The organism is Petrocella sp. (assembly GCF_059865615.1).
On sequence record NZ_JCBCDA010000032.1, the window covers coordinates 1 to 55,548 of the forward strand.

Genomic DNA, 55,548 nt, shown 5'->3' on the forward strand with positions numbered 1-55,548 from the left:
GGAACAATTTGCTTTGCAAAGCAAGGCGTAGCCTCTTTCCTCTTCGACTCTAAGAAAAAGACGCACCACTGTTCAAACATTCCAATCGCGTGTATAATTAAAGCAGGTGATTTCTCATGAGATGGAGCATGTCTCTAATGAACAGGCAGATGCCAAAGAAGAAGGAAAAGAGCTTATCACACAGAGCGTTCAGATATTTCATAGCATCTGTCCGGAATGTGGAATAAGCTATGTATCGGGGGGCCTTACCAAGACCACAATCGCCAATAAAACTAACCCTTACAAAGATGTTATGACGCATCAAGCAACTGGGAACTTGGTGGATATGATGTTATAATGAAGACAAGGTATTACACGGCTATACAAAGGTATTACCACCATAGGAAAAGAAAGCTATATAAGTGACTAAAGTCATTAAAGAAATGACTTTAGACAATAGTATTGCCCCACAGAATATGGGATAATAGATTTGCGGAGAGATTGTAAAATAATTATCAATCTTGTGGGAGGCATTATGATCTATACAGAATTTATACTTTATGGTGCTATATTCTATGGTGTCCTGTTATTACTGATTGTAATTAACAGCACGATACATATACTTAATATTGAAAAATACAATAGTAGAAAAAATCATTTGGCGATTTTGTGGATAGGTAGTCCACGAACTCAATTGCTAATGATTTTTATGATTATTAGCAGTTTAATTACAATACATAATTATTATCAAGTGAAGAGCTTTAAGGATGTAATTGCCTCAGAGCATACGGCCAGTATTTTTTCGCTAAAGGTAAGTAAAGGTCAGCATGAAGCTTATTGGATTAAAGATCCGGTTGTCATTCATGATATTGTAACAACACTTGAGGAGACCATGTATATGCCTTCTTTTAAGGAATCAACCACCATTACAAAAAGTCCGACACTTGGTGGTGCTATCACTGTGGAGTTTTTAGCTATGGAGATGTTAGATTCTATAACCATAAGTAACAAAGGCATTATATATAATAACAGAACGGGACAAGCTTATGGTGTTTCGAGTCTGAATCTTTTTGAGTGTATACATAGTAGTGTTGATTTTGGTATACAAAGTGAAATCGAAAAAAAGAATAGATTATTTTAGAATTGATTAATAGTTTCAAAACTAAATGGTTGAGCTTAGAAAATTTTGTCTTAATATTTTAACCAATACAGGAATCCAAAAGTAACAGTCGATGATAAATATCATGGGTTGTTACTTTTCTCTTGTCCGTGATTTGACACGGGGGTCTTTCCTTGTTAGAATTGGAAGGAACCTAAAGAGACTTCATGCTTTCCAATTCTTAACAGCTATAGTATAATAGGAATGCTAAAGAAAATGATTACGCTAAGAAAAAAACAATAGTTAAATAATAAATGGCTAAGGAGTCCGTCTATGAGTGAAAACAATGCATTGAATTTTGTTGACAGATTGGTATTTGAGGATAAAGAAAACAGAAAAATAGACAAAGTCGTTACCAGATTCCCCCCAGAGCCAAATGGCTACTTGCATATTGGAAGTGCTTATGCTATTAATATCAGCTATGGTATTGCAAAAAAATACGGTGGTCAATTTAATTTGAGATTTGATGATACCAATCCAATGAAAGAAGATATGGAATATGTTCATGCTATTATAGAAGATATGGAATGGCTTGGTTGCGATTACGGCAACGCGGCTTTCTTTGGTTCAGACTATTCAAAGCAAATCTATGATTATGCTATTGATCTAATAAAAAATGAAAAAGCCTATGTTTGTGATTTGAACATGGAAGAAATGCGTACCTATCGTGGCACATTGACAGAACCAGGAAAGAATAGTCCCTATAGGGAGCGTTCAACGGAAGAAAACTTAAAGCTGTTTGAAGATATGCGACAAGGTTTAGTGGATGAAGGCGTGCGTGTCCTAAGGGCTAAAATAGACATGGAAAATCCAAATCTTATCCTTAGAGATCCGGTTATTTATCGTGTATTGAAGGAAAAACACTATAGAACCGGAAATGAATGGTGCATTTATCCAATGTATGATTTTGCGCATCCAATTCAAGACTATATTGAAGGGGTTACCCATTCCTTATGCTCAAATGAGTTCATTAATCATAGACCATTGTATGATTGGGTGCTAAGTGCCCTTGATTTGGATGGCGTATTACCGCGGCAAATTGAGTTTGGAAGATTAAATCTTACGGGCGTGGTGACATCGAAACGCTATCTGAAACAATTGGTTGATAGTGGTATATTGGATGGTTGGGATGATCCTAGGTTACCTACTATCAAAGGTCTTAGACGTCGTGGCGTCACAAAGGAAGCTATATTTGACTTCTTGAATGAAATTGGTGTGCCGAAAACATCAACAACTGTAGACTACAAAATGTTGGAACACTTTGTTCGACAAGACTTGAAAGAAAAAGTAAATTGTTTAATGATGGTACAAAATCCTTTAAAAGTTGTCATTACAAACCTTGAAGAAATGGAATATGTGAATGTTGATAATCATTTCTCTAATCTGGATTTTGGCTCACGAAAGTTACCTTTTACAAAAGAGCTTTTTATTGAACGGGAAGATTTTTGTGAACAGCCATCAAAGAAATTCAAGAGGCTATCTCCAGGAGAAGAAGTCAGATTAAGGTCGGCATATTTTATAAAATGTAATGAAGTCATTAAAGATGATAAGGGCGAAGTGGTAGAACTTCGATGTACTTATGATCGTGTAACCAAAAGTGGTTCCGGCTTTAATGAAAGAAAGCCGAAGGGCACCATTCACTGGTTAAGTGCCTTAGATGCTACAAGATGTATGGTTAGAATATATGAAGATTTGTTTTTGGATGAACCAAGTGATGATATGCTGATTGAATCTATTAATATGAATTCAAAAAAAATATGTGAAGATGCACTTGTTGAAAGCTCAATTAAAGATTTTATTAACCAAGGAGAGAAACGCTTTCAGTTTATTCGAAATGGGTATTATGTTGTTGACAAACATCTAACAACAAATGAGCAATTGGTTATGAATCAAATTGTTTCACTTAAGAGCAGTTTTTGATTTTATCAAAGGTAAAAAGGAACAGTTTTGGAGAAACTATGAATAAATCAATAAGGAGTAAACAATGGAATCGATATTTTCAGATTTAGGAACCTTTGGATTAAATAGTAATCAACCCATGGATTTTAATGGAAAAGATAAAGATGAAAAACCGGTAAAAAAAGAAATACAGGCAAAGAAGATTGAACAACTGGTATTTGATAGAAAAGTCAAATGTCCAGTTTGTAACCATGAATTCTTATCGAAAACGGTGAAATCAAGCATCAATAGGTTTGAGAGAACCAGCCTAACACTACGCCCTATTTATTCAAAAATCGATCCATTGATTTATGATGTTATTCAATGCAATTCATGTGGTTATGCAGCTTTAAATACTACTTATAACAAAATTTCCGAGCGTCAAATCAAGATCATAAAAGAACAAATATCATCCAAGTTCATATCAAAGGACGAGCCTAAGGATTATGATTATAAAACGGCATTGATCAACAATAAGCTTGCTCTATATAATGCCATCGTTATGGGATCTAAAAGTGTCAACAAGGCTTATCTTTGTCTTAGAATTTCTTGGATTATTGACGGTTACTTTGAAACAATTGAAGAAGACAAAAAAGAGGCATTAACGCTTGAGCGCCTTAATTTTATAAAAAATGCTTATTCCGGTTTTCTTGAAGCTTATGAGACCATTAGCTTTCCGGTTTTTGGTATGAATCAATCGACGTACTATTACTTATTAGGTGTTTTGGCGTTTGAATTAGGCGAGTATAGTCATTCAAAACGCTGGCTATCAAAAGTAATGGTAGGAGAAGATAGCCAACAGAGATTAAAAGATAAAGCACGAGATGTTAAAGACTTGGTTAATCAAAAAATAAAAGAAGAAAAAGAAGGCCAGTCTAGTGAAGAAAAGCCATAAAAAGACCAATGAGAATCAGTTGAACAATGGCAAAAAAAGGAATACCGACATAAAATCTAGGCTTTTTGACTTTGTGGCGAAAGAGCTTCATACCAAGTAAAGAGCCAAATGGTCCCATTATAGATAAGCTCAATAGTCTTTTTTCAGAAATACGCCATTTATTATTTACGGCCTTTATTTTATCAATGCCGTAAAGCGCAAAGGTAAAGCAATTAATTGCTGCAATGGTAATTAGTAGGAAGTTGTCAATCAAAGTGGTTGCTCCTCTCAGTAAATCTAAGTTGATTATAGCGAATTCATATAAAAAAAGCAAACACTACGATATTCAGAAAATGAGACTTACGGTAAATTAACCACATTAAGTTTCATTTTTATTGTTTTATTGATATGGATAGTATGTTAGAATAATAGTAACAAGTAAAGATGCTTTAGTCAGGGGGGTAAGCTTTGAGTGATAAGAAGAAAAAAATATCAAAAAAGGTATATTTAAAAAAACTTGAAGAACTTCAAGTAGAATTAGTAAAATTGCAAGAATGGGTAAAAACAAAAGGACTTAGGGTTGTTGTAGTTTTTGAAGGCAGAGATGCCGCAGGAAAAGGTGGTGTCATTAAACGCATTACTGAAAAACTTAATCCTCGTGTTTGTAGAGTAGTAGCCCTTGGGATACCTACCGAAAAAGAAAAGTCGCAATGGTATTTTCAAAGATATGTACCTCACCTTCCTGCAGCTGGAGAAATAGTACTTTTTGATCGTAGTTGGTATAATAGAGCCGGAGTGGAGCGTGTCATGGGCTTTTGTACAGAAGAAGAATATCAGGAGTTCTTAAGAAGTGCCCCTGAATATGAAAAAATGTTAGTGCGCTCAGGTATTATATTAATTAAATACTGGTTTTCAGTCAGTGATGATGAACAGGAAAATAGATTCCAAGATCGCATCAATGACCCTGCAAAACGATGGAAGATTAGTCCTATGGATGTAGAATCTAGAAAGTTTTGGGTGGAGTATTCTAGGGCAAAAGATACGATGTTTGCCTATACAGACATTAAGCAAGCACCTTGGTATGTGGTAGATGCAGATATTAAAAAACATGCACGTATCAATTGTATATCACATTTATTAAGCAAAATTGAATATCAAGATTTGACGCCAGAAAAAATCAAATTACCGGAAAGACAAAAAGAGACCAATTATATACGACCACCATTTGAGGAACAGACATTGGTACCCGATGTTGCTAAAACTTTAATTAAAGACAAATCATAACGTTATATATTAGAAAAGTGGCTTTGCCACTTTTTTTCTTTACCATATTGTTTTGGTGCCTTAACTATACCATAATTTAGAAAAAAAAAAACCTTGTCAAGGGGTAGTGAAATCATTATAATAATGGAAATTGAGCAATTAATAAATGAATGTGTTAAAATAACTTTAATCAAACATTTAAGTTTATGAGGAAATGAGGAATGAAAAATGAGTTTTAATTTTGTACAGGAAATACCTTCATCAAATGAAATTATAGAATTGTTACCTTTGTCTCAAAAGGGGCATAAAATAAAAGCTGAAAGGGACCGAATTATTAAAAATATATTCGAAGGAAAAGATTCACGCTTTATTTTAATTATAGGACCTTGTTCGGCGGACAATGAAACAGCTGTCATTGATTATGTAAAACGTTTAAGCCTTATTCAAAAAGAAGTAGAAGACAAGATTGTCATCATTCCGAGGATATATACCAACAAACCCAGAACCACAGGAGAGGGTTATAAAGGCATGGTGCATCAACCGGATGCCAATAAGGAATCTAATATGGTAGAAGGTATTAAAGCCATCAGGAAGCTGCATATTAAAGCTATAGAAGAAGCGGGTCTATCTTGTGCAGATGAGATGCTATATCCGGACAATTATGCCTATCTTGAAGATTTATTAAGCTATGTTGCCATAGGTGCTAGATCAGTAGAAAATCAACAACACCGTTTGACCATTAGCGGACTGAGAATTCCGTCAGGCATGAAGAACCCAACCAGCGGTGATTTATCGGTCATGTTAAACGCCATTAAAGCAGGTCAGATAGAGCATACCTTTATTTATAGAGGATGGGAAGTAGCAACATCTGGGAACCCCCTTACCCATTCTATCATGCGTGGTTATGTTGACCAGTATGGCAGAAGTTTTCCTAACTATCATTATGAGGATATTCGTCATCTAATCAAGCTGTATGAAGCAAGAGCGCTACAACATCCTAGTGTAATTATAGACTTAAATCATGCCAATTCGAACAAACACTACGAAGAACAACCACGTATTGCTTATGAAGTCATAAGGAATCGCCACTATGATGCTGACTTTAAGCAGTACGTCAAAGGTTTGATGATAGAAAGCTATATTGAAGAAGGCGCTCAAGGAATAGATGGGGGCGTTTATGGTAAGTCCATAACAGATCCTTGCCTAGGTTGGGAAGCTTCTGAAGCACTGATTAGAGAAATTGCTAGGAAGTTATAGATGGTATAATAAAGAATGGGCTGATTCAAACTAAGTAGAAAACCTATATTATTTTGGTTCTGAGTCAAAAAGATTTTGAAGCTCATGGGTAGACAATTTATTGATAAATGTTTCGCCGGGCTTAATCACATGTTCAATTAGACTTTGTTTTTTTTGCTGCAACGTAAATATTTTTTCTTCTATGGTACCGGCGGTGATTAACTTGTAAACTTGAACACATTTTTTTTGACCGATACGATAGACACGGTCTGTTGCTTGATTTTCAACAGCTGGATTCCACCAAGGGTCAACATGAATGACAACATCAGCGCCGGTCAGGTTAAGGCCGGTTCCGCCGGCTTTAAGAGAAATCAAGAAAACACTATGGAAGCCTGTATTAAAATCATGGACCATCTCTTGTCTTTTATTGGGCGGTACAGAACCATCAAGATAATAAGATTCGATTTTATGCTTATCCAATAAGGTTTGAATCATACCTAACATAGATGTGAACTGAGAAAAAATCAACATACGATGGCCACTTTCAATACTATCTATAACCAATTCTAGAAGTAGGTCCATTTTAGAAGACCCATGAGTATACTGATCGATGAACAAGGATGGGTGGCAACAAATCTGTCGCAAGCGCATGAGAATAGACAGGATTTTCATGTTTTTTTGGCTACCGGATAAATACTTAAAGCTTTCCATTTCCATTTTTGCTTTTTCAATGTAAGCCATATATATTTTTTTCTGATGTTTATTTAGTTCGATGGTGACCTTAGTTTCAATTTTGGGTGGGAGCTCTTTCAAAACATCTTGTTTGATTCTTCTAAGGATAAAAGGCGAAATCATTTGATTAAGCTGTTTTAAACAATGATGGTTATTATCTTTTATGACAGGACGTTCATAGGTTTTAGCAAAGTAACTGGCGTTGCCTAGAAAGCCGGGCAAAATAAAATCGAAAATAGACCACAACTCAGTCAAAGTATTTTCTATAGGTGTACCTGTTAAAGCAAAACGATGTAAGGCGTTTATGTGTTTAACGGCAATAGCGTTTTGAGATTTTGGGTTTTTGATATGTTGTGCCTCATCAATAATACAAAACATGAAAGTTTGTTTATAATGGTGTAAGTCTCTTTTAAGTGCCCCATAGGAGGTGATGATGATGACATCATTACAAAGACTTTCTATTTGCTCAATGCGTTCATTTTTATTTCCGGAGACGACAATGGTTTTTTGATTAGGGGCAAATTTACGAACTTCTTCTTCCCAATTATAGAGCAATGATGTTGGTGCGATAACAAGTGAAGGTAAGCTGGCAACATGACTTGTTATAAGGGTTATGGCCTGCAATGTTTTGCCAAGTCCCATATCATCTGCTAAAATACCACCTAATCCATAAGAAGTGAGAGCACTAAGCCAACGATATCCGGTTTTTTGGTAATCTCTTAGTATGGCATCAAGAGGTTTTGGCACCTCAATGAAATAGTTTTCAGGATTTTGAATAGCATTTAATAGCTTTTTATATGCCTGATTATAATGAACCGTTTGTGTGCTGCTCATAAGGTGATCCAAGAAGAAAGCATGATGTCCGGGTAGGCTTAAAGTGCTACTTTCTTGATTTGAATTTATAATGGGATAGTGGCTGTCAAGAGCACTTATTTGGTGAGCTAAAGCATCCTGTATTTTGAAAAAACTACCATCGGATAATTTGAAGTATCGCTTTTTTTCGACTATGGCCTTTAAAAGTATGAAGATTTCGTCTTGACTTATACCTTCCATTTCAAAACTTAGATCCAGTAGATTAGAACTACTCTTGTAGGCGATAGAAGCGCTAAGCTGTTTCGCGGACTTTAAGTAGGTATCTTTAAAAGAATCGGAATAATAAAGCGTTCCAAGTTTTTGAAGCTTTGGTAGAATTTGGTCGATGAAATAAAATTGGTCATCTTCGGAAGCATAGGTTAAGAATCCTTGAGAATCTATGGCGTGAGGAGTATCTTTTAGTAACTGCAAAATACGTTGCTCAATATTCAACTGTCTAAAAACAATCTGGTCACCTACGTCAGGATCGATTTCAGGATAAAGACCAAACTCATGAGGACCATAGATGAGGTAGGCCCTAAGCTTAAGCTGGTCATGATCTTTATCCAAGTAGATTTTTGATTCCAAAGGGTAACGCAATATTTTTTGAGCAATAGTTGGTTCAAGGGTTACATAACCTACCATTTCAAGAACAGGCAGGATTTGATTTATAACACTATGTATATGGTCATATTGAATATCTAAGGACTTATCAATGAAGTATGTATAAAAAAGTTTGAAAGCATCGGCTTTAATGGCGGATAAAGAACTGATTTGATTGTTATAAAAGGCGAATGAATAGTCTTCTGTTAAGGGGAAGTATATATCATAAGTATTTACAGAGATGATATAATGATCTGTATCATCAGTCAAATAAAGATCAATTTCTAAATGGTCTATGATGTCCTGGTCTTTAAAAAGCATACCATCATAATCTAAGTGAAATGACTTATTCTTTAGAAGTTCTAATAAACGTTTTAAATAAGTGTCCGGTAATATTTGATAAGACGCCTTAATAGGTGTGGATACTAGGCTCTGACGTTTTGGTAATAAGAAGAGTCTTGTTTTATAGAAATCATAGAGTAAAGCGATAATCTTGTAGTCTTCATCTGTAAACTTAAAAGACTCCGAATCGTAGGTTAAGTTTTTTGATAGCTCATAGGTATGTTTCTCCATTACCGCATAAACGAAGGACTCAATATTTTTAACCACATAGATTTGATAGAGCCCTACTTTAAGTGAGACAGCAGATTGAAGGGTTTTATGATAAGCATCTTTTGGGTGTAAAGTGACTTCTAGATTTAGCAGTGTAAGCTGGTTTGAGGTTGTAGGCTGAAACAATACTTTTTCAAAAGACTGGAACATTTTCAAGGTTTGATTTTGAGTAAGATCAAGAGTCAAAGACTCTTTTTTATATAGGATGTATAATAAGGTTGCTAGAGTGTGAATACAAGGTTGAACATCATAACAAGTGCACCTAGCATTTTTGAAGGTGCCTGTATCAGAATAAAAAGATAAATACAGCTCGAATTGTTCATCTTTTAAATCTTTCAAGAGGACATGAAAGCCGTTTTTTGAACTGGCTTCAATACTGAGTATATTATTTTTCTGATGGATCATAAAGCCGGACTTGAATTTTCGATCATTACCAGCATAGGTCTTAATCCATTGTAAAGTGAGTTGAATCATGTTGGCACCTGCTTTTTTAGAGTATAAACTTATTAATCTTGTTTGCAATGTTGATAAAATTCTCTATAATTAAATCATAGGATGTGTTTCATAAGCATATTGTCTTAAACATATCTTACTTTGAAAGGAAAGGAAACGATATGATAGTAAGAGTCGATGGTGATGCTTGCCCGGTACGGGCATCTATTTTACAAATTACAAATAAATATGAGGTCGAAACGGTTATATACACAGATGTTAATCATGAGCTTTCCTATGAAACAGCCTGCGTCATTACGGTTGATCAAGGCATCGATTCAGTAGATCTAGCTATTGTTAGGGATATAAAAGTTGGTGACATTGTGATTACCAACGACTATGGATTAGCATCTTTGGTATTAGGTAAAAAAGGGTATGCCATGGATGCGAACGGTAGGGCGTTTACGTTAAACAATATTGATCAGCTTTTGTTTGAAAGACATTTGCACAAATCACTAAGAATGATGAAAAAAAAGCACAAAGGTCCTAAAAAAAGAGATCGACAAGCGGATGTTCTCTTTAGTAAAAACTTTGAAGCATTGGTCATACAGCTTAAGGCTTAAAGTCAGAAATCTTTTGAATGCTTCTACTTACGGCATCTTTTGATTGCTTCCAAGGCTCCTTTTCATATCTGTAATCAAATTTGGAAATGAACCATTCAAGGTCGCCAATAACGCGATCGAAGTTGGATTGTTGGATAGCAATGAGGTTTATTTTGAAGGTTTGGAAGTCTTTATCCTTTAGGACATATTTGCCTCTATCATATAAACGACCAAAATGCTTGATACAAAAGCCTTTAGATACCATAAATAAATCACGAAAAGATGTATCTTTTTTCCATAGATAAAAAAAAGTATCCAGATAATGGTCTAAAAAGTCTTCAACCCGGTCACATATATAGCATTGATGGACCATTTTTTCAGTGAAGTTTTTAACAGGGCTTAGCGCTGTACGTTTACCTATAGGAAAAACTTTGGATTTATAAGGTTTCATCACAGCTGCTTTAAGATCTTGACGTACCTTCTTCATATGTGTTTCCAGAATCAAAGCCATGCCTAAACGATTTTTTTCATTAAAGAGCTTGGCATAATGGTTAGCACAAAAACCGGATGCGTTGGTATCATGTCTTGTGTCAACATCCATATAGGATGGACCTAATACAAAGTCGATGCTATCCTTTTCAAGAGATTCATACATATGACAAAAAGGACACTCACAATCGGTCTTAAATGCGTCTATGATAGGTATTGTATAGATTTCTTCTTTTGACATAAAAACTTCCTTTATCTAAACAGAATAGATGTTGACAAGTAGAAATTGAGGTATAATAAATAGACAAAGCTATTATATCAGTATAACATAGCGGTAAAGAAGTTGCATCCATTTCCGTATTTTGAATCGAGGTGGGTAAATGATTGAGGTATTAGTAAGTGATAGTTTTTTAATCAGTCAGATATTGGAATGTGGTCAATGTTTTAGATACAAACATATTGAAAACAATATATATGATGTTATTGCTTTTGATAAACGTCTTAGAATCAATCAAGTTGGCAAGCGTGTTTATATGGACTGCGCCAATGAAGAGTACAATCGCTTATGGGTGAGATATTTTGATATGAACAGAAACTATGATCAGATTCAATCTATTCTAGTCAAACTAGACCCCGTACTAAAAAAAGCAATCATGGAAAAAAGAGGGCTTAGAATATTAAGACAAGCACCTTTTGAGATGTTACTTACATTTATCCTATCTCAAAACAAAGCCATTCCCCAAATTAAAATTCTAGTAGAACGTTTGTGTGAGCGTTATGGTCAAATTGTGACAGATCAATATGGGTCCTATTATACCTTTCCTACAGCAGAAGTGCTTGCAGATGTAACGGTGGAAGAATGGCGAACGTTAAAAGTTGGCTTTAGAGCACCTTATTTATATGATGCGATACAAAAGGTTGTGCAAAATACTATAGATTTTGTAGCGATTGAAGAAATGCCGGATAACTTGGCCAGGGATAAGCTAATGGAGATTAGTGGTGTTGGACAAAAAGTAGCGGACTGTATTTTATTGTTTGCTTTTGGAAGAATTGAAGTATTTCCCTTGGATGTTTGGGTAAGACGTATGATGACACATGCATACTTTAATGATCAAAGTGTATCAGATCAGATTATTCTTGAGTTTGCAGACAGATATTTTAAAGGCTTAGGAGGCTTGGCGCAACAATATCTTTTTTACTATGGAAGAGACCACCAAATCGGAAAATAAACTTTAGAATATGGAAGTGAAGTGTTAAAATTTTGCTTGCATATCATGATTTTTTTTGGTAATATAAGAACAGAGATTAGCACTCTTCACTACAGAGTGCTGATAAAAAATATTTATAAACGAGGAGGAATATCATGAATTTAAAACCATTGAATGATCGAGTTGTTTTAAAACAACTTAAAGCGGAAGAGAAGACCAAATCCGGTATTGTATTGCCGGGTCAAGCACAGGAAAAGCCTCAAGAAGCTGAAGTTGTAGCCGTTGGCCCAGGTGGCAATGTAGATGGTAAAGAAGTAACCATGCAGGTTGTTGTTGGGGATAAAGTCATTTACTCGAAGTATGCGGGAACAGAAGTCAAACTAGATGGTACAGAGTATATTATTGTTAAACAAAATGATATACTTGCAGTTGTGGAATAAAGGAGGTTCATTATGGCAAAAGAGATTAAATTTGGAGCAGAAGCTAGAGCAGCACTGGAATCAGGTGTAAATCAACTAGCAGATACAGTAAGAGTAACCTTAGGACCTAAAGGTAGAAACGTCGTTTTAGATAAAAAATTCGGAGCACCACTCATCACGAATGATGGTGTGACAATAGCAAAAGAAATAGAGTTAAAAGATCCTTTTGAAAATATGGGTGCACAGTTGGTTAAAGAAGTAGCAACAAAAACTAATGATGTAGCTGGTGACGGAACAACAACAGCGACTGTTCTTGCTCAAGCAATGATTGTTGAAGGTGTTAAAAACATTGCTGCAGGAGCTAACCCAATCATCTTAAGACGTGGCATGAAGACTGCGACTGAAGAAGCGGTCAGAGCTATCCTTGAAATGAGTCAAACACTAAAGGGTAGAGAACAAATAGCAGAGGTTGCAGCGATATCTGCCGGTGATGAAGCCATAGGAGATTTGATAGCCGAGGCAATGGAAAGAGCTTCCAAAGATGGCGTCATTACCATTGAGGAATCCAAAAGTATGGATACAGAATTAGAGGTTGTTGAGGGGATGCAATTTGATCGAGGCTATTTATCACCATATATGGCTACAGATATGGATAAAATGGAAGCCTTGCTTGAGCAACCTTATATCCTGATTACAGACAAAAAGATTTCTAATATTCAAGAGATTTTACCCATCCTTGAGCAAATTGTTCAAGCTGGCGCAAAACTATTAATCATAGCAGAAGATGTTGAAGGAGAAGCATTAGCGACACTTGTAGTGAATAAATTAAGGGGTACCTTTAACTGTGTAGCAGTAAAAGCACCTGGATTTGGTGATCGACGTAAAGCTATGCTACAAGATATTGCCATATTAACAGGTGGTACAGTTATTTCTGAAGAACTAGGACTTGATTTAAAAGAAGCGACTATGGAGATGCTTGGTAAAGCGAAATCTGTTAAAATTATGAAAGAAAACACCATAATTGTAGATGGCGCTGGTAGTAAAGACGACATCCACAGTCGTGTGGCACAAATCAAGAATCAGATAGAAGATACCACATCAGACTTTGATCGTGAAAAACTTCAAGAAAGATTAGCAAAATTATCTGGTGGTGTAGCGGTAATCAAAGTGGGTGCTGCAACGGAAACTGAAATGCAAGAGAAGAAGTTACGTATGGAAGATGCTTTGGCAGCAACCCGTGCAGCGGCTGAAGAGGGTATCGTAGCAGGCGGTGGTGCAGCATATATCCATATTACTAAAAGAATTGAAGCCATAGTGGACGGTCTAGAAGGTGATGAAAAAACGGGGGCCAAAATTATACTAAAAGCATTGGAATCTCCACTGCGCCAGATTGTAGTGAATGCAGGACTTGAAGGTTCCGTTGTTGTTAATAAAGTGAAAGAATCCGATATGGGTATAGGCTTTAATGCTTTAACAGAAACATATGTTGATATGGTGGAAGCAGGCATAATTGATCCGACGAAGGTGACAAGATCAGCCTTGCAAAATGCTACATCGGTAGCATCGACATTACTGACTACAGAGTCTGTTGTAGCAGATATAGAAGAAGAAAATCCAATGCCAATGGGTGGTGGCGCACCTGGTATGGGAATGATGTAAAAATGATATCGTAACATCCATGATTATAAAATGAATAAGGGAGACTGCGGTCTCCTTTATTTGATTGAAAAGATTTAAACATAAGCAATAAAAGTAGATTGGCCATACAAAATATTAAATAGGAATAAGGTTGTTTCTAAAAGGTCTATCCTATATAATGTAATTGACTCGATTTCTCAAAGGCAATCAAGTGTCGCACTATTTCGGAGGCCATAATGAAGGTGAATGATATTTTTAATGAGCAACTTGTAGAACGAAAACAAAACATGACAGATAATCTTAAGAGGATTACCGTCCTAGCAGGGGCAGTGATTGTTTTAGCAGTAGTATTTTTAACCCCCGGACTAAGAAACTTAATATACATTATAGCCATAGGTGTCATTTTGTGTGTAGTCTTTTTATTTAGACGTTTTAATGTAGAGTATGAATATATCTTTACCAACGGCGAATTGGATATTGATCAGATTATCAACAAAAACAGACGAAAAAGGTTATTGTCTGTCCATGTCGACAATTTTATCATCATGGTCCCAATTTCTAACAAAGATTATGGGAAAGATGTTGAAAAATATTCGAAGCTTTATGATGCAAGTAGTGGTATACTTCAAGAAAATACTTATGCTGCTATTTTTGATAAAGATTCAAAAAAAATCAAGTTGATTTTTGAACCAAACGATAAAATATTTGATTCAATTCGTGCGTATATCCCAAGAAAAATTAAAAAATAGATAGAAAAGATTGGCAAGGTGGTTGGTCATATGCGAAGAGTTGGAGTCGAGAAATTAAAAAAGGATATGGTCTTGGCAAAGCCCATATATACTAGTAATGGGGTCATATTACTAAAAGAAGGGACATTGTTAACCGAAAAATTCATAAATAAGATCCATGATATTGATGTAGATTACATTTATATTAAAGATGAATTGTCAGAAGGTATTAAGATTGAAGTACTTATTAGTGAAGAGACTGTTCAATCCACAAAAAGAGCTCTAGAAGATAGCATGGAGAAAATGCGCAAAGGATATTTTAGTGCCAGCCAAAGTATTGTAGAAAAAGTGGATGCTGTGATTTCAGAGGTGATTGCCAATCCCCATGTGATGGTGAGTCTTCAAGAGATACGTAACAGAGATGCTTATTTACATATGCATTCTATTAGTGTATGTCTGATTTCCCTACTAATTGGGAAAAAATTAAATTACAATGATGCCCAGTTAAAGCATTTAGCACTTGGCGCTATTCTTCATGATGTGGGGAAAACACAGATTAAATACGATGTCATTCGATATAGGGAAGATTATGTTGACAAAGAATATAAGATTTATAAAGAGCATGTAAGATTAGGTTATGAAATGATTAAGTCTATACCAAAATCTTCTTTGTTAGCCGCAAACATTGCTTTGACCCATCATGAACATTATGATGGAACGGGTTTCCCTCTTGGAAAAAAGAACACATCGATTCATGAGTTTTCAAGAATTGTTGCCGTAGCTAATGAATATGACAATCTACTCTATAATTTACCAAAAGATACACATATGCGACATTATGAGATAGTTGAAATGATCGTATCAAGAGCCTATACATGGTTTGACCCTGAAATCATAAAAATATTTAGAAAATCTATATCTCCATACCCTGTTTCAACAGGCGTGGTGTTAAATGATGGTCGTATTGGTATTGTAGCAAGACTGAATGAGGACTTTCCTACGAGGCCGGTCATACGAATCATTGATGAAATATCTATGGCAGTCATAGGTGAAGTAGATCTTTCGGTAAACCTAAATACGCTTATTGTAGATGAAAAAGAGATTGACAAATAGGCTTATGTTTGTTAGAATCTCGAATTAATAACTTACTAGGAAAGTATAACAGAGAATATAGATACAATAACGTGCTAATGATGAAAGAGAGGCCTTAATTTATGCAAAAGATTCTTAAAGAGGGAATAACCTTTGATGACGTGTTACTGGTTCCAGCCCATTCGAAAGTCCTACCTAATGAAGTGAACTTAAGTACACAACTTACTAAAAAAATAGAACTTAGAATACCTTTAATGAGTGCAGGTATGGATACAGTAACAGAAACAAGAATGGCAATCGCTATGGCAAGACAAGGTGGTATTGGAATCATACACAAGAACATGTCAATCGCTGAGCAGGCAGATCAAGTTGACCGAGTGAAGCGATCTGAAAATGGGGTCATAACCAATCCTTTTTCTTTAACACCGGAACATTATGTTTATGAAGCCAACGCTTTAATGGCAAAATACAGGATATCAGGCGTTCCAATTATTGAAGTCGGATCGAAAAAGTTGGTTGGAATCTTAACCAACCGGGATTTGAGATTTGAAACAAATTTTGATCAAAAAATCAAGCATGTTATGACAAGTAAGAATTTGATTGTTGCACCTGAAGGTACAACATTGGACGAAGCAAAAAAAATATTGGGCAAACATAGAATTGAAAAACTTCCAATTGTGGATAGAGACGGTAACCTTTCAGGTTTGATTACCATTAAAGATATTGAAAAAGCTATTTTATATCCGGACTCAACGAAGGATCATCAAGGACGATTAAGGGTTGGTGCTGCTGTAGGTATCACAAAAGACATGATGGATCGGGTTGCGGCCTTGGTAGAAACAAAAGTGGATGTTGTAGTTTTAGATACCGCTCATGGTCACTCGGCCGGTGTTATAAATGCAGTCAAGCAAATAAAAACAAATTATCCAGATTTACAGATCATAGCTGGAAATGTAGCAACCAAGGAAGCGACCGTTGCGTTAATTGAAGCAGGAGCAGATGCTGTAAAAGTAGGAATAGGACCAGGTTCGATATGTACAACACGGGTTGTGGCTGGCGTTGGTGTACCTCAGGTAACAGCTATAAGTGATTGTGCAGAAGGTGCGAAACCTTATGGTGTCCCTATTATAGCAGATGGGGGTATTAAGTACTCAGGTGATTTAGTCAAAGCCATTGCAGCGGGCGGGTCCGTATGTATGCTCGGTAGTCTTTTTGCAGGATGCGAAGAGAGCCCTGGAGATACGGAATTATTTCAAGGTAGAAAATACAAAGTTTATAGAGGGATGGGTTCTTTAGCGGCCATGGAAAAAGGTAGTAAAGACCGATACTTTCAAGGGAACAATGGAGATACAAAAAAACTGGTACCAGAAGGTGTAGAAGGACGTGTGGCATACAAAGGTTCGGCCGAAGATACGGTATATCAATTAATGGGCGGTTTAAGAGCAGGTATGGGCTATTGTGGTACATCCTCAATTAGAGATTTGATTGAAGAAGGTCAGTTCATAAAGATTACAGCAGCGTCATTAAGAGAATCTCATCCTCATGATATTCAGATTACAAAAGAAGCACCAAATTATAGTGTTGAAAATTAAAAAATCCTTAAAAACGAGGTTATAAAGTTGAAATAGCAATTAAAGTTGAGAAACTTAGGTTGCTATTTTCTTTTATTTTGCGTTAATTAAAGCACATAATATCACCATGGTTTGTTGCAATTACATGACGGAAAGATTATACTAAGGTTAGTAAATCATGGAAAAGGAGCAAATAAAATGAGTATGAGTATACCAACACCACATATTGAGGTGAAAGACAAAGGAGTTATCGCAGATACCGTTTTGATGCCGGGTGATCCATTAAGAGCAAAATTCATTGCAGAAAAATTCTTAGAAAATGTTGAACAATTCAATGGTGTAAGAGGCATGTTAGGTTACACAGGTACCTACAAAGGCAGGAAAATATCTGTTATGGGTTCAGGGATGGGGATGCCAAGTATTGGCATCTATTCATATGAGCTGTATGCCTTTTATGATGTGAAACGCATTATAAGAATTGGTTCGTGTGGTGCATATACAGAGGATTTAGATGTTTATGATGTTCTATTGGTTGATGAAGCGTGGTCAGAGTCTAGCTATGCCAAAACGCAAAGTGGCTATGAACAAGATACAATTTTTGCTACGCCAAGACTTAATGATAAGCTTGCTAACATAGCAAAAGTACTGGATATTCCCATAAAAAGAGGTAAGATTCATTCTTCAGATGTTTTTTATAGAGAAGATTTTAATGTCTATAAACATATACGAGATCAATATGGTTGTATGGCTGTTGAAATGGAATCTTTTGCTTTATTTGCTAATGCGAGTATTTTGGGTAAAGAAGCATCTTGTATTTTAACGGTCAGTGACTCCTTAGTAAAAGGGGATATCACCACATCCGAAGAACGACAGAATTCTTTTGTTAAAATGATGGAAATAGCTTTAGAGATGGCAGAATAGTAAAAATCCTACCAATTATATTGGTAGGATTTTTTTGTCCAAAACCCTATTCATCAAAAAAATATATAGCTTTATATACAAAACACTTTAATAAAACAAGTCCAAATGGTATAATGTTAGGAAATATAAGCAGGGAGTTGTTGGAAATGGATATAATAGATAAGCGAATATTACATATTTTACATAAGAATGCAAGGATAACAGCCTCAGAAATTAGCAATCAGATTAATCTATCTGTATCAGCGGTTGGTGATCGCCTTAAAAAGCTAGAAGCATCGGGCATGATAGAGAACTATACCACAATTTTAAACGCAACAATGCTTGGAAAATCGTTGACAGCTATTATTATGGTCGCCCTAGAGCGCCCTAAATATGCTGAAGTTTTTGAGGCTTTTGTTAATAATGAAAAAGATATATTAGACTGCTATTATCTAGCTGGTGACTATGACTATGCGCTCAAAATAGTGACAAAAGATACGGCTACCTTGGAGACTTTGATTGGCAGAATCAAAAACGTAGAAGGTTTGTTAAAAACCAAGACAACCATAGTTTTATCTACAATCAAAGATGTTCATTCAGTTTTACCGGAATTATAAGCGATACAGGTTTTTGTCAAAGCAAAAATATTTATCGCGACCAATAGAATAATTCTTAACCCTAATTTTCATTAAAGGGAGGTGCTATATGTCATACGTACAGCTCATATATAATCCGAATTCAGGACAAAAACTTTTCTCTGTGCATATAGATACTTTTTTAGCCTGTTTTCAAGAAAAAGGCTTTGAAGTAAGGGTACACCGTACATCCGTTGAAGATAAATTAGAAAAAATACTCAATATAAATAAACTTAAAGACTGTGTTGCCTTGATTGTTGCCGGAGGAGATGGTACAGTCAATGGTGTGGTTCAAGCTATGATGGAAGAAAAAATAGATATACCTTTAGGGGTTATACCTGCAGGTACAGCGAATGATTTTGCGAAACATTTAGGTATGCCGACAGATATAGCCAAAGCCATCGAGATGCTTTCAAAGATGCAAATTTCTCGAGTGGATGTAGGAAAGGTAAATAACCGCTATTTTGTAAATGTGTGTTGTGGTGGCCTTTTTACCAATATATCTCAAAACATTGATGTGGAGTTAAAAAATACCATTGGTAAACTTGCTTATTACATTAAAGGCGTCCAACAATTGCCGGGATTTAAGAAACTTAGGTTTAAAATTCAACATGATCAGGGTGAAATTGATGATTTGTTTTATTTGTTTTTAGTGTTGAATGGTTCTAGTGCCGGTGGTTTTTCGAAACTTGGACAAAATGCTAATATAAGTGATGGGCTTATGGATTTTGTGGGTATTAGGGCATGTCCATTAGCTGATATGCCGGGCCTTTTTGGTAAAATACTAATTGGTGACCATTTAAAAGATAAAAATGTAATTAGTTTTCAAAGCAAACATATCTCGATTGAATGTTTAGAAGGTGTTGAGGGCTTTGAAGAATCGGATATAGACGGTGAAGCAGGACCACATTTTCCTTTAGTCATAGAGGTCATGCATAAACGTTTGAATGTAATCAAGTAGATCAAGTATAAGGAAAGAGGATATGTATGTTAAAAATGAATATCACTGAATTTAGAGATGAAATAAAGACAGAAATGTTAGGCTATGAAGAAATAACAGAAGCATTGGTTGAAAAATGGTTTGAGAATTTTGAAGCTTTTATAGGTGAAAAAAGACCAAGTGGTTTGTTAAAATACAAAGGTTCTCAAGTGGAAGTGACACTCAAGGATGAAACAGACTTGTTTATGATGGTGGACCGTTATCTAGCGGCTATTGCTAACGAGGATGTGGACGATTATTTCACAGACTGGACTTTTTAAGGAGATAGACATGAAAGGTATCGTAATGAAGCTGTTGTTTGCTCTATGGATTATAATGGTTTTTTCTTCATGCTCAATTAAGGTTGACCAAGAAGATGCCCGAGTCGATGAAATAGATGCACAAAGTCAAATACTAGGCAATCAGAACTTAGATATAAAAACAGAACCAACAACAGAATCAGGTGAGGGAACAGATAGTCAAGAAGAAGATCTTACCCAAGTACCAATAGATTATAAATCATTAGGTGTAAATGAAATAGGTGATATCATGGTTGTTATGTATCATGGCATTATGGACAACCCCCCATATCATCGAAGTAAGGAAGATTTTATACGTGATTTGCAATATTTTTATGATAACAACTACTATCTGATTTCAATGAAAGAATACCTAAGTCAACAGATTGATGCACCGCTTGGTAAAACACCGATTGTATTAACCTTTGATGATGGCTTAGCGTCAACTTTTGCTCTTATAGAAAATGAAGTGGATCCGGAATCGGCTATTGGTATCCTCGAAGAATTCGTACAAGAACACAATGATTTTGGAAAAGCTGCAACTTTATTCATACATGCTACCAATCAAAACTTTAAAGGAGATGGTGATGCCTTACAACGTTTGGAATGGTTGATAGAGAATGGCTATGAGGTTGGAAATCACTCAGCAACCCATGCGGATTTAAGCAAGTTATCCAAAGACGCACTTATAAAAGAAATTGGACAAGTCGACTATTTTCTAAAAGCATTAATACCGGATTATAATATGTTGGCTATAACCTATCCATATGGTAAACGCCCTGAAGCATCATTAATTAAGCACCTATCTCATGGTCAATACGAAGATGTAGAGTTTGGTTACGAGGTTGGATTTAGGGAAGGGCCCAGCAGCAAGATGGTACCGTCGAGTCACATAAAATTTGATCCCTATAATGCACCGAGAGTAAGAGGGTCAGAAGGGGACGTTCAAGACTTATGGTGGTTTCTTGATTATTATGAAAAAAATGCTGACGAGCGATATATTTCAGATGGCAATCCGAATACGATTGTAGTGCCAAAAGAAAAAGTTGACTTGGTAAATAATGACAAAGTCATGGACATGGAATTGATTGTATACGAATAAGAAAAAGTTGAAAGAAAGTGCTTTAGTAATTTGAAAACACTTTCTTTTTTGTTTTCTTTTCATGTGTTAAAATAAATATAAGAACTCATTCAAAGACCATATAGGAGTCCTAAAAAATATGAATATAGAAATGAATATGGAAATGAATCAAAAAATTATAATGACCCCACAGTTAGAATATTCTTTAAAGATTCTAAAGCTTAGCTATGAGGAACTGGTTGATTTTTTACATGAAGAAATGCTATCAAATCCAATTCTAGAATATAAAGAAGCAAAAGAAACTAAGTTGAAAATAAATAAAGAAGAACGAGAACTTGACCTTCAAAGCTATAGTTCGTATTCAAGGGAAGAAGATGAAGAATATACCAACGGCATACCGGATATGAAATCTTATAAAACTGACCTTGTAAGTCACTTGAAATTACAATTACATATACTGGATTTACCTGAGACGGAGATGGAAATCGGAGAATTTCTGATAGAGAGTCTAGATAATAAAGGCTATTTGAAAATTGATATTAAGGATGTAGCTAAAATGCTTCATACAAAAGAAGAAGAAGTTAATAAGGTATGCCAAATAATTCAAGAATTTGACCCACCGGGTATCTGTGCCAGAAATCTAAAAGAATGCTTGAAATTACAATTAAGGAATCGAAAAAATATAAAAAAAGGGTTGATAGAATTAATAGATTGTCATCTTGAGGCGATAGGCGATAATGCATTGCCTAAGATTTCAAAAAGTATGGCTATGCCTATAAACGAAGTACAGGCGTTAATTGAAGAAGTGCGGAAGTTAAACCCTAAGCCTGGAAGCTATTTTCAAACAGATATGATTCATTATACTCGTCCGGATGTCATTATTTCCAAACAAGATAAGTGTTATAGTATTGATATATGTAAAGATAAGATACCAAAAATAATAGTTAATCCCTATTATTTGGATCTACTTAAAGAAGGAAATAAAAAATTAGGTGATGCTTATCCTTATATTCAGAATAAGGTTAACAGTGCCAATTGGCTTATGCATTGTATAGATCAAAGAATGGAAACCTTAGAAAAAGTGACAAAAGCCATATTCACGCATCAAATGGATTTTTTTGATAAGGGTAGAGCCTATCTTAAACCAATGAATCAGAGAGAAATAGCTGACACTTTAAACCTGCATGAATCAACCATCAGTCGTACGGTAAATGGAAAATACTTATTGTGTCAATGGGGTATGTTCGAGTTGAAATATTTTTTTTCCAGTAAGGGCATTAAACAAGAAGTGGGAGAAGATGCTTCATCGGCTATGGCAAAATTTGCCATACAAGGTATTGTAGATGGTGAAGATAAACATAATCCCTATAGTGATTCAAAAATATGCACCTTATTGCAGAATGAGGGAATAGGCATATCCAGAAGAACAGTAGCCAAATATCGAGAGCAGTTAGGTATACCATCTGGAAAAGTAAGAAAACATTATATATAAAATGGGTAATAATCACCAATAAAGAAAAAACTGTTAAAAAATGACAACTTTTAAGCTGAATCAAGAATAGTATTAAGCAAAAATAGGCATGATTATTGCTACAATTGAATGGATTAAAGAAGATGATAGATAAGGGGCAAAAAATGAATTCAACCAGTGTAATGAGAAAAGTGATGATTAAGCATAAAAAAGGTCTACATGCAAGAGTGGCCGCGATGATTGTTCAAAAAGCTGTAGAGTTACAAAATGACTATGGGGTAATTTTTAAGGTGCAAAAAGGTGCCTTTAAAGAAGTGCCATTAACCAGTATATTATTACTAATTTCCATGAAAATTAAAGCGGGAGAAGAAATAGAGATATTAACAATTGGTAATGAAGCAAAAGAAGCATCAGAAAAAATGGGGCTTTATTTGGAAAGTGATTTTGACTATGATCAGACTTCAATGAACAGCATCGACAACCTATTGCAGGACAATATTCTAACAGCTGAGAATATATTTAACAATATTGGAAATGGCTTATTGGTCATAGATGAGAATGATATTGTAACACTTTTTAATGCTGAAGCAGAAAGACTTTTTGGTATAAGGTCCGATCAAATTATAGGTAAGAACATCAAGGCGGTCATGCCGGAATCAGAACTACCGGAAGTTGCGAAAACCAAAAAATCAAAAATCGGATATACTCAAAACAGAGGTAAGTATACCATTGTAACCAATACGACACCTTTGATTGTGGAAAATGAGGCTAGGGGCGCCGTTAGTATCTTTGAAGATATATCAAAACTGGTTAAGATTTCATGGCAACTTAAGGAAATTAAAGAGTTAAAGGAGAAATATCAGCTTATTTTAGAATCAGTACAAGATGGCATTTGCGTTTTTGACCATAAAGGAAAAATAACTTATATCAATGCTGCCTATTGCCAAATCGTTGGAAAAAGCATCAAGGAACTTATTGGTAAGAATATTTATGACTTGTCACCGAATGGAGACAGAGTTAAGGTTTTAGAAACAAGACAGCCCATATTAGGTGGGATAAGTGAAAAAGAAAACGGTGTTACGATTGTGGCAAATATTAACCCCTTAATTGTTGACGGGCAGCTACGGGGTGGTATCTCTACCATCAAAGACATTACTCAATTACAAGATTTGATGGAAAAACTGAATCAGATTTCGGCAAAGGCAGATTATCTTCAAGAAGAACTGATTAGAACCAAAAGGCTTGGGCCGGCTTTTGATCGAATTATTGGTGTCAGTGGCAAAATTTATGACTCAATGGCCATTGCGGCAAAAGCATCGCTTAGTAACTACACGGTATTAATTAGAGGTGAGAGTGGTACCGGTAAGGAGTTGATTGCAGAAGCTATCCATTATTCAAGTGTTAGAGACAAAGAGCCATTCATTAGGGTTAATTGCGGTGCAATACCACCCACACTACTTGAAAGCGAGTTATTCGGACATGAAAAGGGCGCTTTTACAAGTGCAGTAAAAACCAAATTAGGTCGCTTTGAGTTAGCCCATAAAGGTACAATTTTCCTTGATGAAATTGGTGAGTTAGACAAAAGTATGCAAGTAAAACTGCTCAGAGTGGTTCAGAACAAAGAATTTCAAAGAGTCGGTGGAGAAAAAACAATAAAAGTAGATGTGCGCATTGTAGCAGCCACCAATCAGAATCTAGAAGAGCTTCTCAAAACAGGTGATTTCAGAGAAGACCTTTACTACAGGTTGAATGTAATTCCTATATGGTTACCACCCCTTAGAGAAAGAAAAGAAGACATACCTGTGCTTGTTGAATATTTTGCAGAAAAAATATGTAAGGATTTGGAAAGAAGTAACATAACCATTGAAAAAGAAGGGATGCGTGCCCTGATTCAATATGATTGGCCAGGTAATGTACGAGAACTAGAAAACATCATGGAGAGAACCATCATATTACTAGATGGTGATGTGATTAGACTTACGAACATACCCTCCTATGTTATAGGAAATCGCCAAGAAAACATGAAGAAACCAGCGGGTGTTTCAATAATGGAACTGGATGATGATTTAACTTTTAAAGAGTATGAAGAAATAATTATTAAGAAAGCCCTTAAAAGACATGGTAGCTACAACAAAGCAGGTAAAGCATTAGGACTTACACATAATACCGTTGCAGCGAAAGTCAGAAAGTATAATATTCGTTTTAATGAGACATCTGATTGAACTGGCACAGATATTGCTAATACTAAATTAGAGTTGTTATAGAAACTGGAAAACAGCTAAGAAGAAAAAATGGAGGAATCTATTATGGCAGCAACAGTAAGCAGTTTTATAAGTGCAATCAATGATTCAATTACAAGCAACAAAGTTTTTCTAACAGATTTAGATGGGGTAATAGGGGATGCAGATCATGGCATTAATATGACCCGTGGATTTAATGCCGTTGTGCTGAAGGTGACAGAGGAAGATAGTGATGTAGGTGCGACCCTTAAGAAAGTAGGTATGACTCTGATTTCTACGGTTGGAGGTGCTTCCGGACCATTATATGGTACAGCTTTTATGAAAGCTGGCGGTGAAGCTGTTGGAAAGACAGCATTAGATGGCGAAACAATTAGTAAGATGTGGTTGGCAGCACTTGAGGGCATAAAGGCAAGAGGTAAGGCAACTCTTGGTGAAAAGACGATGATTGATGCAATAGAACCGGCTATGGAGGCGTTTAATAAAGCCATGGGCGAAGGCGCAACGATTGAAGAAGGTCTTGATAAAGCCATTGAAGCGGCAGAGATCGGTATAGAGTATACGAAGACCATTCGTGCTACAAAAGGACGAGCAAGTTATCTAGGTGATCGTAGTATTGGTCATCAAGATCCTGGGGCAACCTCTTTTACTATTATATTGAAAACAATAACCGATCATTATAAGAAAGAAGTATTGGGGGTATAAAGATGGTAGGCATAGTGGTTGTATCCCATAGTAAAAAAGTGGCAGAAGGCATCGTAGAGTTATCTATGCAAATGGCAGGAGTCAATCAAAAAATAATTGCCGCAGGTGGTATGGAAAATGGAGAAATAGGAACAGATGCTGTTAGAATAGCAACCGCAGTCAAGGAAGCGGAAACAGGAAAAGGGGTTGTTATATTAGTGGATCTAGGTAGTGCTGTTATTAGTTCTAATCTAGCCATTGAGTTCCTTGAAGAAGAAGGCTTGAACATAGATGTTCGCATAGCAGACGGACCGGTACTTGAAGGTGCAGTTAGCGCATCAGTACAAGCCTACATCGGAGGAACGATAGACGAAGTCGTATCAGCGGCAGAACTTGCAAGAGATGTACTCAAACTACAGTAGAATTACAAATAAGACAACGAGGAGGTGCTAAAGTGAAAGAAGTTGTTTATATGATTGTAAACCGTTTGGGTATTCATGCAAGACCGGCTGCAGAGATTGCAAAAATAGCATCTAAATTCGATTGTGATGTTACACTAATGGGTAATAATAAACAGGCTAATGCCAAAAGCTTACTTATGATTATGGCCTTGGGTATTAAAAACGATCAAGAAGTAACCATAGCTGTAAATGGACCGGATGAAGACAAGGCTATAGAAGCCTTGGATATCCTGATTACAAATAATTTTTATGAGGATTAGAGGTGTAAATAATGGAATATCAAGGTAAGGCTGTTGTTGAAGGCATCGGCATGGGTAAAGTACAATTACTACTATCTGCTTTTGATCATGAACTTGAAACATACGAAAAAGAAAGTCAAGAAGCGGAGAGAAAAAAACTTCAAAAAGCCATTGAAGGTGCTCTTGAACAAATAGACAAAATATTGGATCAAGCTAGAAATAGCACCAATAAGGACCAGATTGCCATTATGGAAGCGCATGTGCTCATGATGCATGATCCGATGCTACAAGATACGGTTGATCGATGTATTGAAGATGGTTTGTCGGCACCGGAAGCTACTTTAAAGGCGACGGACGAGGTAGCAGCTATTCTAGGAAGCTTGGAAGACCCCTATATTAGAGAACGTGCAGCGGATGTTAAAGATATAGGAAAAAGAATCATTCGGGTGCTCCTTGGGATTCCTGATCCTAAGCTGGATGGACATAATATCATATTATGTGGTGAGGACATTGAACCATCGGTGATTGCGAACTTATCATCCGATCAAGTGGTCGGTATTGTTATGGGCAGTGGCAGCGCTACTTCACATTCGGTTATTATCGCCAAGTCAAAAGGTATTGTTACAATAGTAGGCATTGGAGACATGATTAGCGAACTGAAAAATGATGCAACAGCCATTGTAGATGGTTACGAAGGCAAGTTGATTGTAAATCCGGATAAAGGAATAGTCAGCAAGTATGAAGAAGCATTGAAGATTGAAGAAGAGAAGCGTATATATTATCTGAGCCTAAAAGACCTTCCGGCAATTACAATGTCTGGTCAGGAAATTACCTTGGCAACCAACATAGGAAATCCTAAGGACATTGATGATGCTCTAAAATATGGTGGCAAAGGCGTTGGACTTTTCAGAACTGAATTTGTTTTCATGGGTAAAAAGAAAATGCCAACAGAGGAAGAACAATTTGAAGCTTATCGCTATGTTGTTGAAAGATCAGAGGGTCATCTATGCGTCGTTAGAACAATGGATATAGGCGGCGATAAACCTTTAAGTTACCTAGACATTGGCAAAGAAGAAAACCCTTTCTTAGGATGGCGAGCGATTCGTATATGCTTAGAGAGAATGGACATATTCTTAACACAGATCAAAGCGATTCTTAGAGCTTCAGCTTATGGGAAACTAGCCATTATGTTACCTATGATTATCGGTTATGAAGAAGTAATAGCCGCAAAATCGTTAATTGAAGAAGCCAAGACCATGTTAGAGAGTCAAGGTCAAGCCTATGATAAAAATATTGAAATTGGCATCATGATAGAGACCCCAGCAGCGGTAATCATGTCCGAGGAACTGGCACAAGAGATGGATTTCTTTAGCATTGGTACCAATGATTTGGTTCAATATACCCTTGCGGTAGATAGAGGTAATCAAAAAATCAGTCACTTATATGATCATTTCAATCCGGCTGTACTTAGATCTATCAAAAAAGTGATTGACGGGGCACATAAGCATGGAAAATGGGTTGGTGTATGTGGTGAAATGGCTGGTGATCCTTTGGCGACGAAGCTTTTAGTTGAAATGGGTGTTGATGAGCTGAGTATGAGTGGACCATCCATACCCAAAATCAAAGAAATAATACGAAAAATGGATGATAAAGAAAACATTGTAGAAGAAGTACTTAAACAAAAAGAAGTAAAAAAAATCAGGCAACTATTAGCTGGCACAGTTCTTGCTAATAACATAAAGTGATACCATTAATCAAAAGGAGGATGAAAAATGAAAAAAATTATCAACAATCCAGACAATGTAGTAGATGAAATGCTCAACGGGATTATCGCAGCACATCCAAGCTACGTAAAGAGAGTAGAAGGGTTTGAAGTATTGGTAAGAGCCAATGCACCACAACCTAAAGTTGCCTTGGTTAGTGGCGGAGGCAGTGGTCATGAGCCTTCACATGGCGGCTTTGTTGGAAAAGGCATGTTAGATGGTGCAGTTGCAGGAGCCGTATTTACATCACCTACACCAGACCAAGTTTATGAAGCAATCAAAGCAGTAGATGGTGGTAAAGGTGTCCTACTGGTTGTCAAAAATTACACTGGGGATGTAATGAACTTTGAAATGGCAGCAGAGATGGCAGCAGAAGAAGGCATCACCGTTGAACACGTCGTTGTTAACGATGACGTAGCCGTAGAAGATAGTACCTGGACAACAGGTAGAAGAGGTATTGCAGGAACTTTATTGATTCATAAGATTGCAGGCGCAAAAGCTGAAGCAGGTGGCGACCTTCAAGAAGTTAAGCGCATAGCAGAGAAAGTTATTGCGAATGTAAAATCAATGGGTATGGCACTTACCACATGTACAGTACCGGCAGCTGGGAAACCTAGTTTCGTTCTTGGTGATGATGAAGTAGAAATCGGTATGGGTATCCATGGCGAGCCAGGTACACACAGAGAAACCTTACGTTCTGCAAACGAAACAGTTGACCATTTACTTGGTAAAGTATTAGAAGACTTAAGTCTTGATAAGGATGATGAAGTTGCTGTAATGGTTAACGGCTTAGGCGGAACACCCATTATGGAACTTTATGTTGCGAACTTAAGAGTAGCAGAAGTATTAGCAGAAAAAGGTATTCGTATTGCTAAGACCTATGTAGGTAACTATATGACTTCTTTAGACATGGCTGGTTTTTCAGTTACAGTATTAAAATTAGATGCTGAGCTTAAAGATCTATTATTTGCACCTGCAGATACACCAGCACTTGTTCAGAACTAAGATATTTATATAATAATTAAACTTTGGTTAAAGGGTCAAAACTAAGTTTCACTAAGTCAAATAGGTCTCTAAGCGGATAAAATGCTTAGAGATCTTTTTTCTGTTTTCATTAGGGGTAGCATAAAAACCCTTTAAAAGCATGCTCATGTTGATTGTTACTAAAAAAAACAACTTTGTTCAAAAAATAATGTATATATTTAACGAGGTAAATTTGAGGAAATTGCTTTATAATCTATATTAGAAGACTATTGTTTAAGAACTATATAGATGTTTATGATTTTTTGTGATAAATGACAGAGCAGATTGGGGTGATGCATTTTGGGCGTTCGAATTGTTATGAATAAGCCGGGCAGTGGTAAAACGGATAAATTGTATAAAGAAATCATAGAGGCTTCCATAGCGTTGCCGACAGATGAAACCATTTTACTCATTGTACCTGAGCAAGCCACGTTGAATGTTCAACATGATATGATAAGGGCCCATCCCAATCATTGTATTACCAATATAGAGGTGCTTAGTTTTGGAAGGCTTTCTTATAGAATGGTGGACGAACTCGGCGTTGCGGGTAAAGCTTTGCTCTCAGATGTTGGAAAGACCATGATGATCCGTAAGATTATTGATACTTCAAAAGCAGATTACCCTTTTTTAAGTCAACACATTCAGAAAAAAGGCTATGTAAATGAGTTGCGTGATTTGATGTCAGAATTCTCAAGGTATGGCATATCAGAAGGTGACTTTGAAAGTATCGTAGATCAAACGGATGTGGAGATCCTTAAAATCAAACTAAGAGACTGTGGAAAACTCTATAATACCTACAAAGAACAATTGCTTGCTAATTATTTAAGTGGTGAAACCCTTTTTGAACGTCTGGTAGAGATTGCTCATGAGAGTCAGTGGTTAAAAAAAGCCACCATCATGATAGATGGGTTCTATGGTTTTACACCGATACAATATCTTTTAATAGAAAAACTTATGTATACCGCGAAGGAATTGACCCTAACCCTAACCGGTGAAGCTTCTGTTCTTAAGGGAAAACCTTTAGACGAGAGCCATCTATACTATGAGAGTTATTATACCTATCATGGGTTGCTGCAAAAGATTCATGAGCAAAGGATTCCTGATTATACAGAAGAAGAATGGATAGAAGAACCAGTGGGTGATGTGAATTTCATCCAGCATTTAAGAGAAAACCTCTATCAGTATCCATATGATGCGCTTGAGGCGGGCCCGAAAGGGTTGCATTTGGCCTATGCTTCATCGATGAAAAAAGAAGTGGCTTATTTAAGAGACAGCATACTCAAGTTGGTTATGGAAAAAGACTATACTTATAATGATATAGGGGTGCTGGCCGGTGATTTAAACCGTTATGAACGCCTCATCAATGAAATGCTTCCAGAGGCCGGTATCCCAATCTATTTTGACAAGAAAAAGCCCTTTGCATCCAATGACGCGGTGATTTTTGTTATGTCCATTATTAAAGTGTTCAAAAGCAATTTTAGTTATGAGGCGATTTTTGAATATCTAAAATCGGACTATGTGGATTATGACCAGAATATATTAGATCATTTGGAAAACTATGTTATCCGTTACGGTATCAGAGGTGTATCAGCTTGGTCAAAAGAATGGGTCTATAAAGTCCCGGATATTCACAAGAAAAAAGAGACGCCACAAGCCATCCAGCTCTTATCAGTCATCAATGACTTAAGGAAAGAAATTATTTCTCCCTTTTTGACGGTCAAACATTCTAAAAAACAAAGGGTCAAAGATCACTTACTGCATATCTATGAGATACTACGTCATCACGGAGTAGAATCAAAAATCCAGAACAAGGCAGACGACTATATGTCGACGTATCATTATGATGAAGCAAGGACTTATAACCAAGTCTACAAAGTATTAATGACATTATTTGATCAATTGGCTTTGATGTCCACTGAAGAAAAGGTGGATGATGGGACGTTCTATAATCTAATGGAAGCGGGCATTGAACAACTTGAACTTGGCCTTGTGCCGCCTAGGATGGATCAGGTGATTATCGGGAATCTGACAAGAAGTCGAATGCCGCGTAAAAAAGCTATTTTTGCTATCGGTTTAAACGAAGGTGTTGTACCCATGTTGAAAGAAGGATCAGGGTTATTAACAGACCGTGAAAGAGAATGGATGGTGGAAAAAGGGATAAAATTAGCGCCAACGACCATAAAGAACCTATACCGAGAACAGTTCTATATCTATATGGCCTTGTTAAATACAAGTAAGAGGCTGTACTTAAGTTATACCCTTATGAATGAGGAAGGTAAAGCAACCAGGCCATCTCATTTAATCCATATGGTTAAGAAGATATGTCCTCTAGTTAAGCATTATAATATAGATCAACTTTATAAAAATAAGATCGTCTTCAATAGACCAAGTGTGGTTTATAAGCAGTTGTTGCAGAAACTACAAAAAGACAAAGACATCAATATAAATAGTGATATCGAATTCATACTAACCTGGTTTAGAAATGAACCAGCGTGGTACTCAAGGCTGGAAATGGCTCTTAGAGGTCGCAAGGATCATTTGTTAGAAGATCATTTATCAGATCATCATAGATTGTACGGAAAAACACTGAAGAACAGTGTGTCTCGGCTTGAACAGTTTTCCAAGTGTCCTTTTGCCCACTTTGTTACTTATGGCTTAAAGGCTCATGAAAGAGAAGCTTATGAGATTACCATGCCTCAGCTAGGATTAATATTTCATAAGGTCATCGAGTTGATATCTAAGCGTGTTCAAAAGCGACAATTATCATGGTCAGAAGTCACAGAAGCAATGCGAAAAGAATGGATTGAAGAATTTGTAATGAATCTTGTAGGTGAAGAGACCCAAAGGGTATTTTTTGATTCTAATAGAAACATCTTTTTATTGAACCGTCTAAAGAGAATCTTGAATCGATCCATATGGGCCATTGCGTATCAAATCAGCCAAGGTGACTTTAGACCACAGTTTACAGAATGGCATTTTGACGGCGCTGATTATGATGTGAACAGCTTAAATCTAGAATTGGACCACAGTAGAAAAATGATATTAAGAGGTACAATCGATAGGATAGACAGCTATTCGAATGATAGCTATACCTATATAACGATTATTGATTATAAATCTTCCAGTCAGGATTTGGATTTTGGTGATATTTATCATGGGCTTCAATTGCAACTTCTGGTGTATCTAAATGCCGCACTTCAGGTGCAAGAAAAGGCATCGGATAAGAAAATCATACCGGCCGGTTTATTTTATTTTAAGATAGATGATCCCTTTATTGCTTCTACTGCAGAATTAGATGAAGCACATATTGAAGATGAACTGCTAGAATCTATGAAGCTAAAAGGCGTCGCTTTAAATGATACGGAAGTTATAACAAAGCTGGACAATTTATTTGTTAAAGCATCCAAAGTCATACCGGTGTCGAAAAATAAGGATGGTCAGCTATCTAAGGTATCAAAAGTCTTGGAACTAGAGGATTTCGATACACTATGTGGCTATGTACGAGAAGAAACCCAAAGAATTGGCAATGAAATTATAAAAGGCAATATTGAAGTGAAACCCTATAAAAAAGGGGAAGTAAGTGCTTGTGACTATTGTAAATATGGGGGTATATGCCGATTTGATGAAAAGATGCCGAACTTTGAATACCGGCGAACGGACAAAGAACAGGATAAAGAATATCTTGAAATGATGAAAAATCATTGGCAACAGGATTAGTTCAGTGTTACACTATACTATAGGGCAATTTTATAATCAACTGAAATGGGCGTCAAAATTGCAGTTGAATGAAATGAGGTATCAAATATGGAAGATGTCATTAGGAGAATTATTGATATTGAGGAAAAGGCACAAGCATTAATGAAACACACTTTGCAAGAGAAGGAAGCACTTATAAAAAGCTATGGAGAAAAAACAGTCGCCTTGGAAAAAAGGATCCTTGAAGAAGCCGATACTAAAATTGTGCAAATCAGAAAAAAAGAACTAAGTGACAGTACCAATGAGAGAAAAGAAGCAGAAAAACAATGTGACATGAAAATAATGGCCATAGAAGAAAAAATCAAAAAGAACAAAGAAGCATGGATTTCTGATTTGGTCAATCAAGTCTTAAGTAAGTAGGTAGGTTAAGTTATGCTAAATGCTTTTAAATATGCACATCTAACAACTAAAATCAGAGCTATGCAAGGCAAGATGCTGAAAGATGAGGATTTTGTAAATCTACTTAGAATGCAGTCTGTTAAGGAAATAGCAAATTATTTGAAAAACAATACGTATTATAAACAGAATTTTGAGGAGATGGACAATCAAGACATACATCGTGGGCAGCTAGAGATTATGCTTAACCGTGCATTGATTCACGATGCCCTCAAAATAGCGAAATTCTTAAAAGGGAAAGAAAAATCTATTTATAGGTTTGTATATCGAAAGCAAGAAATAGAGGACCTAAAAAAAATGCTGCGAGCCCTACATATGGGTAAATCTCTAGATAAAATAGATCGAAAAACCCTTTTTATTAGCCATCATAGCAATATTGATTTTAATACGGCTCTAAAGGCAAATACCATTCGTGAGTTAATAGATACCTTGGCAGACACCAATTTTTACCCGATTCTATCTCCTTTGCTCATCGAAGACAATAAAATCAATCTGTTTGCAGCTGAAATGGCCCTTGATTTGTATTATTATAATCAAGTTCATGATCAAATTCACAAAAAAATATCTGGAAAAGATTATGAGATTATGCATATGAGCTTTGGCTTGGATGCAGATTTTAGGAATATGATGTGGATTTATCGAAGCAAGCAATTTTATAATCTTAGAAAAGAGATTATTTACAGTTATATTATACCAAATGGGCATAAGTTGAAAAAACAAGATATTATCAAATTAGTTGAGGTAGATACCGGCCAAGAAGTCTTAAGACTTCTGAAAGCAGGGCCTTATGGAGAGATTGTTGACTTTGATAGTGGTCATTGGGACAATAGCTTTAATAAATATTATGGCAACAAACAGCTTAGACAGATACGGCAATTACCGTTTACCATTGCCCCAATTATTGGTTATATTTTTATCAAAGAAATTGAGATTTTGAATCTGACAACAATCATAGAAGGTGTAAGATACAAAGTTGATCCGAAAAAGGTTGAGACATACTTAGCACGACAGAGTAAGGGAGTGGGGAATTATGATTGAGAAAATGCATTTTGTAAATATTGTCGGACCGCTTAAATCATTTGATACATTCGTGATTCAAAGCTTTTTACCACATGAGATTCAGTTGGAAAATGCTTACAATATACTTCATTCAGTTAAAGGATTGTTTAAATTTGACGATGAGAACCCTTATCAGAAACTTGAAGAAAAAGTAAATAAATTGGGTGAGGTAGCGGATGTTGTATTTGAATATGACGATACAGCGCCAGTGGGTATTATGCCGGTACACATGTTAGAGCCGGAGATTGAAGGCTATGAAAGGCAGATTGAAACCATTAAGCATATCAGTAGCTCTTTAAAAGAAGATTTGGAATACAAAATTCAACTTAGAAACCAGATTCTACCCATACAGAATTTGGATGTTAAGGTCAATGAACTGTTTGATTTTGACTATATGAAATTCAGATTTGGATCCATGGCAATAGATAACTTTAAAAAGCTTCAGGATTACATTGAAGCCATGGATGTTATTGCGTTTGAAGTTTCAAGAACAGACAAACTGGTCTACCTGTTTTACTTTACACCAAGAACAAAAAAATTCAATATAGACAGTCTTTTTGCATCTTTATATTTCACCAGAATTCGACTGTCAAATGACATTAAAGGTTACCCAAAACAAACTTTAGAAAAATTAAATGAAGAGATTGAAGAACTTACTATACGGATTGAAGAGTTAGACCAACAATCAAAATCTTATATTCAAAAACATATCAAACGCATTCAAGAGCTCTATACATATGTGGCCCAGCTTAACGGGACCTTTGACGTTAGGACCATGGCGGTAAGGTCTAAAGATGCCTTTTATATGACAGGTTGGGTGGCAGATAGTGAGCTAGTTGCCTTTAAAGAGAAAATGGATGCTTTTCCAAGTGTTACATGTGTTTTTGAGGACGATGATACGAATAAAAACTCAAGACCACCAACCAAACTTAGAAACAATTGGTTCTTTAAACCCTTTGAACCGGTTGTAAAGATGTATGGCACACCCTCATACAATGAATTTGACCCTACAGTATTTGTGGCTATAACTTATATGCTCATGTTTGGGGGTATGTTTGGTGATGTGGGACAGGGTTTGGTGATTAGCCTTATTGGATATCTGCTTTATCGTAGGTCTCAAAATGCATTAGGACAGGTTATGATATTTTTAGGTGGTGCTTCAGTGTTTTTTGGTTTCATTTATGGATCCTTCTTTGGAGATGACCATCTTCTGGGAAATCTGCTTAATTACAAACCCATTAACAGTATGGAAAATATGATGGAAATGTTAGGCAGTGCCATTGTTTTAGGTGTGGTGTTGATTCTGATAGTAATGCTTATTAATATTCGTAATGCTTATAAGCAGAAAAATATAGCGAAAATGCTATTTGATCGTAATGGTGTAGCCGGTTTGATTTTTTATCTTGCGGTACTTGGAATAACCTTATCTATAGTCTTGAATGTAAATGTGCATCCCTTAGTGGTCATATTATTCGTGGTTGCCCCTTTGGTCCTAATATTTCTGGCGCATCCTTTGGACAATTGGATTCGGAAGAAAGAATATATTTTCCCCCAGGACAAGGGAAGCTATATTATTGAGGCAGTATTTGAACTCGTAGAAACCTTATTGGCCTTTTTGAGCAACACCATTTCATTTATGCGTGTTGGGGCTTTTGCATTAAACCATGTCGGATTTTTCCTTGTATTTAAGATTTTATCTGAAATGGTATCAAAAACAGACAATTCCATCAATGGCGTTCTGGTAATGATTTTTGGTAATATACTGATTCTAGGACTTGAAGGCTTAATTGTTGGAATACAAGGCATCAGACTTGAATATTACGAATTATTTAGCCGTTTTTTCGAAGGTGAAGGAACGGAATTTAAACCATTTACCATAAAAAAGATCATAAAATAATCGCAACCAGCTGGATTTGAAAAATGGAGGAATCAAGATGAGTTTTATTTTAACCATGGCATTAATTCTGGTACTATCAACAGTAGTTGTAGGTATATGGAGTATACGAAGGAGCATTAAGCAGTCTCATGCGAAAGCATATATTGGCATTAATCTTACGACGTTTTTTGTACTTATGATTGGCGCGACAATATTTATTTTTAGTGGACCGGAGTCGATGGCTGCGACAGAAGACTTGGCGGTAGCCATCGCGTCACAAGAAGGACTTAAGTTTATTGCAGCAGCTCTATCAACAGGTCTTGCATCCATTGGTGCGGGTATTGCAGTTGCCATATCCGGATCAGCAGCCATTGGAGCAATTTCAGAAGATCCTAAGTTACTGGGAAAAACCGTTATATTTGTAGGTCTAGCAGAAGGAATTGCAATTTACGGATTGATTATCTCAATTATGATTCTTGGAAATTAAGGAAGTCTTTCTCGCCGTGAACAATTTGCTTTGCAAAACGAAGCGTAGCTTCTTTGTTTAACTCTAGGAGGTGCTTGTTATGAAGATGTTTTTAATTAGCGATAATATCGATACAAAAACCGGCATGCGTCTGGCAGGTGTATCAGGTGTTGTTGTACATAAAAAAGAAGAAGTTATTGAGGTTTTTAAAGATACGTTAAAAAATCCGGAAGTAGATATTGTACTAATGACTGAAAAAATAGCATTGCTAATACCGGAGATGATTGATGATGTAAGATTGAACTATCAGACCCCTTTGATTGTCGAAATCCCTGACAGACACGGTTCTGAACGCAAATCAGATTCAATAACCCGATATGTACGGGATGCTCTTGGACTCAAGATATAAGGTGGTATAAGATGAGTAAAGTAGATGAAAAACTTGCACGCTTTTCCAATGATATAATGTCCGATCTTGGAGAAGAGCGAAATATGATATTAAAAGACGTTGAAGAAAGAGAAAAGAAAGCCTATGAGACAAAGGAACTTGAATTGTTGACCCAGGCTTATGAGAAAATACAGTTAGCCCTTCTGAAAATTGATAAGGAAAAAAACGAGTTGATGTCTAAAACTTTGGTAGAAAATAGAACGCGTTTGTTTCATAAACGTCTGGAATTGATAGATGATATTTTTAACCAAGCAGTGGAACGACTACAGACTTTTGCAAAATCAGAGGCTTATATGCCACATTTGCTTCGCCTGATTGAAGAAGGTAGACATATCCTAGGTGTAGGCAATTTGGAAGTCTTTTTGAATTACAGTGATCATTCAATTAAAGATCAGGTTAGTGAAGTGACTGGATTAAAGGTAGTTCTAGAATCTAAACATGTTAATTTGGTCGGAGGATGTAAAATATACAATAGAACCAGCCAAAAGGTTATAGATTATTCCTTTGCCAATGAATTGGAAGCATTGCGAGAAGATTTCTTGCACAAATGTAATTTGGAAGTGGGATAAGGGGGTGGCGATTGTGACTGAACAAGGTAGAATTGCCGGTATCAATGGACCGGTTATTACCATTAGAGATAGCAAAAAATATCAGATGCTTGAAATGATATTCGTAGGACGCCTGAAACTTATTGGTGAAGTTATTAATATTGAAGGGCAAGACGTGACTGCTCAAGTCTATGAGTCGACAACAGGTCTTGGAATTGGAGAGCCTGTATATTCAACTGGAGAGCCCATGTCACTTGAGCTTGGACCAGGTATTGTAGGCGGCGTTTTTGACGGTATACAAAGACCTTTGACCACTATAAATGACAAATCAGGTACTTTCATTGGTCGCGGATTAGAAGTAGTAGCGCTTGATCGAGATATAAAGTGGCAGGTTGAGATACCTGTCAAAGTAGGAGATCAACTTAAAAGCGGCGATATTTATGCCTTAGTTCAAGAAACTGAACTTGTCATGCATAAAGTTATGGTTGGACCCAATCAATCTGGTGAGGTCATCGAAGTTGTAAATGATGGTGCGTATACCATTGATCAAACGATTGTAAAAATCATGGACAAGTATGAGGATATTATTGAATTGAAGCTGTATCAAAAATGGCCAGTTAGACAACCAAGACCTTTTAGTTCACGCAAACCTTTATCTAAGCCACTCATAACTGGTCAACGGATTATAGATAGCCTTTTTCCAATAGCAAAAGGTGGTGCAGCGGCAATTCCAGGTGGGTTTGGCACAGGTAAAACCATGACCCAACATCAATTGGCAAAGTGGAGCGATGCGGATATCATTGTCTATATCGGCTGTGGTGAAAGGGGCAATGAGATCACTGAAGTATTAGAAGATTTCCCCAAGCTTATTGACCCTAAGTCGGGTAGACCTTTGATGGAAAGAACGATACTTATTGCTAATACATCAAACATGCCCGTTGCAGCCCGCGAAGCATCCATATACACAGGGATTACCATTGCCGAGTACTATAGAGATATGGGCTACCATGTAGCCATTATGGCGGATTCTACGTCAAGATGGGCGGAGGCATTAAGAGAAATCTCAGGGCGATTGGAAGAAATGCCAGCAGAAGAAGGCTTTCCCTCTTATCTCCCCTCAAGGCTTTCGCAGTTTTATGAACGTGCTGGCTATGTGGAGACATTAAACGGTCAAGAAGGATCCGTTAGTATTATTGGTGCGGTTTCACCTCAAGGTGGGGACTTTTCAGAGCCGGTAACCCAAAACACCAAACGATTTATTCGATGTTTTTGGGCCCTTGATCGCCAACTGGCTTATTCAAGGCACTATCCTGCCATTCACTGGTTAAATTCTTATAGTGAGTATATGGAAGGGATGGCACCTTGGTATCTAGAGAATGTGTCAGAAGACTTTTTGTCAATTCGGCAGGAAGTTATGGCATTGTTACAAGAGGAAAGTAAGCTGATGGATATTGTTAAGTTGATTGGCGCTGATATTTTACCAGAGGAGCAAAAGTTAATCCTTGAGATGTGCTCCGTATTAAGGCTTGGCTTTTTACAACAAAATGCCTTTCATGAGGTGGATACCTATGTACCCTTAGGCAAACAAAAAGAAATGATGAGAGTTACACTCTATACTTATGAGAAATCCAAGGAATTGTTGGAATTCGGCATACCGGTTTCTCAAATGCGTAAAACAGGTATCTATGAAGAATTGATAAAAATCAAATACACGGTTGGCAATGATAACTTGGATGCCTTCGAGCCGATTTTTGCCCGTGTTGACAAAATATTTACAACACTTCGAGAGAGTTACAAAAGTTTTGAAAGGGTGAAGAACGGATGAGTATTGAATACTTAGGTGTAAGAGACATAACCGGATCCATCATAATCTTAGAAGGTGTAAAGGATGCAATGTTTGAAGAAATGGTTGAAATCACCCTAGATAATGGTGAAATGAGGCATGGCCGTGTTATAGAGTTGCTAGAAGATGTGGCGGTTGTTCAGGTTTTTGAAGGTACCACAGGTATGTCTAGTTCTAATACTAGAACCAGATTTACTGGTAAGCCCCTAAAAATACCATTATCTAAAGAGATTCTAGGTAGAAAAATGAACGGTCTTGGAAAACCTATTGATGGTTTAGGCAAGCTTTTTGCAGATGTGCGGTGGGATATTAATGGTGATCCAATTAATCCCATAGCAAGAAAATACCCGAGAAATTATATTCAGACAGGCATATCTGCTATCGATGGTTTAACAACATTGATACGAGGCCAGAAGTTACCGATTTTTTCAGGCAATGGTTTGCCTCATGATGCGCTGGCGGTTCAAATCGTTAACCAGGCGCAGCTTTCAGCAGAAAATGAAGATGAAGAAAACTTTGCGATTGTATTTGCAGCCATGGGTGTGAAAAATGATGTGGCGGATTATTTTACCCAGTGTTTTAACAGCAGTGGTGTAATGGAGAAAGTCGTGACCTTTATGAATCTGGCCAACGATCCTGTAGTTGAAAGAATTGTAACACCAAGATGTGCATTAACGGCAGCTGAGTATCTTGCCTTTGAGCACAATATGCATGTACTAGTTATTTTGACCGATATGACATCTTATTGTGAAGCCCTTAGAGAAATTTCATCTTCAAAAGGTGAGATACCCAGTCGAAAAGGTTTCCCAGGCTATATGTATAGTGATTTGGCCTCTCTTTATGAGCGTGCAGGGATGTTAAAGGACAGAACAGGTTCTATTACTCAGGTACCAATCTTGACCATGCCTAATGATGATATTACTCACCCTATACCGGATTTGACTGGTTACATAACAGAAGGTCAAGTGGTACTGGATCGAAGCTTACATCAAAAAGGCATCTACCCACCGATTATTGTATTGCCATCCTTATCAAGGCTGATGAAAGATGGTATAGGGGAAGGCTATACAAGAGCCGATCATCCTCAAGTAGCGAATCAGCTTTTTGCATCCTATGCTAAGGTTCAAGAAGTTAAAGCTTTGGCATCGGTTATCGGTGAAGATGAACTGACAGAAATAGATCAGAAATATATGGCCTTTGGTCGAGCTTTTGAAAATGGATTCGTAGCCCAAAGATTTGATGAGGAACGCGTAATGGAAGCAACCTTAGACATCGGTTGGAACTTACTTGGTATGCTTCCTAAAGAAGAATTGACTAGGCTAGATGATAATATTTTGAATAAGTATTACAAGGCAACGTCAGAATAAGGAAGTGAGTCATCATGGACAGTACGTTATTTCCAACAAAAGGTAATTTAATACTAGCTAAGAATACACTATCCCTCTCAAGGCAAGGCTATGATCTTTTAGAACAGAAAAGAAATATCCTTGTAAGAGAGGTCATGCTCTTGATAGATGAAGCTAGAGAAATTCAGAGTGTTATCAGTAGCACTTTTGCCAACGCGTACGCCGCCCTTCAAGAAGCCAATCTCACCATTGGCATTAATACAGTGGAACAGATAGGTGAAGCCATTGAAGAGGAGACTGGTATAGAAATTAAAGTACGCTCGATTATGGGTGTTGAAATGCCTGTCATTAAAGAATTGTCAACAGATTTGGAGCCTCAATATGGCTTTGCTAGAACCAATTCATCTCTTGATGAAGCATTTTCCATGTTCGCTAAGGTGAAAAATCTGACGGTACAACTGGCAGAAGTGGAGAATGCCATTTATAGGTTAGCCTCTAACATAAAAAAAACGCAAAAAAGATCCAATGCTTTAAAAAACATTATGATTCCTAGATATGAATCGATAACAAAAAATATTGTAAATGATCTTGAAGAAAAAGAACGGGAAGAATTCACTAGACTCAAGATGATCAAAAAAAGAGGTTAGTAATAAAGCATTATATAATTGACTTATATAAAAGGCTTATTGCAGAGACAGTTCGAAAGACACTGAATCTGCAACAAGCCTTTATGTTTTTATTTATTACTCCACTTCCATGACTTTCATCAGATTTGTATTCCCCTTTGTGTTAAGAGGTATACCTGCTGTAATGACGACGGTATCTCCATTTTTGGCAAATCCCAAACTTTTGGCATGTTCAATGGATTTATAGAACAAGATATCGGAAGAATTTTCTGCTTTCATAATAATCGGTATAACACCCCATAGCATGTTAAGTTGCCGTTGTGTAATAGGGTTAATGGTGGGTGCGATAATCGGTGATTCCGGTCGGAACATGGAAATGAGTCGAGCGGTTTTGCCACTATAAGTAGGACAAATAATTGCCGCTGCACTTAGATTCATAGCGGTGGTACAGGTCGCATAGCTCACAGCGTTGGTGACGCTTTTATCAAGAACTTCTGTGATTCTTTTGTATACAGCTTCATAGTCCGCAGTTTCCTCAGAAGCTTCAGCAATTTTACGCATGATTTTAATGGATTCAACAGGGTATGAGCCTGCTGCGGTTTCACCAGACAACATAATGACATCTGTACCGTCTAAGATGGCATTAGCAACATCAGATACTTCTGCTCGAGTTGGTCGAGGGTTAACAATCATAGAATCTAACATCTGGGTAGCGGTTATAACCGGTATGCCTGCAGCATTACATTTATGAATGATTTTCTTTTGAATTTGTGGGATGTATTCAGCAGGTGTCTCGACACCCAAGTCACCTCTTGCAACCATGATGCCATTGGAGACTTCAATGATTTCATCGATATTATCCACACCTGTTTGACTTTCGATTTTTGAGATGATATGAACATGTTCACCACCATTTTGATCCAACAAAGCACGAATTTCTTCTACATCTCTTTTACTACGAATGAAAGAAGCTGCTAAATAGTCAATGCCTTCTTTTATGCCGAAGATAATATCATTTGCATCGGCTTCAGTTAGAGCTGGTAGCTTGACATCAACGCCAGGTACATTAATGCCTTTTCTATTTTTAACCCTACCACCATTTTTGACAACGCAGATAATATCTGTATCTTCAATTTCGGTTACCTCAATTTCTATAAGCCCGTCATCAATTAATATGCTGCTTCCAAGTTTAACATCTTTATAAAGATGTTCGTATGTGATACAGAATTTCTCGGCGGTTCCCTCGAAGTCACCAATACAAAGACGGATTACTTTACCGGCAAATAAATCAACACCACCATCTTTAAAAGTCTTAGTACGTATTTCAGGGCCACGGGTGTCCATAAGGATTGCGATGGGATAGTTAAGTTGTTCTCGGACTTCTTTTATGAGATTAATGTTCTTCAAAAGGTATTCTTGATTACCATGGGATAAATTAAGACGTGCTACATTTAATCCGTTATTAATTAGTGCGGTCAGTGTTTCCTTGTTATCACTGGCAGGACCCAAGGTACATATAATTTTAGTTTTATTCATGAGAAGGGTTCTCCTATCATAGATCTATTCTGGTTGATACATCATATTCATTATACCTTTTGGAAGGTTGTCTGTAAACATGAGGGAATATTTTTTATGAAATACCTGTTTCTCTATGGCATAATTCAATGTTTTCAGCTAAAATAGACAGAGAAAGTGGGGTGCAGTATGAGCGAAGTAAAATTTACAGAACAACAGAGTAAAGTTATATCGACCCATGGGAGAAATATATTGGTTTCAGCGGCTGCCGGTTCAGGTAAAACAGCTGTATTGGTGGAGCGAATCATTCGTATGATTACAGACAAATCGAACCCTGTGTCAATTGATAGTTTGCTTGTTGTGACATTTACTAACGCAGCTGCATCAGAGATGAGGGAAAGGGTTGGTAATGCACTTTATAATGCGATTGAAAAAGATTCGACCAATCTTTATTTACAACAGCAGTTAACGTTATTGCCATCTGCAAGTATCATGACTTTGCATGCATTTTGCCTGCAAGTTATCAAAAACTATTTTTACAAGATCAACTTAGATCCAAGCTTTAAGATAGGGGATGAGATTGAACTCACACTAATGCGAAATGAAGTCCTTGGTGACGTCATAGAGACGTTCTACACAGAGGCTGACTTGAGTTACCTAGATTTTATTGAAAGTTACGCACCGGGAAAAAGCGATAAGGCAGTTGAAGATCTTGTACTATCTGTGTACAAATTAAGTAGAAGCCATCCTATGCCCAGGAAATGGCTGGACAGTTGCATAGATTTACTCGATATAAAAAGTCTGAACCAGTGGTATAATTCACCCTATGTAACTTATATGATGGCGGAAATATTTGAACAGATTCAAGATCTCAAGCTTTTGTCCAGGGAAGCAGCTGAGATTATTGAAACAGATATACGTCTTAAGCCAATAATGGAAACCCTTCTGATTTACGATACCTATCTAAGGGATCTTGAGTCAGCTAAAGACAGTAGGATGCATGTTTTTGAGATACTGAACAATCTAGACTATCCTAGAGCAAAATCAGCTAAAAGAGGAACAGAACCGGAAGCAAGTGAGCCTGTTAAAGCCTTAATTGGCCGTATCAAGGACCAACTTAAAACCATGCAAAATCAATATGGTTTTGATTATGATGAGGTTTTTATAAAGATGACAGCCATTAGTCATGGTCATATGAAAACATTGGTAAGTATTATAAGAAGATTTTCAGAAGCCTATCAAGCAAAAAAAGTCGAGCAAAACATGATTGATTTTAACGACATTGAGCATTTTGCGTTAGACATATTACGAGAAGATAGTGGTAAACCATCAGAGGTAGCTAAGATTTATTCAGACCGTTTTATGGAAATTATGGTGGATGAATACCAAGACAGTAATCTAGTACAAGAAACGTTGATTCAGAGTGTATCACGAATAGGGGAGGGAAAGCCCAATATTTTTATGGTAGGGGATCTGAAGCAAAGCATCTACAAGTTTCGCCTAGCTAAGCCGGAGTTATTCTCAGAAAAATACGATACCTATACAACTGAGGACAGTCTTTATCAGAAAATTGAATTGCATCAGAACTTTAGAAGCCGGAAACAGGTTTTGGACTTGACCAATTACCTTTTTACACAATTGATGTCTAAGAAAATAGGCGATGTACATTATAATACATCTGCTGCTTTGAATCTAGGCGCAAATTACACAATAGAATCAGATGTCTACGATACAGAAGTTTTATTAATTGACCGTGAAGGTTTTAATGGCCTAACAACAAGACAAATTGAAGCACAAGCTGTTGCGGTTGAGATACAAAGGCTTATGGCCTTGGATCCACCAATGATGATCTATGATGGTCAAGAAAAGATAGAGCGTCAGCTGGCATATAAAGATATTGTTATTCTCATGCGGACCATGACAGGGTGGTCAGAAGCCTTTGTCGATACATTTGCAGACTACGGTATACCGGTAGCCAGTCGATTGGCTACGGGCTATTTTGATACTATTGAGATAAAGACTTTGCTTAATCTATTAAGAATAATTGACAATCCAAAACAAGATATAGCTTTACTTGCAGTATTACGCTCACCCATGTTTGGATTTAAAGGGGATGAGTTGGTTACAATAAGGCTTACGGATCCGGATGTAGATTTTCACAGTGCCTTAATCCTATACCATAAAAGTATCATTGGAAACACACCTTTAGATCAAAAAGTCGTCCGATTTCATGAATCACTATATAGGTGGCGCCAAGTGAAAAACAGCCTAAGTTTATATGGTTTGGTACAGCGGATTTTTAAGGATACGGGTTACTACGAATATGTTTCTATGATGCTTGGAGGTCCAAAGCGTCAAGCTAATCTGGATATGTTTTTAGATCAAGTCCATAGGTATGAGCAGACAAGTTTCAAAGGTTTGTTTAATTTCTTATGGTATATGGACCATATGAAAAAGCATAGCATTGATCAAGGAGAGGCATTGCTTCAGGATGAACAAGGGAATCAAGTTACCATCATGAGCATTCATGGTAGCAAAGGGCTCGAGTACCCTGTTGTCATACTTCCGGCACTGAGCAAACTTTTTAATAAAAGTGACATCCGGCAATCGGTGCTCATCCATCAGGAGTTGGGTTTTGGAACAGACAATATCCTATCGGATGAACGGATTAGAATTCAATCACCCATCAAAGAAGTTCTGAAGTCAAAAATGGACCAAGAACTAAAATCAGAAGAGCTTAGGATTCTATATGTTGCCTTAACCAGAGCAAGAGAAAAATTAATCCTTATAGGATCTGCAAAAAATATGGATAAGCAGATAGATAAATGGTCAAGGGCTTTAAGTGTAGAAAGCCTTCACCTAGGTTATTTAACGGTTAAAAGTTGTCAGAACTATTTGGACTGGATTATGTTGGCACTAATGCGTCATCGTCAGGCAAAAAATCTATACGCCAATACAGGCATTGAGTATTTGGGGAAGGTCGCCCTACAATCCATAGAGCCGAATCTAAGTATACATCAAAAGACACACTTAGATTATCAAAATGACCCTTCAATACTAAGGGCTTTTGCTTCAGATAGTATGGAAAAGAAAACCCAGTTAGATTTAGATTTTGAGTCCAAAATGGCTTGGACATATACTTATGATACTTTAACCAAGATGGATATTAGCCAATCCGTATCAGAAATCAAGCGGCTTGAAGAAGAAAGTTATTTAAAGCTACCTACCCGGCAAAAAACATCTATTAAGCCGGTTTTTATTGTAGGAGAGCAACCTATGACAGGAGCCCAGCGGGGACAAGCCTATCATAAAGTCATGTATCATCTAGATTTCTTAACTCAAATGGAGGAAAAAACCATAGCAGATAAGATTGAAGAACTATGCCAAAAACAAATAATAACAGATTGTGAAGCTAAAAGCATACGACCGATGTCAATTAAGGCCTTTTTCGATTCGGAAATAGGAAAGCGTGCAAAAGAAGCAGCTTCAAAAGGTCGGTTAATTAAAGAAAAGCCCTTTGTTATGGGGCTTAAACCGGAACTTGAAGCAGGGATACATACATCAGATTATAGGATGGTTCAAGGTGTGATTGACTTATTTTTTGAAGAAGAAGAAGGGCTTGTGATAGTGGATTACAAAACAGACCACATATCAGAGGGTGCTATAGATACATTAATAAAAAGATATAGCACACAAATGGGTTATTATAAAAAGGCTTTAGAACAAGGCACAGGAAAACAGGTAAAAGCTATATATCTATATGCAATGGGCATATCAGAAACCGTTGAAATTAAAATAGAAACCTAAAGTACGAACGGGCATTTTGGAAAGTTGAGGCACGGCAATGGAAAATAACAAAATGGGCATTGTACCTATTCCCAAACTCATTATCAGCATGTCTTTACCGGCTATTTTTGCAATGATGGTACAAGCCATGTATAATGTGGTCGATAGCATTTTTGTCTCAAGAATAAGTGATACCAATAACGATGCATTAACAGCCATATCTTTAGCTTTCCCCCTTCAACTCATCGTCATCGCCGTGTTTGTAGGATTAGGCGTGGGGATGAACTCGAACATATCAAGAAAACTTGGAGAAAAAGATCACAAATCAGCTGTTTTGATAGCTGAACATGGTGTTGTGGTTGGTATATTTGTATACAGTATTGTAGCTATATTAGGTACACTTTTTGCTCGAAACTTTTTTGTACTCTTTACAGATAACACTTTGGTTATTGATTATGCCACATCTTACACAAGAATCATTATGATTTTTGCTTTTGGCAGGATACTGGGGCAAGTCGGTATGAGCGTTTTGCAAGGTACAGGTGAAATGATCAAGCCAATGATTGCCATGCTTATTGGTGCAGTTCTCAATATTATATTAGATCCGATTTTGATTTTTGGATTATTCGGTGTTCCGGCTATGGGTATTGAAGGCGCAGCCATTGCGACGGTTGTCGCTCAGAGTATATCCATGATCTTTATTTGGTCTATCTTGTTTTTTGGCAACAATATTATCAAACCGGACCTTAGAAGTTTTAAGTTAAAGTTGTCCATTATCAAGCAAATTCTTATAGTCGGGATACCGGTATCGATTATGCAAGGTTTGGGATCCATTATGCTCACCGGTTTTAATTTGATTCTATCAAAATACGGGGATTTGGCCATCGATGTAATGGGTTCTTATTTCAGATTACAATCCTTGGTGTTTATGCCGGTATTTGGTCTTTCAACTGGAACCTTGCCGATTATCGGCTATAACTTTGGTGCCAAAAATAAAGAACGACTCCTTGCAGCAATAAAATTCAGTATCATGGTGGCTGTCAGCTTTATGATTTTTTGTCTACTGATATTTCAGATTTTTCCAACATCACTTTTGGGACTTTATAACGCCAATGCAAGGATGCTTGAACTTGGTGTGCCGGCTTTTAGAACCATTAGTCTGATGTTTCCCTTGTTAGGTGTCAGCGTTATACTTAGTACAGCCTTTCAGGGATTGGGTAAGGCCCATTATAGCCTCTACATATCTATGATAAGGCAGTTGGTTATTCTCTTACCTGCTGCTTATATTTTAGGGGAAATCGGAGGCCTTCGTGCCGTTTGGTTCGCCTTTCTTATTGCCGAGATTATTGGTGTGACCATGGTTCTACTTCTATTTGGTAAAACCTATACCAAAAGTGTTAAAGATTGGCCTGTTAGAGTAGGAGATGAAAAGGGAATTAAGTGAAACTTAGTTTTGACCCTTTAACCATAATATAAATTAAAAAGAAAGAAGGTGAAGGCATTGTCTTCTTATGAACAATTTGCCATGATTTATGATAGTGCTCTTAATGAATTACCTTATGAGGCTTGGCTTGTGTATATAGAATCGATATTAAAAAAAATCGGTCTTGAACCGAATTTGATTTTGGATCTGGGATGTGGAACTGGGTCTATGACTAATTTGATGGCCAAGAAAGGCTACGAAATGATTGGCGTAGATCTTTCGGAAGACATGTTGGCCATAGCAAGAGATAAGGCCAAGGAAGAAGAACTAGAGGGGGTTATGTATCTGAATCAGGATATGACCGAGCTGGATCTTTTTGGAACGGTGGATGCAGTCATTTCAGTTGGCGATGCACTAAATTATATTACTTTTGAGGAAGACTTGAAGAAAACTTTTGAGAAAGTGAATCTTTTCTTAAATCCAGGCGGTCTTTTTATATTTGACATGAATACAGTATATAAGTTCAAAGAAGTTTTAGGAAACAAGACGTATGCGGAAAATCATGATGACTATGCCTATATTTGGGAAAACTATTATTATGAAGATGAGGCTATTAATGAATATGAAGTGAATATATTTATAAAAAATGAAGATGGCTTGTATGAAAAATCAACAGAAGTGCATCATGAGCGAGGATATGAACCGAAAGAAGTGATAAAATGCCTCGAATCATCAGGCTTAAAATTTCTTGCCCTGTATCATGATAATACTTTTGAGGATCTGAAGTCAACCACCCAGCGTATGTATTTTGTCGCACAAGAAGTGATGAAGGAGAAATAAGATGTCAGACTATATAGTAAGAGTGACGGATAAGGGCCATCAAGTAAGGCTCTACGTCGCTATAACAAAAGAGCTGGTAGAAAGAGCTAGAAGTCTACATAAGACAAGTCCTGTAGCCACTGCAGCTCTCGGAAGAACCCTTACCGCCGGCGCCATCATGGGCAGTATGATGAAAGGGGACAAAGACCTGTTGACCCTTCAGTTTAAAGGCGATGGGCCTTTAGGCGGGGTCTTGGTTACAGCGAATTCAGATGCCATTGTAAAAGGTTATGTCAATCGACCCGATGTGGACTTGCCACTAAAGCCCAACGGTAAACTGGATGTATCCGGCGCTCTAGGAACCGGTTTTCTCAATGTCATTAAAGACATAGGCATGAAAGAACCCTATAATGGACAAATTGACCTTGTTAGTGGCGAGATTGCAGAAGATCTGACCTACTATTTTGCAAGTAGTGAGCAAACCCCATCGGTTGTAGCTTTAGGTGTTCTTGTGGATAAAGACTATACTGTTAGACAAAGTGGTGGATTTATCCTACAATTGATGCCTGGTGCCAAAGATGAGGTGATTGATACAATTGAAGCTAATATTAAGAAATTACCATCGGTGACGGCGATGCTGGAGGAAGGATTTGATGGTGAGGGCATAGCCAACAAAGTTTTAGAAGGCTTGTCTTTGATGTACCATGAGAAAATCTATCCTAGATTTGAATGCGATTGTTCAAAAGAACGGGTTGAGAAAGCCTTGATTACCGTTGGAAGAGAGGAGATTAAAGATATGATTCAAGAAGGTAAACCTATTGTTATGTCATGTCAGTTCTGTAATACAGAATATACCTTCGATTTAAGTGATTTGAGAGATATCTTAGACAGGATGAATATAGTGTAAGAAATATGTTAAAATAGTGATTGAAATAACTGACTATAAGGTGTATAATAAAACAAAGGTAACTTCCGGAATACCTTTTTAAACGGATAAATGTACGTACGATTAATGTATCTGACCGAAAAGGGAGTGGATGTAAAGTGAAAATGCTCCAGACGGTAGGACCAATACGAGCAGTTTAGTTAAGCCCCTATAGTTTAGTTGAGGGGCAATCAGCAACATATTGTGGTTAAACAGGCGCAAAGAAGCCGTTTAATGACTATACGTTAGATAGGCATATAAATGACGATTGAAGTAGCAATTGTATATGGTCTCTACAGCGTATATATGGAAGTCCATAGGTGTGTTGTGAATATGAATCAGTTTAGTAACACAATTCTTTTAGTTTAGATGATTGTTAGATTGTTTGAAAAGGGTAAAATGGTGAACATCCCCATTGCATTGTAAACCCGAAGTTTTGTAACAAAGTAATTGTTATGTATATGTAGTAAAGATTTATTGCAAAGCAGTATGTACATGCAACAAATTTATAAGATTCAAAGTAGTATGTGTAGTATATGTAACTGAACATGAATTATGTAGTAAGTAGTTTGTAGTATGTATCTGTAGCAATGAAACAATGAAGTATAGAAGTATGTAACTGTAGTTTTATAATTCTGACTTTGTAGTTGTAGTTTGCAATAGTATAAGCAGTATGTAACATGTAACATTATTATTTTGTAAATCTAACAGGATAAACGAGAGAATTGCATGAAAAGAAATTGAATATTGAGTAAATATAATGCGAAGGTCAAATTTGACCTTCGCATTTTTGTAGGGATATATATTTTTGATACTTAAAAGTTTGGTTAAGGTGTCAAAACTATATAGTTGAACTTTTGCATACAATATATAGTTATGAATGCATCAACGTAATCTATATATTGTATGTAAATTTAGTGAAACTTAGTTTTGACGCCTTAACCAAGTTTATGATGTTTTGGTACTGTTCTTATTAGCACGTAGGCGCTCTGTTTCTCTTAGGATTTTCTTACGAAGACGAATGCTGTCCGGTGTGATTTCAACCAGTTCATCATCAGCAATGAACTCAAGGGCTTCTTCAAGAGAAAAGATTTTTGGTGGTGCCAGCTTGACAGCGTCGTCGTTACCAGATGATCTTGTATTGGTTAATTTCTTATTTTTGGTAGGGTTAACGGACATATCATCTTTACGTGAATTGATGCCAATGATCATACCTTCATAGACTTCTGTCCCGGTATGAATGATCATGGTAGCACGATCGGATAAGTTGTTAAGAGCGTAAGGGGTTGCAATACCTTGCTCACCTGAAACAAGAACACCATTATTTCTGCTTGGAATCTCACCTTTGTGACGCTCAAATCCTTCGAAGGAGCGAACGATCGTAGCTTCACCTCTAGAATCAGTAATCATTTCAGAACGAAAACCAAGTAAACCTCGTGTAGGCGCTACATATTCGATCTTGGTGAAACCATTTTCGGAGATCATATTCTCCATAGTACCTTTTCGATTATTTAGAGAGGAAATGGCCATGCCCACGTAAGAATCAGGTAAAGTAATTAAGACACGTTCTATAGGCTCGACGGTCTTTCCATCTTCCTGGTGCATGATGACTTCAGGCTTTGAAACACTTAGCTCATAGCCTTCACGTCTCATATTTTCTATCAATATAGACAAGTGTAACTCGCCTCGTCCGGAGACTTTATAACCCTCAAGGCCGCCTAGATCTTCTACTTTTAGGCCGACATTCACTTGAAGTTCTTTTTCCAGACGGTCTCTAATATGTCTTGTGGTTACGAATTTACCAATACGACCGGCGAAAGGAGAACTGTTAACCAAGAAGTTCATAGATAGCGTCGGTTCTTCAATATGAATCATTTCCATACCTTGTACATTATAGATATCACAAAGGGTCTCGCCGATGGATAGATCTGCAATACCGGCAACAACAGCAATATCGCCACTAAACAGCTCATCTTTTGGTGTTTGTTTAAGACCCTCATAGCAGAAAAGTTTTAGAACCTTACCAGTAGCAACACTAGCATCTCTTTTTGTAATCGCGACCTGTTGGCCGGCTTTAACAGTCCCTTTTGTAATACGTCCAATACCAAGTCTTCCGATATAATCATCATAACCAAGAGCGGATATTTGCATTTGTAACGGATCTTCATCGAAGTCAGGATAAGCATCCACATGTTTGATGATGGTTTCAAAAAGAGGCGTCATATCGCTACTTTCTTCACCCATCTCATTAATGGCATAGCCATCCCTTGCAGCACCATAGAGCACAGGGAAGTCCAATTGTTCATCGGTTGCATCAAGATCAATGAAAAGGTCAAAGGTCATATCCACAACTTCTTCCGCTCGTTCATCTTTTTTGTCGATTTTATTAATAAAAAGGATGGGCCTTAGATTCATTTCCAAAGACTTTTGAAGTACGAATCGTGTTTGTGGCATTGGGCCTTCACTGGAGTCAACCAGCAAGATAACCGTATCCACAGTCTTCATAATACGTTCAACTTCAGAAGAAAAATCCGCATGACCGGGTGTATCTACAATATTTATTTTATAATCTTTATAACGAATTGAACAGTTTTTAGAGTAGATCGTTATGCCACGTTCTCTTTCAATGTCATTGCTATCCATAACACAATCAATGACCTCTTCATTTGCTCTAAATACACCATTTTGGTTTAAAAAAGTGTCAACCAAAGTGGATTTGCCTGCATCAACATGGGCAATAACGGCAATGTTAATGATTTTTTCTTTACTCATAAAATCCTACTTTCTAAATAACTATATACGTCGTAATTTATTCTTAGTATCCAATCATATAGTTTAACCGCCAATCGGTCAAAAAGCAAGTTTATTATGCCCTAAAAGGAAAAAAATGGCATAACCAATAAAAAAAATCATTATAGGGAAGGGTTATTGGACATAATAAATGTTTACGAACGCACCATAGTTTTTTATATACAGATTACGTTACTGTTCAGAGCTTAGCTTGAACTAAATAAGTCGATGGTTTAGACTGATCCGTGTCAAAACCATCGACTTTTCTTCATCCAAATGCTTTTGATACTCTGTCGAATATATTTGTTTCTTCTTTTTGCCGCATCATAACTAACATGCTCATGTATTGGAAGAGATAATCGATGCTCTCTTGACGCCAAAATGACATAGCCTGCGCCTGTTTCCTTTTATAACTTCGAAGCAATCTTTCGGCTTCATTGTTTGTTGTGGGGACTTTGCGATTATATTCTTCTGTTGCCTTTTGAAGAATCATGTCATATCTACCTTCGAACTCAGATTTTTTCTTCGGAGCGCATTCTCTTTCGGGTGGAAGTTCATTCCTGTAATGGATTATTTCACGTATAAAGGAGCGTGTCCAGCAAAGTTGGTCACTTACAAGTTGGTGAAAGTCCAACCTGCGTAATCGCCAAGGAGCGCAGTAGATATATGACCATGTATGGTTGAGAAGCGATGCATGAAGCGTCATGAAAATGTACCCAAGTGGTTCTATTAAAGGTACAGACCGTAACATAAAGTGAATTCTGCAGCACTGTTATAAGACCTCGAAAGAGGACAAAGAGACTGATGAGCTAATTCCTAGGTAGCGAAATCCATGGAAGCCAAAGTAGAACTTGGAGCCTTTGGTGAAGAAGTCTCCGGTATATGGGGAGCGGAATGTAGTGAATGTTAGAGGCCGGAACTGGAGAGGTCCCAACCGACACACAATATAAGTGTAACGAGAAAACCTATAAGCAAAAGTGAAATGGTGGGCTGTCGGAAGGCAGTCGGAGGGGAACATATTACTGTTGACGGTGCAGACAACAAAACTGTATCAGAGGGAAGGTTCCCTACTTAGTTCAAGTTTTCCAAGGAGGTACGAGTGAATGAATGTCAATAAGACTAATAACACCAAAGAAAAAGTTCAACAACTCCAAAGAAAACTATACCAATCAGTCAAGATGAATAGTGGGAGGCGATATCACGCATTATACGATAAGATATATGGAAAAGATGTACTTTATCAAGGATAGCAACAAGTAAGAGAAAACAAAGTAAGTGCAGGAATCAATAAGCAAACCATAGAGGACATTGAATTCTATGGTTTGGAGAAACTGATTGCAGAGATTCAAGAATACTATACATGGAGTGGAATTGGTAATGATTAAGTTCGTATAATAGTGTGAAAAAAAGTAGCCCAAAAGGTAGGGACTAACAAAAAGGTCTCTACCTTTTTTGTACTTTATAAAAAACAATGAACCGTACATTCTCTCCTGTCTATAAACCCAGGCATAATAATAGAGACACCATAAATGGAGTCTCTATTATTATGCGCCAACAATTAATTTTAATGCAGTCAAGGGGACTTGAACCCCTACCCAAATAATATGGACTAGATCCTTAGTCTAGCGCGTATGCCAATTCCGCCACAACTGCATGAATCCTATTTGATTCACGAATTTTATTCTATCATATGTTAGAAGATAGTGTCAATAGATTTTGAACAGGTGGACAATAAAAATATTTTATTGGCTCTTAGAGAACGCCTGTGGTATAATATCTTGGTTCCATCAAGTGTCATAATGGATATTTTAATGATAGAAATGATTTTATACAGGAGACCAGCTATGAAAAGTCAAGAGTAAAAAAGTGGGAAAATTCATTTTTGATATCAATGCTTAATTCAAGTAAATGAGCAAGAGGGGTCATAAGCATGGAAGCAATATCGCGCGGTCTAGGTGCCTCTTTTAGAAGGGCATAGACAGATTTCTGATGCATTCAGGACTTAAAGAAGTACTGCAGCTCGGGAAAGACTTGGTTAACATAAGAAGTCGGCTGGAATTTTTAACCGTGTCCGCTGCTTAATGGTTTCCTGACGAAAACGACTAAGGGTCTTTAAATCCATGATATCTAGATCGTAGAAAGTAATGAATCTGAAAGAGTCCTGTAACATTAAAGCTTTAGCAATAATGTAGGTGTCGACTTTGTCCGTCTTAGCCTTGCGAATGTTTTTTTTCGCATTGAAGATGTGGCAAGGGCATTGAGAACAAACACATTGAAACCAGTGGCGACAAAGAATCGGAAGAGGTTGTCACCATAGTGTGCCGTTGATTCAAGACCGATGATGAGGTTGTCCATCTCGAAGGAATCGAGTTTGGAGAACAGCAGTTGGAAGCCATCACCGTCATTCGTAAATTTGAACGGCCCGATGAGTATTTCACCATCAGAAGATAGGGCTGAGGTAAAATGGTTGAGTTTAGCAATATCAATGTCAACATAAATCATGAGGTTGCACTTCCTTTTGTAAAAGCCTGATACCGTTATATCCACCAATAATTATCATCGTAGACTTGATTGAAATAAGTACTTAGGAGAAAAATTCCGACGGCAACATCCAGCTTATAAACAATTCAGATAAAGATAGTATCAATACTCTCCGATTAAGTAGTCAGGCTACAGGGAAAAATCAAAAGTCCACAGTATCTGAGTGTATTATAATCACAATATTAA

Annotated in this window: 45 protein-coding genes, 1 tRNA gene and 1 pseudogene; 39 read left to right on the forward strand and 8 right to left on the reverse strand. The window is 36.9% G+C overall.

Annotated elements, in window-relative coordinates:
- The first annotated feature begins 121 nt into the window (after window positions 1-121).
- The 4 genes from AC6F8J_RS03895 to AC6F8J_RS03910 all read left to right on the forward strand — a co-directional run bounded on the left by AC6F8J_RS03895 (window position 122) and on the right by AC6F8J_RS03910 (window position 3,971).
- Window positions 122-337, forward strand: coding sequence for a hypothetical protein (locus tag AC6F8J_RS03895; RefSeq protein ID WP_500721181.1), 216 nt, complete (start codon window positions 122-124; stop codon window positions 335-337).
- Window positions 338-514: 177 nt separating this feature from the next.
- Window positions 515-1,120: a hypothetical protein gene (locus AC6F8J_RS03900; RefSeq protein WP_500721183.1), complete on the forward strand. Its 606-nt coding sequence runs from the start codon at window positions 515-517 to the stop codon at window positions 1,118-1,120.
- A gap of 291 nt (window positions 1,121-1,411) precedes the next feature.
- Window positions 1,412-3,058 carry a glutamine--tRNA ligase/YqeY domain fusion protein gene (locus AC6F8J_RS03905; protein ID WP_500721185.1) on the forward strand — a complete coding sequence of 549 codons (1,647 nt, stop codon included), beginning with the start codon at window positions 1,412-1,414 and terminating at the stop codon, window positions 3,056-3,058.
- A gap of 64 nt (window positions 3,059-3,122) precedes the next feature.
- Window positions 3,123-3,971, forward strand: a complete 849-nt coding sequence (locus AC6F8J_RS03910) for a DUF2225 domain-containing protein (protein ID WP_500721187.1) — start codon at window positions 3,123-3,125, stop codon at window positions 3,969-3,971.
- Here the strand turns inward: AC6F8J_RS03910 and AC6F8J_RS03915 are convergent.
- Entirely contained in the window at window positions 3,952-4,224 is a 273-nt protein-coding gene (locus AC6F8J_RS03915) for a DUF1294 domain-containing protein (RefSeq protein ID WP_500721188.1), read from the reverse strand. The two genes, AC6F8J_RS03910 and AC6F8J_RS03915, sit on opposite strands and share 20 nt — an antisense overlap.
- Before the next feature lie 194 nt (window positions 4,225-4,418).
- Between AC6F8J_RS03915 and ppk2 the strand changes: the two genes are divergently transcribed.
- Both ppk2 and AC6F8J_RS03925 read left to right on the forward strand, forming a co-directional pair.
- Window positions 4,419-5,234 carry a polyphosphate kinase 2 gene (ppk2, locus tag AC6F8J_RS03920; RefSeq protein ID WP_500721190.1) on the forward strand — a complete coding sequence of 272 codons (816 nt, stop codon included), beginning with the start codon at window positions 4,419-4,421 and terminating at the stop codon, window positions 5,232-5,234.
- Window positions 5,235-5,441: 207 nt separating this feature from the next.
- The gene (locus tag AC6F8J_RS03925) at window positions 5,442-6,470 is read left to right on the forward strand and encodes a 3-deoxy-7-phosphoheptulonate synthase (RefSeq protein WP_500721192.1); all 1,029 of its coding nucleotides are present in this window, start codon (window positions 5,442-5,444) and stop codon (window positions 6,468-6,470) included.
- A gap of 48 nt (window positions 6,471-6,518) precedes the next feature.
- Here AC6F8J_RS03925 and AC6F8J_RS03930 read toward each other — a convergent pair whose 3' ends face one another.
- Window positions 6,519-9,722 (reverse strand): SNF2-related protein, encoded by a 3,204-nt coding sequence (locus tag AC6F8J_RS03930; protein WP_500721194.1) that lies wholly within the window; start codon window positions 9,720-9,722, stop codon window positions 6,519-6,521.
- A 140-nt stretch (window positions 9,723-9,862) separates the two neighbouring features.
- Here AC6F8J_RS03930 and AC6F8J_RS03935 point away from each other — a divergent pair, with 140 nt between their 5' ends.
- Entirely contained in the window at window positions 9,863-10,303 is a 441-nt protein-coding gene (locus AC6F8J_RS03935; RefSeq protein WP_500721196.1) for a DUF188 domain-containing protein, read from the forward strand.
- Here the strand turns inward: AC6F8J_RS03935 and AC6F8J_RS03940 are convergent.
- Window positions 10,293-11,012 carry a DUF6062 family protein gene (locus AC6F8J_RS03940; protein ID WP_500721197.1) on the reverse strand — a complete coding sequence of 240 codons (720 nt, stop codon included), beginning with the start codon at window positions 11,010-11,012 and terminating at the stop codon, window positions 10,293-10,295. The two genes, AC6F8J_RS03935 and AC6F8J_RS03940, sit on opposite strands and share 11 nt — an antisense overlap.
- Before the next feature lie 139 nt (window positions 11,013-11,151).
- Here AC6F8J_RS03940 and AC6F8J_RS03945 point away from each other — a divergent pair, with 139 nt between their 5' ends.
- The 28 genes from AC6F8J_RS03945 (at window position 11,152) to AC6F8J_RS04080 (ending at window position 41,584) form a co-directional block, all read left to right on the forward strand.
- On the forward strand, window positions 11,152-12,000 hold the full coding sequence (locus AC6F8J_RS03945; protein WP_500721199.1) for a DNA glycosylase: 849 nt from the start codon (window positions 11,152-11,154) through the stop codon (window positions 11,998-12,000).
- Window positions 12,001-12,134: 134 nt separating this feature from the next.
- Entirely contained in the window at window positions 12,135-12,419 is a 285-nt protein-coding gene (groES, locus tag AC6F8J_RS03950; protein ID WP_275841613.1) for a co-chaperone GroES, read from the forward strand.
- Window positions 12,420-12,431: 12 nt separating this feature from the next.
- A complete protein-coding gene (gene groL, locus AC6F8J_RS03955) occupies window positions 12,432-14,057 on the forward strand; it encodes a chaperonin GroEL (RefSeq protein ID WP_500721201.1) in 1,626 nt (541 codons plus the stop codon).
- Window positions 14,058-14,272: 215 nt separating this feature from the next.
- Window positions 14,273-14,785: a DUF6106 family protein gene (locus AC6F8J_RS03960; RefSeq protein WP_500721202.1), complete on the forward strand. Its 513-nt coding sequence runs from the start codon at window positions 14,273-14,275 to the stop codon at window positions 14,783-14,785.
- A 30-nt stretch (window positions 14,786-14,815) separates the two neighbouring features.
- Entirely contained in the window at window positions 14,816-15,877 is a 1,062-nt protein-coding gene (locus tag AC6F8J_RS03965; RefSeq protein WP_500721204.1) for an HD domain-containing phosphohydrolase, read from the forward strand.
- 101 nt (window positions 15,878-15,978) lie between these two features.
- Entirely contained in the window at window positions 15,979-17,448 is a 1,470-nt protein-coding gene (gene guaB, locus AC6F8J_RS03970) for an IMP dehydrogenase (RefSeq protein WP_500721206.1), read from the forward strand.
- A gap of 177 nt (window positions 17,449-17,625) precedes the next feature.
- Entirely contained in the window at window positions 17,626-18,348 is a 723-nt protein-coding gene (gene deoD, locus AC6F8J_RS03975; RefSeq protein WP_500721208.1) for a purine-nucleoside phosphorylase, read from the forward strand.
- A 146-nt stretch (window positions 18,349-18,494) separates the two neighbouring features.
- The gene (locus AC6F8J_RS03980) at window positions 18,495-18,944 is read left to right on the forward strand and encodes an Lrp/AsnC ligand binding domain-containing protein (RefSeq protein ID WP_500721210.1); all 450 of its coding nucleotides are present in this window, start codon (window positions 18,495-18,497) and stop codon (window positions 18,942-18,944) included.
- A gap of 88 nt (window positions 18,945-19,032) precedes the next feature.
- Window positions 19,033-19,923 (forward strand): YegS/Rv2252/BmrU family lipid kinase, encoded by an 891-nt coding sequence (locus AC6F8J_RS03985; RefSeq protein WP_500721211.1) that lies wholly within the window; start codon window positions 19,033-19,035, stop codon window positions 19,921-19,923.
- 26 nt (window positions 19,924-19,949) lie between these two features.
- Window positions 19,950-20,222, forward strand: a complete 273-nt coding sequence (locus AC6F8J_RS03990; RefSeq protein ID WP_500721213.1) for a hypothetical protein — start codon at window positions 19,950-19,952, stop codon at window positions 20,220-20,222.
- Window positions 20,223-20,232: 10 nt separating this feature from the next.
- Complete coding sequence (locus AC6F8J_RS03995) at window positions 20,233-21,342, forward strand: polysaccharide deacetylase family protein (RefSeq protein WP_500721215.1); 1,110 nt, start codon at window positions 20,233-20,235, stop codon at window positions 21,340-21,342.
- Between the two features lie 118 nt (window positions 21,343-21,460).
- Complete coding sequence (rpoN, locus tag AC6F8J_RS04000; RefSeq protein ID WP_500721217.1) at window positions 21,461-22,813, forward strand: RNA polymerase factor sigma-54; 1,353 nt, start codon at window positions 21,461-21,463, stop codon at window positions 22,811-22,813.
- A gap of 143 nt (window positions 22,814-22,956) precedes the next feature.
- Complete coding sequence (locus AC6F8J_RS04005) at window positions 22,957-25,014, forward strand: sigma 54-interacting transcriptional regulator (protein WP_500721219.1); 2,058 nt, start codon at window positions 22,957-22,959, stop codon at window positions 25,012-25,014.
- Window positions 25,015-25,098: 84 nt separating this feature from the next.
- Entirely contained in the window at window positions 25,099-25,734 is a 636-nt protein-coding gene (gene dhaL / locus AC6F8J_RS04010) for a dihydroxyacetone kinase subunit DhaL (RefSeq protein WP_500721221.1), read from the forward strand.
- 2 nt (window positions 25,735-25,736) lie between these two features.
- Complete coding sequence (gene dhaM / locus AC6F8J_RS04015; RefSeq protein ID WP_500721223.1) at window positions 25,737-26,135, forward strand: dihydroxyacetone kinase phosphoryl donor subunit DhaM; 399 nt, start codon at window positions 25,737-25,739, stop codon at window positions 26,133-26,135.
- A gap of 32 nt (window positions 26,136-26,167) precedes the next feature.
- Window positions 26,168-26,434, forward strand: coding sequence for an HPr family phosphocarrier protein (locus tag AC6F8J_RS04020; RefSeq protein WP_500721225.1), 267 nt, complete (start codon window positions 26,168-26,170; stop codon window positions 26,432-26,434).
- Window positions 26,435-26,445: 11 nt separating this feature from the next.
- Window positions 26,446-28,158 (forward strand): phosphoenolpyruvate--protein phosphotransferase, encoded by a 1,713-nt coding sequence (gene ptsP / locus AC6F8J_RS04025; RefSeq protein ID WP_500721227.1) that lies wholly within the window; start codon window positions 26,446-26,448, stop codon window positions 28,156-28,158.
- Window positions 28,159-28,185: 27 nt separating this feature from the next.
- Window positions 28,186-29,181 (forward strand): dihydroxyacetone kinase subunit DhaK, encoded by a 996-nt coding sequence (gene dhaK, locus AC6F8J_RS04030; RefSeq protein ID WP_500721228.1) that lies wholly within the window; start codon window positions 28,186-28,188, stop codon window positions 29,179-29,181.
- Window positions 29,182-29,499: 318 nt separating this feature from the next.
- The gene (locus tag AC6F8J_RS04035) at window positions 29,500-32,916 is read left to right on the forward strand and encodes a helicase-exonuclease subunit AddB family protein (protein ID WP_500721229.1); all 3,417 of its coding nucleotides are present in this window, start codon (window positions 29,500-29,502) and stop codon (window positions 32,914-32,916) included.
- An 87-nt stretch (window positions 32,917-33,003) separates the two neighbouring features.
- Complete coding sequence (locus tag AC6F8J_RS04040; protein WP_500721230.1) at window positions 33,004-33,315, forward strand: hypothetical protein; 312 nt, start codon at window positions 33,004-33,006, stop codon at window positions 33,313-33,315.
- 12 nt (window positions 33,316-33,327) lie between these two features.
- Window positions 33,328-34,389, forward strand: a complete 1,062-nt coding sequence (locus tag AC6F8J_RS04045; RefSeq protein ID WP_500721231.1) for a V-type ATPase subunit — start codon at window positions 33,328-33,330, stop codon at window positions 34,387-34,389.
- Window positions 34,382-36,307 carry a V-type ATPase 116kDa subunit family protein gene (locus tag AC6F8J_RS04050; protein ID WP_500721232.1) on the forward strand — a complete coding sequence of 642 codons (1,926 nt, stop codon included), beginning with the start codon at window positions 34,382-34,384 and terminating at the stop codon, window positions 36,305-36,307. The genes AC6F8J_RS04045 and AC6F8J_RS04050 overlap by 8 nt, the downstream gene beginning before the upstream one ends.
- A gap of 37 nt (window positions 36,308-36,344) precedes the next feature.
- Window positions 36,345-36,773, forward strand: coding sequence for an ATP synthase subunit C (locus tag AC6F8J_RS04055; protein WP_275841632.1), 429 nt, complete (start codon window positions 36,345-36,347; stop codon window positions 36,771-36,773).
- Window positions 36,774-36,852: 79 nt separating this feature from the next.
- Entirely contained in the window at window positions 36,853-37,161 is a 309-nt protein-coding gene (locus tag AC6F8J_RS04060; RefSeq protein ID WP_500721234.1) for a V-type ATP synthase subunit F, read from the forward strand.
- Window positions 37,162-37,172: 11 nt separating this feature from the next.
- Complete coding sequence (locus tag AC6F8J_RS04065; protein WP_500721236.1) at window positions 37,173-37,769, forward strand: V-type ATP synthase subunit E family protein; 597 nt, start codon at window positions 37,173-37,175, stop codon at window positions 37,767-37,769.
- 13 nt (window positions 37,770-37,782) lie between these two features.
- Window positions 37,783-39,573, forward strand: a complete 1,791-nt coding sequence (locus AC6F8J_RS04070) for a V-type ATP synthase subunit A (RefSeq protein ID WP_500721237.1) — start codon at window positions 37,783-37,785, stop codon at window positions 39,571-39,573.
- A complete protein-coding gene (locus AC6F8J_RS04075) occupies window positions 39,570-40,958 on the forward strand; it encodes a V-type ATP synthase subunit B (RefSeq protein WP_500721239.1) in 1,389 nt (462 codons plus the stop codon). The genes AC6F8J_RS04070 and AC6F8J_RS04075 overlap by 4 nt, the downstream gene beginning before the upstream one ends.
- Window positions 40,959-40,972: 14 nt before the next feature.
- Window positions 40,973-41,584 (forward strand): V-type ATP synthase subunit D, encoded by a 612-nt coding sequence (locus AC6F8J_RS04080; protein WP_500721240.1) that lies wholly within the window; start codon window positions 40,973-40,975, stop codon window positions 41,582-41,584.
- Window positions 41,585-41,680: 96 nt separating this feature from the next.
- Here the strand turns inward: AC6F8J_RS04080 and pyk are convergent, their stop codons facing one another.
- Complete coding sequence (gene pyk, locus AC6F8J_RS04085; RefSeq protein WP_500721241.1) at window positions 41,681-43,099, reverse strand: pyruvate kinase; 1,419 nt, start codon at window positions 43,097-43,099, stop codon at window positions 41,681-41,683.
- Window positions 43,100-43,267: 168 nt separating this feature from the next.
- Here pyk and addA point away from each other — a divergent pair, with 168 nt between their 5' ends.
- The 4 genes from addA to hslO are packed head-to-tail and all read left to right on the forward strand — an operon-like array spanning window position 43,268 to window position 50,013.
- On the forward strand, window positions 43,268-46,885 hold the full coding sequence (addA, locus tag AC6F8J_RS04090) for a helicase-exonuclease AddAB subunit AddA (RefSeq protein WP_500721243.1): 3,618 nt from the start codon (window positions 43,268-43,270) through the stop codon (window positions 46,883-46,885).
- Window positions 46,886-46,922: 37 nt separating this feature from the next.
- The gene (locus AC6F8J_RS04095) at window positions 46,923-48,308 is read left to right on the forward strand and encodes an MATE family efflux transporter (RefSeq protein ID WP_500721245.1); all 1,386 of its coding nucleotides are present in this window, start codon (window positions 46,923-46,925) and stop codon (window positions 48,306-48,308) included.
- A gap of 57 nt (window positions 48,309-48,365) precedes the next feature.
- The gene (locus AC6F8J_RS04100) at window positions 48,366-49,127 is read left to right on the forward strand and encodes a methyltransferase domain-containing protein (protein WP_500721247.1); all 762 of its coding nucleotides are present in this window, start codon (window positions 48,366-48,368) and stop codon (window positions 49,125-49,127) included.
- 1 nt (window position 49,128) lies between these two features.
- On the forward strand, window positions 49,129-50,013 hold the full coding sequence (gene hslO / locus AC6F8J_RS04105; RefSeq protein ID WP_500721248.1) for an Hsp33 family molecular chaperone HslO: 885 nt from the start codon (window positions 49,129-49,131) through the stop codon (window positions 50,011-50,013).
- Between the two features lie 966 nt (window positions 50,014-50,979).
- Here hslO and typA read toward each other — a convergent pair.
- From typA to AC6F8J_RS04125, 4 genes and pseudogenes are all read right to left on the reverse strand, one after another.
- Window positions 50,980-52,803, reverse strand: a complete 1,824-nt coding sequence (gene typA, locus AC6F8J_RS04110) for a translational GTPase TypA (RefSeq protein WP_500721250.1) — start codon at window positions 52,801-52,803, stop codon at window positions 50,980-50,982.
- A 286-nt stretch (window positions 52,804-53,089) separates the two neighbouring features.
- A complete protein-coding gene (locus AC6F8J_RS04115; protein ID WP_500721251.1) occupies window positions 53,090-53,314 on the reverse strand; it encodes a hypothetical protein in 225 nt (74 codons plus the stop codon).
- 1,075 nt (window positions 53,315-54,389) lie between these two features.
- Window positions 54,390-54,474, reverse strand: a tRNA-Leu gene (locus AC6F8J_RS04120).
- Between the two features lie 382 nt (window positions 54,475-54,856).
- Window positions 54,857-55,323, reverse strand: a pseudogene (locus tag AC6F8J_RS04125) (IS110 family transposase).
- Window positions 55,324-55,548 lie beyond the last annotated feature (225 nt).

Bases quoted from the DNA above. Each gene is read 5' to 3' on its own strand.
- AC6F8J_RS03945 (WP_500721199.1), top strand. From the start codon at position 11,152: ATGATTGAGGTATTAGTAAGTGATAGTTTTTTAATCAGTCAGATATTG.
- typA (WP_500721250.1), bottom strand. From the start codon at position 52,803: ATGAGTAAAGAAAAAATCATTAACATTGCCGTTATTGCCCATGTTGAT.
- AC6F8J_RS03895 (WP_500721181.1), top strand. From the start codon at position 122: ATGGAGCATGTCTCTAATGAACAGGCAGATGCCAAAGAAGAAGGAAAA.
- AC6F8J_RS03990 (WP_500721213.1), top strand. From the start codon at position 19,950: ATGTTAAAAATGAATATCACTGAATTTAGAGATGAAATAAAGACAGAA.
- AC6F8J_RS03935 (WP_500721196.1), top strand. From the start codon at position 9,863: ATGATAGTAAGAGTCGATGGTGATGCTTGCCCGGTACGGGCATCTATT.
- AC6F8J_RS03900 (WP_500721183.1), top strand. From the start codon at position 515: ATGATCTATACAGAATTTATACTTTATGGTGCTATATTCTATGGTGTC.
- AC6F8J_RS04065 (WP_500721236.1), top strand. From the start codon at position 37,173: ATGAGTAAAGTAGATGAAAAACTTGCACGCTTTTCCAATGATATAATG.
- addA (WP_500721243.1), top strand. From the start codon at position 43,268: ATGAGCGAAGTAAAATTTACAGAACAACAGAGTAAAGTTATATCGACC.
- AC6F8J_RS03995 (WP_500721215.1), top strand. From the start codon at position 20,233: ATGAAAGGTATCGTAATGAAGCTGTTGTTTGCTCTATGGATTATAATG.
- rpoN (WP_500721217.1), top strand. From the start codon at position 21,461: ATGAATATAGAAATGAATATGGAAATGAATCAAAAAATTATAATGACC.
- AC6F8J_RS04005 (WP_500721219.1), top strand. From the start codon at position 22,957: ATGAATTCAACCAGTGTAATGAGAAAAGTGATGATTAAGCATAAAAAA.
- AC6F8J_RS04055 (WP_275841632.1), top strand. From the start codon at position 36,345: ATGAGTTTTATTTTAACCATGGCATTAATTCTGGTACTATCAACAGTA.
- groES (WP_275841613.1), top strand. From the start codon at position 12,135: ATGAATTTAAAACCATTGAATGATCGAGTTGTTTTAAAACAACTTAAA.
- ptsP (WP_500721227.1), top strand. From the start codon at position 26,446: ATGGAATATCAAGGTAAGGCTGTTGTTGAAGGCATCGGCATGGGTAAA.
- hslO (WP_500721248.1), top strand. From the start codon at position 49,129: ATGTCAGACTATATAGTAAGAGTGACGGATAAGGGCCATCAAGTAAGG.
- guaB (WP_500721206.1), top strand. From the start codon at position 15,979: ATGCAAAAGATTCTTAAAGAGGGAATAACCTTTGATGACGTGTTACTG.
- AC6F8J_RS03960 (WP_500721202.1), top strand. From the start codon at position 14,273: ATGAAGGTGAATGATATTTTTAATGAGCAACTTGTAGAACGAAAACAA.
- AC6F8J_RS04080 (WP_500721240.1), top strand. From the start codon at position 40,973: ATGGACAGTACGTTATTTCCAACAAAAGGTAATTTAATACTAGCTAAG.
- AC6F8J_RS04040 (WP_500721230.1), top strand. From the start codon at position 33,004: ATGGAAGATGTCATTAGGAGAATTATTGATATTGAGGAAAAGGCACAA.
- AC6F8J_RS04060 (WP_500721234.1), top strand. From the start codon at position 36,853: ATGAAGATGTTTTTAATTAGCGATAATATCGATACAAAAACCGGCATG.
- AC6F8J_RS03965 (WP_500721204.1), top strand. From the start codon at position 14,816: ATGCGAAGAGTTGGAGTCGAGAAATTAAAAAAGGATATGGTCTTGGCA.
- AC6F8J_RS03985 (WP_500721211.1), top strand. From the start codon at position 19,033: ATGTCATACGTACAGCTCATATATAATCCGAATTCAGGACAAAAACTT.
- dhaL (WP_500721221.1), top strand. From the start codon at position 25,099: ATGGCAGCAACAGTAAGCAGTTTTATAAGTGCAATCAATGATTCAATT.
- AC6F8J_RS04095 (WP_500721245.1), top strand. From the start codon at position 46,923: ATGGAAAATAACAAAATGGGCATTGTACCTATTCCCAAACTCATTATC.
- dhaK (WP_500721228.1), top strand. From the start codon at position 28,186: ATGAAAAAAATTATCAACAATCCAGACAATGTAGTAGATGAAATGCTC.
- AC6F8J_RS04075 (WP_500721239.1), top strand. From the start codon at position 39,570: ATGAGTATTGAATACTTAGGTGTAAGAGACATAACCGGATCCATCATA.
- AC6F8J_RS03905 (WP_500721185.1), top strand. From the start codon at position 1,412: ATGAGTGAAAACAATGCATTGAATTTTGTTGACAGATTGGTATTTGAG.
- groL (WP_500721201.1), top strand. From the start codon at position 12,432: ATGGCAAAAGAGATTAAATTTGGAGCAGAAGCTAGAGCAGCACTGGAA.
- AC6F8J_RS04050 (WP_500721232.1), top strand. From the start codon at position 34,382: ATGATTGAGAAAATGCATTTTGTAAATATTGTCGGACCGCTTAAATCA.
- AC6F8J_RS04115 (WP_500721251.1), bottom strand. From the start codon at position 53,314: ATGATTCTTCAAAAGGCAACAGAAGAATATAATCGCAAAGTCCCCACA.
- dhaM (WP_500721223.1), top strand. From the start codon at position 25,737: ATGGTAGGCATAGTGGTTGTATCCCATAGTAAAAAAGTGGCAGAAGGC.
- AC6F8J_RS03930 (WP_500721194.1), bottom strand. From the start codon at position 9,722: ATGATTCAACTCACTTTACAATGGATTAAGACCTATGCTGGTAATGAT.
- AC6F8J_RS03910 (WP_500721187.1), top strand. From the start codon at position 3,123: ATGGAATCGATATTTTCAGATTTAGGAACCTTTGGATTAAATAGTAAT.
- AC6F8J_RS03925 (WP_500721192.1), top strand. From the start codon at position 5,442: ATGAGTTTTAATTTTGTACAGGAAATACCTTCATCAAATGAAATTATA.
- pyk (WP_500721241.1), bottom strand. From the start codon at position 43,099: ATGAATAAAACTAAAATTATATGTACCTTGGGTCCTGCCAGTGATAAC.
- AC6F8J_RS03980 (WP_500721210.1), top strand. From the start codon at position 18,495: ATGGATATAATAGATAAGCGAATATTACATATTTTACATAAGAATGCA.
- AC6F8J_RS03940 (WP_500721197.1), bottom strand. From the start codon at position 11,012: ATGTCAAAAGAAGAAATCTATACAATACCTATCATAGACGCATTTAAG.
- AC6F8J_RS04045 (WP_500721231.1), top strand. From the start codon at position 33,328: ATGCTAAATGCTTTTAAATATGCACATCTAACAACTAAAATCAGAGCT.
- deoD (WP_500721208.1), top strand. From the start codon at position 17,626: ATGAGTATGAGTATACCAACACCACATATTGAGGTGAAAGACAAAGGA.